General features: G+C 37.7%; 37 protein-coding genes and 2 pseudogenes. 32 read left to right on the forward strand and 7 right to left on the reverse strand.

Annotation, left to right across the window (positions count from 1 at the left end; genetic code table 11):
- The 15 genes from T515_RS12515 to T515_RS12585 form a co-directional block, all read left to right on the forward strand.
- On the forward strand, positions 1-1316 hold a 1316-nt coding region (locus T515_RS12515; protein ID WP_242839377.1), incomplete at its 5' end, for an ArdC-like ssDNA-binding domain-containing protein.
- The gene (locus T515_RS12520) at positions 1316-3472 is read left to right on the forward strand and encodes a DNA topoisomerase 3 (RefSeq protein ID WP_036611732.1); all 2157 of its coding nucleotides are present in this window, start codon (positions 1316-1318) and stop codon (positions 3470-3472) included. The genes T515_RS12515 and T515_RS12520, both read left to right, overlap by 1 nt.
- A 9-nt stretch (positions 3473-3481) precedes the next feature.
- Positions 3482-3832 carry a DUF4316 domain-containing protein gene (locus T515_RS17670; RefSeq protein ID WP_036611737.1) on the forward strand — a complete coding sequence of 117 codons (351 nt, stop codon included), beginning with the start codon at positions 3482-3484 and terminating at the stop codon, positions 3830-3832.
- 2 nt (positions 3833-3834) lie between these two features.
- Complete coding sequence (locus T515_RS12530) at positions 3835-4167, forward strand: plasmid mobilization protein (protein WP_242839378.1); 333 nt, start codon at positions 3835-3837, stop codon at positions 4165-4167.
- Between the two features lie 95 nt (positions 4168-4262).
- Entirely contained in the window at positions 4263-5675 is a 1413-nt protein-coding gene (locus tag T515_RS12535; protein WP_330372672.1) for a relaxase/mobilization nuclease domain-containing protein, read from the forward strand.
- A gap of 416 nt (positions 5676-6091) precedes the next feature.
- Positions 6092-6322 carry a helix-turn-helix domain-containing protein gene (locus T515_RS12540; RefSeq protein WP_036611742.1) on the forward strand — a complete coding sequence of 77 codons (231 nt, stop codon included), beginning with the start codon at positions 6092-6094 and terminating at the stop codon, positions 6320-6322.
- 67 nt (positions 6323-6389) lie between these two features.
- Positions 6390-9485 carry a helicase-related protein gene (locus T515_RS12545; RefSeq protein ID WP_036611745.1) on the forward strand — a complete coding sequence of 1032 codons (3096 nt, stop codon included), beginning with the start codon at positions 6390-6392 and terminating at the stop codon, positions 9483-9485.
- Between the two features lie 13 nt (positions 9486-9498).
- Entirely contained in the window at positions 9499-12777 is a 3279-nt protein-coding gene (locus tag T515_RS12550; protein WP_036611748.1) for a type ISP restriction/modification enzyme, read from the forward strand.
- Between the two features lie 225 nt (positions 12778-13002).
- A complete protein-coding gene (locus T515_RS12555; RefSeq protein WP_036611751.1) occupies positions 13003-13227 on the forward strand; it encodes a YdbC family protein in 225 nt (74 codons plus the stop codon).
- Positions 13224-14831 (forward strand): Swt1 family HEPN domain-containing protein, encoded by a 1608-nt coding sequence (locus T515_RS12560; RefSeq protein ID WP_036611754.1) that lies wholly within the window; start codon positions 13224-13226, stop codon positions 14829-14831. Before T515_RS12555 ends, T515_RS12560 begins: the two co-directional genes overlap by 4 nt.
- An 11-nt stretch (positions 14832-14842) precedes the next feature.
- Entirely contained in the window at positions 14843-16768 is a 1926-nt protein-coding gene (locus T515_RS12565) for a hypothetical protein (RefSeq protein ID WP_036611757.1), read from the forward strand.
- Entirely contained in the window at positions 16758-17627 is an 870-nt protein-coding gene (locus T515_RS12570) for a hypothetical protein (protein ID WP_036611760.1), read from the forward strand. Before T515_RS12565 ends, T515_RS12570 begins: the two co-directional genes overlap by 11 nt.
- 2 nt (positions 17628-17629) lie before the next feature.
- Entirely contained in the window at positions 17630-18820 is a 1191-nt protein-coding gene (locus T515_RS12575; protein WP_036611763.1) for a DUF6339 family protein, read from the forward strand.
- Positions 18821-18996: 176 nt separating this feature from the next.
- Positions 18997-19986 carry a sigma-70 family RNA polymerase sigma factor gene (locus T515_RS12580; protein WP_051671708.1) on the forward strand — a complete coding sequence of 330 codons (990 nt, stop codon included), beginning with the start codon at positions 18997-18999 and terminating at the stop codon, positions 19984-19986.
- Positions 19979-22954: a helicase-related protein gene (locus T515_RS12585; RefSeq protein ID WP_036611766.1), complete on the forward strand. Its 2976-nt coding sequence runs from the start codon at positions 19979-19981 to the stop codon at positions 22952-22954. Before T515_RS12580 ends, T515_RS12585 begins: the two co-directional genes overlap by 8 nt.
- A 34-nt stretch (positions 22955-22988) precedes the next feature.
- Here T515_RS12585 and T515_RS12590 read toward each other — a convergent pair whose 3' ends face one another.
- Together T515_RS12590 and T515_RS12595 are read right to left on the reverse strand one after the other, a co-directional pair.
- Entirely contained in the window at positions 22989-24011 is a 1023-nt protein-coding gene (locus T515_RS12590; protein ID WP_036611769.1) for a WYL domain-containing protein, read from the reverse strand.
- A 6-nt stretch (positions 24012-24017) separates the two neighbouring features.
- The gene (locus tag T515_RS12595) at positions 24018-25388 is read right to left on the reverse strand and encodes a WYL domain-containing protein (RefSeq protein WP_036611772.1); all 1371 of its coding nucleotides are present in this window, start codon (positions 25386-25388) and stop codon (positions 24018-24020) included.
- A 202-nt stretch (positions 25389-25590) separates the two neighbouring features.
- On the opposite strand from T515_RS12595, the gene T515_RS12600 reads away from it, so the two are divergent.
- The 16 genes and pseudogenes from T515_RS12600 (at position 25591) to T515_RS12665 (ending at position 39919) form a co-directional block, all read left to right on the forward strand.
- Positions 25591-26256, forward strand: coding sequence for a 3'-5' exonuclease (locus T515_RS12600; protein ID WP_036611822.1), 666 nt, complete (start codon positions 25591-25593; stop codon positions 26254-26256).
- 130 nt (positions 26257-26386) lie between these two features.
- A complete protein-coding gene (locus T515_RS12605; RefSeq protein ID WP_036611774.1) occupies positions 26387-27589 on the forward strand; it encodes a DUF2130 domain-containing protein in 1203 nt (400 codons plus the stop codon).
- A 57-nt stretch (positions 27590-27646) separates the two neighbouring features.
- Positions 27647-27991 (forward strand): hypothetical protein, encoded by a 345-nt coding sequence (locus T515_RS12610; RefSeq protein WP_036611777.1) that lies wholly within the window; start codon positions 27647-27649, stop codon positions 27989-27991.
- 26 nt (positions 27992-28017) lie between these two features.
- Complete coding sequence (locus tag T515_RS12615; RefSeq protein ID WP_036611780.1) at positions 28018-29274, forward strand: hypothetical protein; 1257 nt, start codon at positions 28018-28020, stop codon at positions 29272-29274.
- A 77-nt stretch (positions 29275-29351) separates the two neighbouring features.
- Positions 29352-29477 carry a hypothetical protein gene (locus T515_RS18220; protein WP_278245419.1) on the forward strand — a complete coding sequence of 42 codons (126 nt, stop codon included), beginning with the start codon at positions 29352-29354 and terminating at the stop codon, positions 29475-29477.
- An 84-nt stretch (positions 29478-29561) separates the two neighbouring features.
- Entirely contained in the window at positions 29562-30056 is a 495-nt protein-coding gene (locus tag T515_RS12620; RefSeq protein ID WP_051671709.1) for a 3'-5' exonuclease, read from the forward strand.
- 29 nt (positions 30057-30085) lie between these two features.
- Positions 30086-30277 carry a hypothetical protein gene (locus tag T515_RS12625; RefSeq protein ID WP_036611783.1) on the forward strand — a complete coding sequence of 64 codons (192 nt, stop codon included), beginning with the start codon at positions 30086-30088 and terminating at the stop codon, positions 30275-30277.
- Between the two features lie 33 nt (positions 30278-30310).
- Positions 30311-31726 (forward strand): NYN domain-containing protein, encoded by a 1416-nt coding sequence (locus tag T515_RS12630; protein WP_051671710.1) that lies wholly within the window; start codon positions 30311-30313, stop codon positions 31724-31726.
- A 265-nt stretch (positions 31727-31991) separates the two neighbouring features.
- The gene (locus T515_RS12635; protein WP_036611786.1) at positions 31992-33521 is read left to right on the forward strand and encodes a hypothetical protein; all 1530 of its coding nucleotides are present in this window, start codon (positions 31992-31994) and stop codon (positions 33519-33521) included.
- A gap of 234 nt (positions 33522-33755) precedes the next feature.
- Complete coding sequence (locus tag T515_RS17425) at positions 33756-33902, forward strand: hypothetical protein (protein ID WP_155988377.1); 147 nt, start codon at positions 33756-33758, stop codon at positions 33900-33902.
- 375 nt (positions 33903-34277) lie between these two features.
- Positions 34278-34592 carry a hypothetical protein gene (locus T515_RS12640; RefSeq protein ID WP_036611788.1) on the forward strand — a complete coding sequence of 105 codons (315 nt, stop codon included), beginning with the start codon at positions 34278-34280 and terminating at the stop codon, positions 34590-34592.
- Between the two features lie 449 nt (positions 34593-35041).
- Positions 35042-35395: a helix-turn-helix domain-containing protein gene (locus T515_RS12645; RefSeq protein ID WP_036611791.1), complete on the forward strand. Its 354-nt coding sequence runs from the start codon at positions 35042-35044 to the stop codon at positions 35393-35395.
- A gap of 149 nt (positions 35396-35544) precedes the next feature.
- A complete protein-coding gene (locus T515_RS12650; protein ID WP_036611793.1) occupies positions 35545-36135 on the forward strand; it encodes a hypothetical protein in 591 nt (196 codons plus the stop codon).
- A gap of 4 nt (positions 36136-36139) precedes the next feature.
- The gene (locus tag T515_RS12655; protein WP_036611796.1) at positions 36140-36322 is read left to right on the forward strand and encodes a DUF6462 family protein; all 183 of its coding nucleotides are present in this window, start codon (positions 36140-36142) and stop codon (positions 36320-36322) included.
- A 144-nt stretch (positions 36323-36466) separates the two neighbouring features.
- Positions 36467-36775 (forward strand): annotated as a pseudogene (locus tag T515_RS12660) (DNA alkylation repair protein); the annotation flags it as partial.
- A gap of 150 nt (positions 36776-36925) precedes the next feature.
- Entirely contained in the window at positions 36926-39919 is a 2994-nt protein-coding gene (locus tag T515_RS12665) for a GGDEF and EAL domain-containing protein (protein WP_036611799.1), read from the forward strand.
- A 56-nt stretch (positions 39920-39975) separates the two neighbouring features.
- Here T515_RS12665 and T515_RS17430 read toward each other — a convergent pair whose 3' ends face one another.
- The 5 genes from T515_RS17430 to T515_RS17160 form a co-directional block, all read right to left on the reverse strand.
- Complete coding sequence (locus T515_RS17430; RefSeq protein WP_197026448.1) at positions 39976-40128, reverse strand: diguanylate cyclase; 153 nt, start codon at positions 40126-40128, stop codon at positions 39976-39978.
- Positions 40129-40462: 334 nt separating this feature from the next.
- Positions 40463-41158 (reverse strand): flavodoxin family protein, encoded by a 696-nt coding sequence (locus T515_RS12670; RefSeq protein WP_022616346.1) that lies wholly within the window; start codon positions 41156-41158, stop codon positions 40463-40465.
- 77 nt (positions 41159-41235) lie between these two features.
- Entirely contained in the window at positions 41236-42147 is a 912-nt protein-coding gene (locus T515_RS12675; RefSeq protein WP_278245422.1) for a helix-turn-helix transcriptional regulator, read from the reverse strand.
- Between the two features lie 24 nt (positions 42148-42171).
- Positions 42172-42327 carry an effector binding domain-containing protein gene (locus T515_RS17155; protein WP_432766904.1) on the reverse strand — a complete coding sequence of 52 codons (156 nt, stop codon included), beginning with the start codon at positions 42325-42327 and terminating at the stop codon, positions 42172-42174.
- Positions 42324-42551: a DUF3781 domain-containing protein gene (locus T515_RS17160; RefSeq protein ID WP_442950151.1), complete on the reverse strand. Its 228-nt coding sequence runs from the start codon at positions 42549-42551 to the stop codon at positions 42324-42326. Before T515_RS17160 ends, T515_RS17155 begins: the two co-directional genes overlap by 4 nt.
- Positions 42552-42962: 411 nt before the next feature.
- Here T515_RS17160 and T515_RS17780 point away from each other — a divergent pair.
- Positions 42963-43165 (forward strand): annotated as a pseudogene (locus tag T515_RS17780) (sugar ABC transporter permease); the annotation flags it as partial.

Raw genomic sequence — 43165 nt, forward strand, 5'->3', positions numbered from 1 at the left:
TGCCAAGCAGAAAAGATGTTGAAGTTACGGAAATGATGATGAGAGCCTGCCAGATTATTGGGATTCCTATCCTAGACCACATCATTGTCGGAACTAATGACCGCTATTTTTCTTTTCATGAAAAAGATGTTTTGAAAGTTCCGGAGATAGAGATAGCACATGACATTGACACATTCAGTTGGGAGGAAAGTGAAGTGGCTGAACATCAAACAAATTTTGATCCAAGGACAGCAGCGGAAGAACGAAAACAGGAAATGAAGGAGATCACAGACCGCCTGGAAAAAGGTGTGTCTGAGATATTTCAGAGTGAGAAGTATCAGAAATTCCTGGATACCATGGCAAAGTTCCCGCATTACAGCATTAACAATAACATCCTTATCATGATGCAGAAACCGGATGCGACACTATGCCAGTCATACACCGGATGGAAACAGATGGGGCGATATGTAAAGAAAGGCGAAAAGGGAATAAGGATACTTGCTCCGGCACCCTATAAGCTGGAGCGGCTCCAGAACAAACTTGATGACAAGGGAAAAGAGATACTCGATAAGGACGGTGAGCCGGTAAGGGAGACTGTTGAGATCAATGTCACAGCATTTAAACCTGTGAGTACCTTTGACCTATCACAAACAGAGGGTGAACCGCTTCCGACTCTGGGAGTTTCGGAACTTGCAGGTAGCGTAGACGGCTATGAAAAGCTCTTTGAAGCTATCAGAGTGGTAAGTCCCGTGCCTATAGCTTTTGAAGATATAGAGGGAGAGACAAAAGGGTATTTCCATACTGCTGAAAAACGTATAGCTATTCAGGAAGGAATGAGTGAGATTCAGAACATAAAAACCGCTATACATGAGATGGCCCACGCCAAGCTCCATAATATGGAAGTACAGAAGAACAGAGAGGATGGCGGGCAAACGAGATCCAGTAAAGAAATTGAAGCGGAATCAGTTGCTTATACCGTTTGTCAGCATTTTGGCATAGACACATCAGATTACAGCTTTGCCTATGTAGCCGGATGGTCCCAGGGTAAAGAGATGCCGGAACTTAAAGAATCCCTGAACACCATCAGGACGGCAGCTTCTGAACTTATATCAGCTATTGAAGAAAAAACAGTGGAACTGATCGAGGAAAAGAAACTGACTTCTGAACTTAAACAGGATGTACAAATAAAAGAAGATCTTGGCCATGAAGAGAATAAAGCAGACAACGAGAAGGACGTTCCTAGTAAAGAATCCATACGTAAAAAACTGAAAGAAAATGAAAAAGCAGTATCAAAGAAAAAATCAAAGGCTAAGAATAACAGGGAGGAATCAAGATAATGAAGCTTGTGGTAACGGAAAAACCATCTGTCGCGGAATCCATATCAAAAGTCATAGGAGCCACAGAAAGAAAAGACGGTTACCTGGAAGGGAACGGATATATCGTCAGCTGGTGCTTCGGGCACCTCATAGAACTTGCACAGCCGCATGATTATGACCAGAAATACGAGAAATGGAGAAAGGAAGACCTTCCTATTTTTCCGGATCCTTTCAGGTATGCTGTAACAGAAAGCACAAAGAAACAGTTCGGTATCCTTAAGGATCTGATGAACCGTAAAAATGTTATAAGTCTTATCGAAGCCACAGATGCCGGACGTGAAGGAGAACTTATCTTCCACCTTGTATATGAACAGGCAAAATGCAGCAAGCCCTTCGAAAGGCTCTGGATATCATCTATGGAAGATTCGGCCATAGAAGAAGGCTTCAGAAATCTGAGACCATCAAGTGAATACGATGCTTTATATGAAGCAGCATTATGCCGGGAGCGTGCCGACTGGATCGTCGGTATCAATGCTACCCGGCTTTTCTCAACCCTGTATGGTCAGACTCTGAACGTAGGACGAGTCATGACACCGACACTCGGCATGATTGTTGGACGAGAAGCCGAGATCAATGCCTTCAGATCAGAGCCTTTCTACAATGCCGAGATAAGTGTGGCAGGCATCCCGCTTGTAAGTGAAAGATTCAAAGACCGGCAGGAGGCAGAAAGGATTCTTTCGGAAACAGTGGAAGATGGAAATGCGATCATAAAGAGCATAAAGACTACAGATAGATCTGAGAGGCCACCGCTTTTATATGATCTGACATCTCTCCAGAGAGATGCGAACAGGTACTATGGCTTCACAGCTCAGGAAACCCTGGACAACGCCCAGAGCCTTTATGAGAAAAAGCTCATAACTTACCCAAGAACAGACAGCCGGTATCTCACAGATGATATGGGCAACAGTACTTTAAAGCTTGCTTCTGAAATGAAAAAGAAATTCGGAATAACCAAAGATGCTCCCTCGCATGAGGACAAGCTTCTTAACAGCAGCAAGGTAAGTGACCACCATGCAATCATCCCTACTGACAATGTCTCCCGGGAAGACTTTGGTGACCTTACTTCAGGAGAACAGAGGATTCTTTCACTTGTTGCTGCAAGGCTTCTTTCATCATTGGGAGATCCGGCTACGGTAACTGAGTATGAACTTACAGTAACCTGCGGAGAACATGAATTTGAAACAAGATCAAAGGTTATGAAAGATCCCGGTTGGAGAGAGACAGAGGAATACATCATTGGAAAGAAAAAACAAAAGGATGAAGAGAGTGAAGCAGAAGATGAAGCGGATGTTGAATATGCAGATGCAAATGCTTCCGACAAAAAAACATTAAAAGATATCCTTTCAGAAGCTCCGGAAATTCTTTCAGAGGGAAGAGCTATCCATATAGATGGTCAGAAAATCAGAGAAGGGATGACAACACCGAAGAAAAGATTCACCGAAAGTGCACTACTTTCAGCAATGGAACGTGCAGGTGCAGATAAGGCACCGGATGAAGCAGAGCGTAAGGGCCTTGGAACACCTGCAACCAGAGCTGGTATCATCGAAAAACTTGTAAGAGTGGGGTTCATCGAAAGAAAGGGAGATAAAAAAACAAAATACCTTGTACCTACCCACAAGGGAATTGCCCTTATCACAGTCATGCCGGAAATGATACAGTCACCGGAAATGACAGCAGAATGGGAACAGAAACTTATGGAAGTGGAGAAACAGAATCTCGATGCAGAGGCATTTATGAAAGGGATAGAGGAGATGATCTCAGGTCTTATCGATACCTATAAGATTGTAGAGGATACCCCAGCCCTCATGAAGCCGGGATATGAAACTATAGGGAAATGCCCATCCTGCGGATCTGATGTGGTAGAGAAGTCCGCTGGATTCTTCTGCAGTAACAGAGATTGCAGATTTGCATTATGGAGAAACAATCGGTTCCTTGAGTCTCTGTCAAAGAAGATGACAAAAGAAATAGCAGTGTCTCTCCTTAAGGATGGAAAATGCAGACTCAGGAAATGCAGATCCATAAAGACCGGAAAGACCTATGATACAACACTTGTCTTAAATACAAAAGATGATGGTCAGGCAGGTTTCATTCTGGATTTTGGTAAGAAGAAAAGATAGGGAGGTAGTATGAACACAGTAGCAGCTAAGAGAACGATACGGCGGTGGGATGAGATAAATGGCGTTTATGTTGAAGAAAGAGTGCCTTGCAGTGGTTTCAGTGACATGACTGATGGTTGTGCGCCTAAGAGCCCTGTGGATGATAACCCATTGAAAAATGCTGAGATGACTCTGGAGGATGATTATGACTCCATCGATGGAATCATTAACAATGGGTCTAAGAAAGATAATGAAGAAAAATTCCAGGAAGAGCAGAAATCAGTTAAAGATAAGATCAGGGAGCATGAGGAAAAGATAAAAGCCCTCAGCAGGGAACCACAGAAGATCCGGAAACCATCATTATGCCGGGACAGGAACTGAAAATGGGAAAAACGAAGCGTCTTGAAGCAAGACTCACAGAGCAGGAACTTGAACTCATCGAAGATAAAATGAAACAATGCGGCATAAAGAACAAAAGCGCTTTTCTCCGTAAGATGGCTATAGATGGGTATCTGATCCAACTGGATCTTTCGGATGTGAAGGAGATGATACGTCTCCTTCGCATCAACTCCAATAATCTGAACCAATATGCCAGGAAAGCCAATGAATGTGGTTCTGTCTATGAGAAGGATATACGGGATCTACAGAATCAGCAGAAGCTTCTCTGGGTGGAAATGAGAAAGATACTTGAGAATCTGAGTAAGCTTCAGGAGTAATGATGGGGCTGACAGAAATAATATTCGCCATATTTTTACTTTGAGCAGTTTTCAGGAGGAGGTGATGATAGATAGCAACTACAAGACTGATCGCGATGCACCAGAACAGGGGAAAGACTGTAGCCCAATGTCTCAAAGCAAGAACTGACTATGCCAAGAATGGTGAAAAGACAGAGAATGAAGAACTGATATCTTCCTATGCCTGTGACAAGGAAACAGTGGATCAGGAATTTCTTCTTGCGAAGCAGGAGTACCTCAGGATAACCGGACGGAAACAGAAGGGAGATATCATCGCCTATCAAATACGACAGTCCTTTAAGCCCGGGGAGATCACACCGGAGGAGGCCAATGCCGTAGGCTATGAAACAGCCATGCGCTTCACCAAAGGAAATCATGCTTTCATAGTAGCCACACATATTGATAAAGCCCATATTCATAATCACATCATATTCAACTCCACAAATCTTAACTGTGACAGGAAATTCAGGGATTCATGGTTCATAGCTCTGGTCCTTCAGAAAGTCAGCGATATAGTGTGTCTTGAGCATGCGCTGTCTGTCATCAAACCGCGAAAACCTTCCGAGAGAGATAATAAAAATCCGTTCCACAGGGTATCTCTGAGAAAAGAACTTAGAGAACATATCGATAAGCTTCTCCGGCAAGATACAAAGGACCTTGATGAGTTTCTGAGACGATTAAAGGAATCCGGATATGAAATAAAATATGGTAAACATATTTCTGTAAAAGGAAACGGTCAGAAAAGATTCATCAGGTTATCTTCTCTTGGAGAAGGTTACACTGAAGATGACATAAGGAAACGTATTTTAAGAGAAGAAGAGCCTGATTCCAAAGATCAGAAACAATCCGGGAAGGAGAGTCAACAGTCATCCCAAAAGAGAAGAGCACCTGCAAGAGGATTTGACCTTCTCATCGATATCAATAAGAAGATGCAGGAAGGAAAAGGTAAGGGATATGAACGCTGGGCAAAGATATATAATGTTAAGCAGATCACCAAGGCACTTCTGTTCCTACAAGAGCATGGCATAAGAGACTATGAGGAACTTTCAAAAAAGGCAGACCAGACTACAGAAAGATTCAATGATGTGTCCAGTCAAATAAAAGAGAAAGAAGAAAAGCTCAATGATATAGCATCTCTCAAAATGCATATCATAAACTTCGCAAAGACAAAGAAGATTTATGATGCTTACCTTGATTCAAGGTACGACAAAGATTTTTTTGAGGCACACAGGGAAGAGATAACACTTCACAGGGCTGCGAAGGAAGCCTTCACCAGATACAGAGGCAAGAAACTCCCGAAGGTCAATGAACTATCTGAACAGTACAGGGAAGTTCTGGCAGAAAAACGAAAGGTGTACAGTGAATATAAGGAGGCAAGGAAGGAAATGATGGATGTGAAGATCGCAAAGCAGGATATCGACAGGTTCCTGAAGATAGACGAGGAACAACACCGGAAAGATAAGAACAAAATACAAGAACAGACCAGATGAATTTACGGGTGGATAGCATTTATAAGATGCTGTTCACCCGTTTTTTTTTATTTCAGAAAAAACCATGAAAGTCACGGATGCAAAATATGCAGTTGGCCTGAACGCCCGGCGTTCAGTTCTGGGGGATTGGGGGCTACCCCTCAACAAGCTAAAGCCCATTTGTACTACATGGGCACTGCTTGCCACGATTATTTGGAATCCTAGAAAACCAAGCGATCCATAATTCGACTAATAGATGAATCAATTATTATATATTAATCTTAATTCCTCTGAATTATTGAATCTCTAATAACATTTTAGAAACTTTTAGTGCATATATACCAAGATATTATTCTTAAGATAATCGTACTATGATATTATTAGGTTATAATATTTTAAGATTCAATAGTGTGAGCGTTAGCAAAGAGGTATCTGATATGAAGGTGAGTTACAACAAGCTATGGAAAATCTTGATTGATAAAAAAATGAGTAAAAGTAAACTTCGTGATGCCGTTAATATGAGTTCCAATACACTTGCTAAGATGGGAAAAGAAGAAACAATATCCATGGAAGTGATTATGAGGATATGCAAAGTATTGCAATGTGATATTGGTGACATAATGGAGATTATCCCAACAGAAGGACATGATTATAATCATGAAGCGTGACAGTATAAAAAATTCTTTTTATCGTTATTTGTGACCGCCAGCCAAAGGTTGTGGAATGGAGATTATTATGGAACATAAGAATTTATATGTAGTTGATAATTCATCAGAGGAGCAAAGTGTAAAACAATATTTGTCTGAATGGTGTTCTGTATCTAAGCAAATGGATATTGCGACAGGCTATTTTGAAATAGGCGGTCTTCTTGTTCTTGATAAAGAATGGCAAAAGCTTGATAAAATCAGAATCATTTTAGGAAATGAGATGACAAAGCGTACCAAGGATGTTATCGATTCTGTTGTGAAAACTCTTTTAAATAGACTAAACAATAGTATAGACCAGGAACAGGAACATAATGAGTTTTTGATAGGTGTTCCTGCTATACTAGATGCAATGAAAAACAAGAAAATCGAGTGCCGTGTATTTGACAAGAATAAGTTTCATGCTAAAGCATATATAACTTATTTTAGAGATGACTATAAAGGACAATTTATATCATCTATGAATCTTCCAGATGGTTATGCCTTGGTAGGATCCAGTAATTTTACTCACGCTGGACTTACAAAAAATATGGAATTAAATGTACAGGTTAATAACAACGTTTCAGAGCTTCAAAACTGGTTTGAGGCGCGATGGAATGAGGCTGAAGATATTACTGAAGCTGTTCTTCAAGTTATAGAAAATCACTGTAAAGAATATAGCCCATATGATGTTTATCTTCGTTCCATGTATGAATATTTTAAAAGTAGAGAAGAAACTATATCAGAGTGGGAGAATCATGAATCTGTAGTATATAGAGGACTTTCTCAATATCAAAAGGACGGATACAACAGTCTTGTAGAAATAGCCAATCACTATTCAGGTGCTTTCCTTTGCGATGGTGTGGGACTCGGCAAGACATTTGTTGGTCTGATGTTAATAGAGAGGTTTGTAAAGAAAGAACGTAAAAATGTTGTCCTGATGGTTCCTGCAGCAGCAAGAATATCTGTATGGGAGACAACAATAAAAAAATATATTCCAGAGATTCTGGAAGGTTTCTTTCCTTTTAAGATAATAAATCACACTGATCTTTTGTTAGAAAAGAACGAGAACCTGATGCAACAGATTGCAGAGCAGGCAGAAATTGTAGTAATTGATGAAGCACATCACTTCCGTAACAGATCATCGAATCGCTATCGCAAACTATTTGATATGATGGCGTCAGGTAGGCAGAAACAAATGTTTATGTTGACCGCGACACCAATCAATAACAGCTTTTTAGATCTCCAGCATCTAATCGAGCTATTTACACATAGGCAGGATGATTATTTTGCACCTGCTCCTCTTGGAATACACAGCCTTCAAGGACATTTCAAGAAAATGGAATCAAAGTTGACTGGTATAACAGGTACAAACGTATCAGATTCTATAGATATATCTGATGATATTTTCCGTGGAGATACGTTGGTAAATGAATTGGTTGTACAGAGAAGCCGTGCTTATGTGAAGAAGAGTCTGGCCAATGAGGAAGGAGCTAAAGTATTATTCTCCATAAGGCAGGCACCAATTGTGGCAAACTATTCATTGAGAAAGTCGTATGGAAATCTGATTGATCATTTTGTTGATTCATTTTACAGAAAAGATAAGAAAACGGGAAAAAACTTACCTATTCTTGCATTAGCAGTTTATTCTCCATATGAAGACACTTACTATATTGGTGATAAGTCTAAGATAGATGAGATGAAATCAGGACGACAGCAACAGGTGGTTAATCTGATTCGCCAGCTTTTGCTGAAGAGATTTGAAAGCTCCGTGGAAGCGTTTGCGGAGACCTGTATCCGCATCTATGCAAGGCTTCGTAAGTTTATCGTAGATTACCAGGAGCAGGGAAATCAGAAACAGTTGGAACGATTCCTGAATAAACAGGAAGCAATCAGCGATTTTGTTGACAGCTTTATTGAAAAAAATATTATGACTACAGTTGAGGATCTTGAGGATGATCTACCGGATTACGTCTGGGAGGTGGAAGAAAATCTTGACGTAAACGATTTTGATATCCGTGCAATGCTGGATGATACAGTGCTGGATATGGAAGTTCTGGCAGAGTTTATTCAGGATATCATGTGCTTTAAGCCGGAAAATGATGACAAGATCCTGGAACTGGAGCGTATTTTGAAGGAAGATCCACATGTAGCAGGTAAGAAAGTCATTATCTTTTCGGAATTTCGTGCAACTGCAAAATATATATACAAGGAGTTACAAAAGAGTGGTTTCAAGGGATTAGCTGAGGTGGATGGACAGAGTAAGGTAAACCGTCATGAGTTGGTTCAGAGATTCGCACCGTATTATAACGACAAGTCATCTGCAGATATTGATGATGAAATCGATATCCTGATTGCAACAGATGTGCTCGCAGAAGGTTTGAATTTACAGGATGCATCCTGCCTGATCAATTATGAACTTCATTGGAATCCTGTAAGGCTGATGCAAAGAATCGGTCGTGTGGATAGAAGACGAAATGCAGAAGTTGAAGAAAGGCTTTTGCATGATCATCCGGAATATGCAGAAGACCGTGAGAAAGCCTTTTACTGGAATTTCTTACCTCCAACTGAATTGGAGCAGCTATTATCATTATATAGGACAGTTTCTCAAAAGACCCTTCGTATATCTAAGACATTTGGAATCGAAGGCAAGAAATTACTTACACCTGAGGACGATTATGAAGCGCTGAAAGAGTTTAACTCACAGTACGAAGGAAAAACATCCAATGATGAAGAAATGGCACTTGCATATCAGGATCTTCTTGCTGCAAATCCAGGATATGAAGAGACAATTCAGACACTTCCAAAGAAGCTTTATAGTGGTAAAGGTATATCTACAAAGTCAGGATACTTCTTCTGCTATGAGCTTCCTACTAAACGAGTAGACGGATCTTGGTCGGATGGAGACGGTCTGTATCGCTGGTATATGGTGGATTCTACAACAGGTGATATTTACACTCAGGTGTATGAAATATGGAAATCTATTCAGTGTGAGCCAGATGAAGTACGCAAGTTTGATACCACAGAGGAAGAATTCACGGATGTTCGTAAAAAGTTAGAGAGCTATATAAAGAAGTCTTACATGAGAGCTGTGCAGGCACCACTAGGAGTGAAACCACGCCTAGTGACATGGATGCAGATTAGATAATAGAGGTCGTAAAATGAACAATGATATTAGAAATATAGGTACGATGAACAGGCTGATCACCTATTTTGTAGAGGTGCTCAATTGGAACATTGACCAGGACGAATTTGAGGATATTGAGGACATTTCTTATGATTTTGAAGCGGAGGATTTAGGACTAAAGGAAGAGGCATTTGCCAAAATTAAATCCCTTCGTCAGCTTCCACCTTTAGTAGAAGGGCAGAAATGGGGTATCTTCTCTGTAGAATTTGATAGCAAGAAGTTTGAGATAACTGCCCTAAGAAAGGTTTTGTCTGGACTGATTCCTAAGAAAAGAAATTCTGCTGATCACGCAGTATGGGATCAAAAAGATTTGTTATTCATCTGCTTCTGGGGAGAAGATAATAATCGTACCATAGGTATTGCACATTTTGAGGATAAGGAAATAGGTCTTCCACAGATTAAGATGATATATTGTGCTCCAGCGATAGAAGATCCAATGCAAATTCAGAAATTTGAACTGAAGCTGAAAAATTTGGAATGGCCTTTGAACGTATATGATACACAAAAATGGCATGATGATTGGGCAAAGACATTTACAACAGGTTACAGACAGACCATTCATGACGCTTCGACTCTTACAATCCAGTTGGCAGTAGAAGCAAGAGGTATACGAGATCGAATACTGAAAACCCTAGAAGTTGAGACGGAAAAAGGATATGTTCATCAGCTGTATCAAAAATTCAAAGAAACGCTGATTCATGATATGACTGAGACTCAATTTGCTGATATGTACGCACAAACAGTTGTATATGGTTTGTTTTCTGCCCGTTGCATGGATAAATCTCAAGATAATTTTAGTGCGGCTGAAGCAGTAGAATGCATTCCTAATACAAATCCTTTCTTGAAAAGGCTCATGAAAGAGTGCTTAGGATCACAGAATAATAATAAGCTGTCTTATGACGAGCTAGAAATCGATAATGTGGTAGATCTACTCCTCCATACAAAAACAGATGCAATTATTCAGGATTTCAATAGGCAGACTGGTGGAGGCCGTGAAGATCCGGTTATACATTTCTATGAGGAATTTCTAACTGCTTATGACAAAGAACAGAAAGTACAAAGGGGGGTTTATTATACTCCACAACCTGTAGTTAATTTTATTGTGCGTGCAGTGGATTCTATCATAAAGACCGAATTTGATCTGAAGGATGGTCTTGCATCGACAGAGATAAAAAAGATTAAATATATGCGTGATAGCAAGAAACGTATAGATGGTTTTTACCGTACGCAGGTTGAAGATACCAAGGAAGTTCCTGCAATACAGATACTTGATCCGGCAACAGGAACAGGGACTTTCCTTCGACAGACTATTATACAGATATATGAGGATTTTAAAGATAATAATAAGGGTCTTAGCGATTCGGAAATGAAAATTGCTTGGAATGAGTATGTTCCGAAACATCTTTTGCCGCGTCTGAATGGTTTTGAGTTGATGATGGCTCCTTATGCAGTTGCTCACATGAAATTGGCCATGGTGTTGAAAGATACAGGTTACGATTTTGATAGTAGAGAACGTTTGAAAGTTTATCTTACAAATACACTTGAAGAACCTGGACATTCTGAATCGCAGATAACCTTGTTTGATGATCCATTAGCTACAGAATCTATTGAAGCAAATGCAATAAAGAAAAATAATGGGATTAATATAATTATTGGAAATCCACCATACAATGTTAGCTCAACAAACAGAAATGAGTGGATTCTAAATCTGATTCAGCCATATAAAGATGGATTAACTGAAAAAAAACTAAATCTCGATGATGATTATATAAAATTCCTTCGTTTTGCTCAAATTACAGCAGATAAAGCAGATGTGGCTGTTATAGGGTTTATAACAAATAATTCATTTATTGATGGAGTGACTCATAGGCAAATTAGAAAAAGTTTGTTAAATACATTCTCTGATATATACATTATTGATTTACATGGAAACGTGATGAAACACGAAAAAACTCCTAATGGGGATAGGGATGAGAATGTTTTTGATATCACACAGGGAGTAGCAATTTGTTTATTTATAAAAAACAAAAAGAAACATGTAACCCAAGTAAAACATTTTGATTTGATGGGAACCAGAGATTATAAATATAGTTTTCTTTCATCATCAAAAATAGATAATATTGAGTGGAATGTATTAAGGCCAGATAAAGATAAGGCACTTTTCGTTCCTTTTAATACAGTTAAGCAGAATCAATATATCAATGGAGTAAGAGTAGATAAGCTATTCAAATTATATAATTCAGGGATACAGACAAAGTGTGATTCTTTATCTGTCGGAATGTCAGTGGATGAAGTTAAAGGTGTGATTGAGAATTTCATCAATAAACCGATAAATGAACTTAGGGAGATCTATCCTGAAAAAAAGGATTCAAGTGGATGGAATTTTAATAAAGCTAAAGAAGAGATAAATACTAAAAAATTCTGTTACACACCATATTATTATCGACCATTTGATGTAAGGTATACAGTTTATACTGGAAAATCAGGAGGCTTCATTGGAAGATCTCGAGAAGTAGTGATGAAGCATGTTGTAGGACATAAAGATAATTTATGTTTATGTATGATGAAACAATTTTTTCAAGATACAGTATACAATCATGCTTTAATATCAAATTTACCTATAGATGAAAGAACTTTGTATAGTAATCGTGGAGGAACATATATATTTCCTCTATATTTATTTGATAATGAAGATAAAAGCTATAATTTTAACAACGATGAAATATCTAGATTTGAAAAATCTTTGGGATTAAAACTAAATGTGAATAAAGATGATGGATTTTCCGGAGAACAATTGATTTCATACGTATATGCGACTCTATACTCTAACAAATTTAGAGAGGAATATAATGATTATTTGAAATATGATTTTCCTATTATTCCATTACCTAAAACTGCAGAGTATTTTTTTGAGATGGTTGAATTAGGTGAAAAATTAATTAATATTCATTTGCCAGATAATTTTTATCATGATAATTCCCATGATGATATCATTATACAAAATCTAAGCACATTTTCATTTGAGAAGAAAGATTATTGTATTGTTTTAAACAAAAACTATACAATACCTGTTAAATGGGATGGAGTATATGAATATGAAATAGGTGGATATAAACCAATTCAAAAGTGGTTAAAGGACAGAAAGAATAAACCTCTAAAATCAAGTGATATTGTGTGTATAAATAAAATAATAAATACTGTTCAAGAAACTGTTAAAATAATGGAAAGAATAGACAGTATAATCGAACTGTAAATTATATGTTACTATTGTAACTGTTTATAAATGTTTACATGCACAATGCTGAGGATGAAAAATCCAGCTATTTCGCTATAGTTTTAATGATTTATAGGCCAATTATATTTAATAATTGGTAATCATAATTAAGATGGCAAATTTTAGCCAATTTGTTGTGCTAAAACCTACACCATACAAGTAAGAATTGTGTGTTTATTAGTTTTTTTTTATAAGGGAGAAGATATGGCGGAAATAAAATTTACAATTGTTGAGGAATTAGGTGTACTTGCAGAGAGTTCTAAAGGATGGACAAAAGAATTAAACAAAGTATCATGGAATGATGGACCTGCAAAGTATGACCTTCGCGATTGGGATCCAACTCATGAAAAGATGGGAAAGGGTATCACTCTAACTGAAGAGGAAGCAAAAGCACTTTACGAGACACTGAAAGGTATTTTTGGGGAATGAGTAGATTTGAGGAATTATATAATTCAGATCCATCAGAGGAAGAGATACGATATTTAAGAGAAGAATTTGAATTTGGCTCTTTTAGTACTTCTTGGGATGATTATTATTGGGGTGTAAAATGTCTTACGGTTTACGATAATGATAATTTTAATCCTGATTTATTAATTGGGATGTTGAATAGTGCTTTTGAATATGGTCTAACTATTGATTCTGATAAGAGTTGTTTTATTGGAGCTCATAAAATTTTAGCAAGCATATATTTAATATTAAAGGATTACGTAAAAACAGTTGATATATTATCTTCAATAATAAATCTGTCTGATGTAGTTCCTGCATGGGTTTATTATGATTATGTTAATGCTCAGAATCATACAGCCGCAATAGAAGAAAATCTGAAAGAACCCCATGTATTTCTTGAAAACTTACATCACACAGATAATACTGTTTCTAACTCTGAAAAGCGAAAAACAAAAATTTTTAAAGATTTTCTTGTACTCGCAGTTGATTATATATCTACTCATAGGGTTTACCAGATAGAATTGGCACCACTGAAAGCAGCAGCTTCAGATTATGGATTATTACAAACAAATGAATGGAGTGATTTTGAAAAAGCTGTTCTTTCTGGAATAGTTCCAAGTTCGAATGAAATCGAGGAAGAATTATCGATTGGCAAAGAGTCGAAATATGATTCTATAAATAGAAGTTATCAAGATTTACTTGATAGATTGAATATGATTCAAGAGGAACTTGATGAAAAAAATGAAGAACTTGAGGATAAGAATAGATCATTAAGTGAAGCTCTTCAACTGAATACTATTCTTGAAGATAGAATAAAAAAATATAGCGTTGATATTTTAGAATATGAGTCTACCTTGAAAGATAAAGATACAGAAATCAATGTATTAGGTGATAAATTAACAAATGCTATAGAAGGTTCAAATGAAAAAAAGAGAATTGAAGAGGAACTCGCTGTTGTTCGGCAACAGCGAGCTATGATGAACGATCAAATTGAAACGATAAAAAATGAATTATCCCTATCAGAAAAAAAGTTAAATGATGTCAATGAAGAATTAACGAGAAAAGCTAATGAAAATAAAAAACTAATAGCTGAATTAAGTAATTATAAAAATAAACAAATCACTTTTTCAAGTAGCGTTTCTGCAGATATTCTTGCAAAATGTAAAGCCTTTGAGTTTATAACTGCTAATAAACTCGCAGATTGGTTGACTAGGAATCTTTCATATTACAATAATTGGTGGCAAAATTTTGTAATAAAAAAGATATCGTATGAACAAGCTGAAAGAGCAATATACTATCAAGATTTACATGATTTTGATTTGGCAGCACTAATTCGTATCACTGTAAATAATTGGGAATTATTACGAAGTGATAATTTCTTGACAAAAACAGATGAAACCATTTCGAGACAAATGTTTAATGTCAGGAACAATCTTTCACATAACAAGGCTAAACCCGTTATTAAAGAATCAATTATCAAAGATTTGCAAACATTAAGTGATTTTCTTGGTATGATAAATGCGAAAGCTGAAAGATATCAGGTTATCCTATATATAAATGAAATAGCTAAAATGCAGATAGCTTAGAGGTAGTAACTATGGTTAAATGGAATTTTCCATCTCGAAATAATAGTGTTGTAGAAGGATATTCAAACCCAGGGCATGCACTATTTAAAAAAGATCCATTGCAGGCACTTGCGAGAGAAATATGTCAAAACTCGTTAGATGCAGTGGATGACGAAACTCTACCTGTAAGAATAGAGTTTAAAAAAGAAACTGTTTTAACTCAAAACTTTCCGGGTGCATCGGATTTGCTAGATATAATATACAGATGTCGAGATTATTGGAAAGATAGTCACAAAGAAGAATTAGATGCTTTTATTGATCATGCTATAAAAATATTAAAGCTAAATTCTTTATCTGTTTTACGTATTAGTGATTTCAATACTATAGGATTGCAAGGTGCTTTTGATGATGCTCCTATTACTCCATGGATAGGATTGGTTAAGAGTATTGGTGTAAACGTAAAAAGTAATGACACTGCTGCTGGAAGTTATGGTATCGGTAAAGCAGCTGCGTTTATTAATTCGTATTTTCAAACAGTGTTTTATAGAACAATGGATTTAGAGGGTCGCTGTGCTGCACAGGGGGTTGCTAATCTTATGGCATTTTCAGATGAAAGCTATGGTGATGATGACCCGGTTCGTAGAGCAACAGGTTTTTTTGGAAATCCTGATAAAAATCAACCTATTGAAAGAATGGAAGAATTAGATAGGATTTATAAAAGAACTGAAACTGGCACAGATATTTTTATTCCTGGTTTTAAATGGATCACAGAGGGCTCTGTAGTTTGGACTGAATTAATGATTGCGGAGATATTAGAAAACTTTCTTATGTCCATTTTTTATGGAAAGCTTTCGGTTCAGATTGAAGATAGAATTATCAATAAAGAAAAACTTAGCGCTATTTTAGAGAGAAATAAACTTAGAGCAAAGAATGCATATTGTTTTTATAAGATTTTGTCAGGAAATGATGAAAATGTCTTAGAAGAAAACCTGAATTTTCATGGATTTGGAAATCTTAAATTACGATTACTATTTGGACCAAATTTGAATAAAAAAATTCTTGTAGTACGTAATTCTGGAATGAAGATTGCAGAAATTAAGTCTCTCCCTAAAGGAATTTCATTTTCAGGAATTCTTGAACTTCAGGGAGATAACCTTAACAAGTTTTTCCGAAAAATGGAAAATCCTGAACATAATAGTTGGGATCCCAAGCGACATGATAATCCCAAATTAGCCAAAGAATATAAAAAGGAACTTGAAACTTGGGTAAGTCAAACTATTTATAAGAAACTCGAAGAGGAATCTGGAGAAGAAACGATTGTTGATATTGGTGATTGTTTTAATTCATCCGTGTCTGGTAATAGAGACAATAGTGATAAAGTACAAAAATTGGTTGATACTACAAAGAATGTAGAGATTTCATTTAAGAATATCAAAAAAAGTTCTTCAAGCCTTAAAACTATTGATAGTGTTAATTCAAATAATAATGTTTCTTCTGAGTTTCATGGAACTGATAAAGAGACTGGGGATAATGCTAATAATGGAAATTCAAATACTTCCCAAAACCATGATAGATCTAGTGGAAGTAGTAGTTCTAATGAAAAAAATGCAACTAGAAAAACTTCATCTCGAGGCACAAGTGGAAAAAAACATGAACAAAGCGGTTCAAGTATAATATCAAATTTTAAGACAAGAATTATCACCCTTGAAAGCGGTAAGAATAGATTATTTCTTACTATCGATAGAGATTTACCTCATGCTGAAATTGAAGTAGTTACAGTTGGAGAAAATGGGCAAACATTGCCTTTACATGTGAAGGGCGTTATGAGTTCAAATGCATCACTAGCTGATGGAAAGATCATTCTTAATAATATAAAGGCAAATCAAAAAACAGTTGTTGATTTTGTAGTAAATGGAAAACAAAATTATGCTATGGGGGTAAATATTAATGGTAATTAAGAATAGGTTATTCCCATATCCTGTTTTATGTGAAGATTCAGATGATTATATTGAAGGAGAGTTTTACGTTAATACTTCTTTAGTTGAGCAAGGTGTTAATGATATCCTCGTTAAATTCGAAATGAATTTGGAGAATCCAGGTTTACAAGAATTGATTAGTAAAGGCATGGCAGAGTATGTTATTCATATAGAGTGTTCTGATACTGCGTTTAGGACAGTAATTCGTACGTCTTCCAATAGCGAGACTTATCGAATTATGAATTCCAGAGTTAATGGTAATATTAATCTTCTTGCCATGATTGTATCTAAAGATACAATCAGTGGGTTTAAAAATGATTATTTGAATGACGACTATGATGGAATTAACATTACTATTCCAAAGGCATCAATTCTGGCTTATGAAAATATGGATCCTATACATATTTCGAAAAATTATGAAGAACTAGCAGAAAAGGATTCAATATTTAGCATCATTAAAAAAATGCGAATAGACCAAAATGAACATAATAAAATACAGTTTAGATTAGATCAGGATAGAATAAAAATAACTGTTGATGATGACATATATAATAATTATATAAAGTATCAGAATAATTCTGCAGTGCAGTCAATAATGCGATCATTATTGATTATACCTGCACTTACATATATGCTCGAAATTCTTCGAACAGAAGATTATGAGCCATATGAAGATGCGTATTGGTTCATAAAGCTTCAGAACTTTTATAAAAATAATGGCCTTAACTTTATAGATGATATTATAAATGGCGAAGATATGATTTCTGATATTGTTCAGGATATGTTAATGCTTCCTATAGGTGACGCAATATTAAGGATTTCAGAAGTATTGGGAGAATAATCATGAAAATCTATTTCATGAAGCAATCCGCTTTGGATTACATAAAAACTAATATAGACAAATTGTATATTTACTATTTTCAAAAGGATGATAATTCGTGGATGGAAGATGAGATTGGGGAAGATCCTTTTGTATTATTTAAGGAAATACCTGGATTAGAACTTGCTTCACTTTCTTCTGGTAGTTCAGCTGGTGAAATTGACCTAGAAAATTGTAAGCGGATATATGATGCTATGAAAGATGTCAGTGAATCTCAAGCTTCTGATGAGCGTTTATGGGCTGGTCTTTGCAATGGCGTTTTTTACAAGTATATGCGAAGAAGATATGGATATACTAATGCTATTCTTAAGGATAAAGAAAAGGATAGCAGTGGTATATTATCTAGATTCTTTTTCTCCGGTGGAAGAAGAGCCGGATTTTATAGAAATGGATTAGCCAAGTGCTGGTGGATTGGCAGAGCAACCTATGACAAATTCAACTCTACTAATCATTTTGAAATGTTGGACATACTTGGACCGTCAGATATCAGTACTAAGATTAGTGATATTTTTTATAGCAACACCTTTGCATCAAATCCAACAATTATAAGGGGCATTTGTAATGCGCTGAAATATTATAATGATAAGAATATTAAATTGTTGGTAAGAGAACATATACGACCAGCGATTCAGTATCTTAATGCTGTAGGAGGAGCAACTGTATTAGATGTTTTATCTTCTGATGAGATTAAGGATATTATTATATTTAAAATTGATGAGTTGTTGAATGGTGTAAATGATGGATTGGAAATAGAACTAAATGATGCAAATCCATTGGAGTCAGAAGACTTTAGTGAATCTCAGATAGATATTTCAGAAGAAATATTACCTGCAAAGGATACAGAAAATGATTCTGCTACGAATGATATACAGAATCGAGAAACTAGTATTGTTAATGATGTATATGTCACTAGAGATGAACAGGTTGAACCTGAAAAGGATTTACCGGAATTTGTTACTACAGGATGTTATTTTAAAGTCAGAAATACAAGAGATGGTGCAGAGAAAGTATATCAGATACCAAATGGTGATTATAATGCGAGATCGCTCGAACTAATCGAAAGAAAAATGCTGAACAAAAAGGTAGGGCATAGAATATATCTTATGGGAGCATGGTATGAACTCATAAATATTTCGTGGTCTAATCAGTTTTGATTGCCCTTAATTACTTTGTAGAGAAGTATAGTTTATCAACTATGTGAAATTAAGTTAGAGAGATGGTGAAAATCCATTTCTCTATTTTTTATAGCATAATTCGGAAAAAGAATGAATATGAAACGGTATTATTATCTCATAAACAAGAGAGACGAACGCGATGATGGGAGGCAGTTATGAATTCAACATTTATTCTATCTTTGATTAAAAATTATGCTAATAAAGAGAAGGAAATAAGTCAGGACGATTTTCTGGAGCTTGTAGATGGTCTTGAAGAAGATGAGATTCAGAGCGTCCTTTCGATTCTGACAGTAAACGGCTATAAGGTCATTGATGAGTCTGTCAATAAAACCTTCTACTATACGGGAGGCAGTCTGAAGGGACTCACAAATGAAGAACTTTGTGTACTTGCTCAGAGGGGAATGAAAGAAGCAAAAGATGCTATCATCCTGAATAATGAAAGACTTGTACATAAGATTGCTACCAGAATTCTTAAGCAGTACAGAGTCACTGCTCTGGATGAGGAAGATTTATTTGTAGAAGGATGCATGGGACTCATGACAGCAGTAGAAAAGTTCGATGTATCCCTGGGCTATAAATTCTCAACCTATGCATGTAACTGGATAAGTCAGGCTATTACCAGGGCTGCGATTAATGAAGGCTATAGCATGAGACTTCCTGTACATGTGTTTGAGCAGGTTATCCGGATCAATAAGTGCAGAAAACTCCATGGAGCTTGTTCTATATCAGATCTTCGGGAGTATGTGAATGAAGACTATGAAACAAACTGCTCCTATGAAGAAATAAAGAATCTTGTTATGTATGCTGACATGTATCTTCATACTTCAAGTCTTAATAAAGTGATCAATGACTCAGATGGCGGAGACACCGAGATAATGGATTTCATTCCCGCCAAGGATAATGTTGAAGATCAGATTGTGAAAAAAATGGTTTCTGAGGAGATAAGCAAATTACTTGATACTCTTTCAGAAAAAGAACACACAGTGATCAGCATGAGATTTGGTCTGGAAGGCTATAACAGGATGACTCTGGAAGAAATAGGGACGATATACAACGTAACACGTGAGAGGATTCGTCAGATTGAATCCAAGGCAATAAAAAAACTAACTTCAAAGAAAAGAAAACTGGAGGGGCTCTATGTGTAACTATATAAATGATATTAAAAAGATAATAGAAGAGAAGAATGCTGCAAACACACTTTTCGTACTGAGAGGTTTCAGTGTGACTGAATTTGGTTTAGCAAGAACTGCTATCTCTGATACGATTTCAGACAATATTTCCAGACTGATGAGCCTTGCGGCTGAACCTGTAAAGATGATAGCTTTTGATGAGTTTGTATGCCTTTACGATTTTGCCCTTCGTCAGTACAAGAATATCGTAATCATCACAAACGGAGCACTTTCTGTTACTTACCCTGTGGATGTTGATATTACTGAAGAAATTGCATCATCTCTCTGCAATCATTTTGATGATGAAAAGGACAAGGATACAGAGCTTGCTGATATTGATGAATATCTCTACATTTACAGTGATTTTCTGAAATCAGGTAATGGTTATGAATGCTCATATAATCTCGAGGACTATGCATTAAAAGATGAAAAGATCGAGCTTATAACGCTTGGAAAGCCTGAAAACATCGAAGAGGAGCATTCATTAGGATGCTATTCCTATGACGAGATCATTTCATATCCGGAAGTTAAGGAACTGATGCAAAAGTACTGGGGATATGATGAATTTCGAAAGTTTAGAAACTATGATCTTCAGGCACTGGAAAGAGGAGAGAAGAAGGTTATCGAGGTATCACAGGAGAAGATAATCGGAGATATGATTTCACAGGTTGAAAATTGTATCAATCATAAAAATGCAAGAGATATATTTGTTACAGCTCCAACCGGAGCCGGAAAATCGCTGATGTTCCAACTTCCGGCCATGTATCTTGCGGAAAAATATGGTCTTGTAACTATAGTCATTACGCCTCTTATCGGTCTCATGAACGATCAGGTTCAGACACTAAATGAAAAGGGTTATATGGGTGCAAGAACCATCAATTCCGATATTTCACCGATCATCAAAGAGGAAATACTGGAGGAAGTTAAGAGAGGGGATGTAAGTATCCTGTACCTGTCTCCAGAATCACTGCTTGGCAGAAGCGGTATCGAAACACTCATCGGGTCAAGGAAGATCGGAATGATAATTGTCGATGAGGCTCATATTGTAACCACCTGGGGTAAACAGTTCAGACCGGATTACTGGTATCTCGGAGATCATGTAAATAAGCTTCGTACTACACAGGGAAAAGCTGAAGAGGATCCTATGTCTTTTGTGATAGCGACATTTACGGCCACAGCTATCTATGGCGGTCATGAGGATATGTATAAGGAAACATTGAACAGCATGCATATGGTTGACCCAATCACGTATCTTGGATACCTGAAGAGGGACAATATTTCCATAGAGATAAATGAGATCGAAGCCAATCACAATCGTACAGAGTATGAACTTGATAAGTTTGATGCCATGGTGAAGCTTATAAGAAACAGCCTGATGCGTGGTCGAAAGACACTCATATATTTCCCTACAGTTGCTCTTATAGAAAGATTCAGCACTTATTGCTATAAGGAAAATCTTTCAGAATTCGTCGCAAAGTATCATGGACAAATGCTGCCGGATGACAAGGATGCAAATTTCAAGGCATTCTTAAGCGGAGAAAAGCTTATAATGCTTGCCACCAAAGCCTTTGGAATGGGCATAGATATTCCGGATATTGCAGTTGTGTCTCATTATGCTCCAACAGGAAATGTTTGTGACTATATGCAGGAAATCGGACGTGCGGCCCGCGACAAAAATATAGATGGTCATGCAATTTATGAGCATATGAGCAATGACTTCCAACACATCAACAGACTTCATGGCCTTTCAAGACTCTATAAGAATCAGCTTGTGGAAGTGATGAAGAAGATTCTTGAGCTGTACGAGGATCACAGATATTCTGACCGGAAGAATTCTCATACGAAAAAGAGAAATGAGATGCTCATTGATACTGAGAGCTTTGCCTATATTTTTGAAAGTCCTTTCGGAAGTGATGAAGATATAGTAAACAAGGTCAAGACAGCCATGCTGCTTATTCAGAAAGACTATGAGAACAGAGGCATGACTCCTTTCAGGATGCGTCCGGTCCCTGTCTTTGCGTACGGATATCTTGCAATGGAACCTGCTGTAAGAGAAAGACTTAACAGCCGTTATCCCGGATGTGCTCAGCTTAAGAATGCAGGACTTAATGTCTGTGAAGTGAATCTGAAGAAGATATGGCAGACTTCATATGAAGATAAGATGTCATATCCAAAGTTCAAGTACCTTCTTTATACAGGAAGTGATGACCTGAGATTCAACCATGAATATACATTTTCAACAGCAATGTCTGTAGATGTAAGTCTGGAAGACAAGCATGATCAGATTTTTAGCAACGTTTTTGAGGCAGTGAAAGGAGCAGTAAATTATTCCGTCAGAAACAATAAGTATGTATCCGGAGAGGATCTCGTTAAACTGGTAGCAGAGTATGGAAAGATTAATACATACAAAGCTGAAAATGTAGTAAGTGTTGTCCTTGCATCCATAACGAACTTTGCAAAGTCATATTCCCGTGGAATGAACAGCAGGTTATTTGACACAAGAACTCTTAAAAATGACAAACTGATCTACAGATTCAATCCTGCTTCAAGAGATTATTTTGGCTGGATTGAAAAGGGCTTCCGTTCAATAAAGGAAGAAACAGAAAACGGATGTATGTATGTCAGCAATGTTAATAACAGTAACAGGACAAAGGAAATCATGACAGTGCTTGGTATCCTGGAGGCGTTCGGGGTACTCAGATTTAAGTCCCTCGGAGGAACTAACAGCCAGATATATATCTATGTTAACGAAACCAAGAATATGAGAATCGTTCGTGATAAGCCTCAGATTTACAGAAACAGACTTCTTGAGGCAATAGGCGAGAGACACAAGATATCTGTGGCCATGCTCTCATACTTGTTCCAAAACAGATTCACAAGTGATGAAATCTGGGAGCATCTTGAGAATTATTTCCTGGGCATCCTGCCGGAGGCACTTAAATAACACCTCCGGCAAAATGCTAAGGTATGTTCCGGTATCAGAGATCCTTCCAGGAATCGGACATCGCATAGTAAAGAAGAGCTTTATTTGCTGACGCAATTATCTCTTCCCGTACATATGCAGGTTCAATCACCTGAATGGAGGATCCATACCCCCGGAGCCATCTTCTGAATTCTGTCATACCGATAATATCATCTTCGTAATAATAGAAATCGCCTTCCTGATAGAATTTGCAAAGTCCCTCGCGATGCCGAATATCGTTCCTGATTTTCTGGATGAGATTTGGATTGATATCGGTCACTACGATTTTTACATGTTCTGGTTCAATTCTGGCATCATAATAGGACCCCCACATATACTTCTTCTTGGGATCATCTGTGATTACCGGGAATGGCCCATAATCTTTTATTTCTTTAACTGCTGATGTTATTCTGTCTAACCGGTAGGTATAATCATTTGCCAGTTCAAAATAAACCCAGTTATCCGATACATTGGTGAATATATTTATCGGGAAACCCTGATGGGATTCAAGATTCCCTTCAACGTCTCTGTATAAAAAAGAGATTGCATGCTTGCCGGAAATGGCATTTTGTATAATTTCTTGATTTTTCCTTGCCGATTTTGAAATCTTCGTTATATTGTCTTTCTGTTCAAATACAGAGCTGTGCTTTAACGGGAGCTCTGTCCCGGAAAGATTTTGCAGAGCACCATATTCAAGAGCGCTTAGACCAAGCATCTGATCATCATCATGATTCAGTATTCTGAGATCCAGGCGCCATATGACATCGTCGTATTTTCCGGCCAGCAGTTCTGCTGAAAACTGTTCTTTTTCATCTGAAAACAGTTCCATAACAGAGTTTTCCTGGTCCGGATTATCCGGATCTGTACCATCAAGGCAGGAAGATAAAATGGTGTTGTTCATCATCTGAAGGATGAATTTTCTGGTAAAACCAAGAGGAATCTCGCAGGAAGACGAGAGTGCCGTAATATTTGACTCAAAATCTTCTGATTTTATCAGGGAAAGCAGGCTGCTGATTATATCGAAAGTATGTGTGTTCATAGCTCTTTACCGGTCTTTCTCATTTATGATTATAAGACTTTCTAACTTATCGTATTTTTCAAGGGTTCTGTGATAGCTTTTCAACATCTTTTCCTTCAGTTCTGGCGGTTCCAGTGCAAGCACAGAATAGCCGAAGCTCCTCAGGTATCTGGCGAAATCTTCAAGGCCTCTGACATTATCCTCATATATATAACTGTATATACAGCCTTCAGGCGGGTTTTCTATGGGCCTGAAAGATGCTTCATTACGTAATCCGCAGAGGTTCCTGAATCTGGGGATGATATTATTTCCAAAGTCCTGAACAAGAACTTTCACATAGTGTACCTCACTGTCATAACCTGCGCCAAACATCTCCTCATATACCTTGAAGCAGCTCTCGTTATGGAAGACTGTATTTTTCTCTTCTGTAACTGTAATGCCGTCAATGTAATCAAGCCGGACAGATTCCATACTATTCTTTGTATGGTTTTCACATAAAGCATAAAAGAATCCTGTCTCAACACTATAGAAGAGCAGACATACTGAAATAAGGTCATGTCGCTTTTTATCTCTGTAAGCAGAATTAATGAAAAGACGGTTTGTTTTATAAGGGTGAGCTATAAATCTGTTAAATGTGTCGATCTGTTTCTGACTTATCTGGTTTGTTTTTCCGAATACTCTCTGAGTATAATCTGACCCCTCCAGATTCATGATCATCTTTGCTTTCTGATAAACATTTCTGACCGGGAGAAGTTCTGTTGTTGTAGACATATGTTCTTCATAATGCAGGCAGAAACTGTAAAGGCTGTCATCCGAGAGGGTGACTATATAAGGAGCTTTTCCTGTAAGCTCATATCGTACATTAGTATCATGCTTAATAGTCACAATCCCCATATCTCTCAGGGCGGTAAGATCTTTGCGAAGCGTGGTTACAGACAGATGTTCTGATGCGACATCTATCGAATCCGGATCAGTCATTTCTGAGGAATTCTCTGATCTTATTGATTTGATAAGGTGATTATCATCATAGGCTTTCCTGCCGGATATTTTCAGAGAGTATTCCATATCGTAGTCTTTGATGCTGAGAATCTTTAAAACCATGTCTCTGAAAGAAAGTGAGCCATATCTCGATAAGATAAATATGATGAGCCACATGCGAAGATCGCTGTCTTTTATGGCAGGAATGATATTCTGATCGTTGCCCTGCAAGAGCTTTAGCATGCCGCTTCTGGGAGGAGAGTCGATAATATAGCCATCCTCTCTGATGGAATTAAGTATTTCGCTCAGCCTTGATTTGGATATCCCTGTTTCAGAAATCAGGATATCTCTCTGAATGTATTCGTTAGCACGCTGGACAAGGTAGTCCAGGACTTTCTGTTTGTAATTGATTTTTGCCATAGTTCACCTGTTTCAGGGTTGTTGTATGCAGCATCATGAACACTGTTATTATCGGGCAAGTTTCCCTTTACCTTCCTTATAAATCCATTGTAACTGTATCTGTAGAAATGGCAATACATAATTCGGATTATTAATGAACCTGAAGGCTTATGATGTGTATATAAAGAACAGGGAAACAAAGATAATAAACCGGAGGTACAGAATGAAGCATATAGTCGTAGATTTGGAAATGAACACAATTCGCAGAAAGTCAGAAGCCAGAAAAATCTGGAACATGGAAACTATAGAGATAGGAGCAGTCATGCTTGATGATAATCTTGAGGAAATAGCTTCTTTCCGTACATATGTTAAGCCGGAGTTCAATGACTGCATCGAGAGAAAGATAACGAGACTGACAGGCATTACAGACGATATGGTGAAGAATGCTCCATCATTCAGTGAGGCTCTGAGAATGTTCACAAACTGGTGCCTCGGGACCAATGATGATGTGACTATATATGCCTGGAGTGAATCAGATTATATGCAGATTTCAAATGAAATGTTTCTCAAGAATTACCATGTTTCTGACAGAGAAAAGGATCTTCTGCTTAATGAATGGTCTGATTTCCAGCATGAGTTTGATTCACATCTTGGGTTTCAGAAGCAGGTTTCGCTTAGGATGGCGCTGGATATGGCAGGTGTCGATTTTGCCGGCAGGGAACATGATGCACTTGATGATGCCAGAAATACGGCAGAACTTCTTCATATCTTCAGAGACAGAAACCTGTTTGATCTGACTCTCAGGAAGATAAAGGAATATATGGAACCGTCAAGTGTTGCAAGTTCTATGGGTGAATTGTTCGATTTCTCTATGTTTGCATGTGCATGATTATATAAATGTTAATTATACATTGTACTTCATTTAGGAATAACAGGCAAGCGAAAGTCAGGGAATCAGGATAAAGGTATAGTTACGGATGTAAAAAAGATTTGTTTTTTAAATTTGGAGGTTTGAAAAGATGAACGAATTAAAATGTCCACATTGCGGAAAAGTATTTACAGTTGATGAGAGTGATTATGCTGCAATTTTACAGCAGGTACACTCAAAAGAATTTGAGCGTGAAGTTGAGAAACGCATTGAAGAGAGACTTGGCCAGGTAAGGGCTGAAGAGGAGCTTAAGGTGGCTCAGGCTATCGCTAATGAGCGTAAGAAGTTGGAGAAAGATATTGATAAGGTGAAGGATCAGCTCCTTAAGGCCAGGGAGGAACGCCAGAAATTAGTAGGACAGCTTGAGATGGCTGAGACCCAGAAGAAGCTGGAGATTACAGAAGCCACATCTAAGCTGGAAATCGCTAATCAAAAGCAGAAAAATGATTATGAGTCGAAGCTTCAGCTTCAGAAATCACAGTATGAAGGAGAACTCCAGCAGGCTCAGACACAGATTGATTTCTATAAGGATCTGAAGGCAAGGATGAGCACAAAGATGATAGGAGAATCACTTGAAGTTCATTGCCAGACTCAGTTTGATCAGATTCGTTCTACTGCATTTAGAAATGCATATTTTGAAAAGGACAATGATTCTCGTACTGGCAGCAAAGGGGACTTTATCTTCCGCGATTATTCTGATGATGGAGTTGAGTATCTTTCTATCATGTTCGAAATGAAGAATGAGATGGAAACCACAGCTACTAAGCATAAGAATGAGGATTTCTTTAAGGAACTTGATAAGGACCGTAAAGAGAAAGGCTGCGAATATGCAGTACTTGTATCTATGCTGGAATCAGACAATGAACTGTATAACCAGGGAATTGTAGATGTATCTCATAAATATGAGAAGATGTACGTTATCAGACCGCAGTTCTTCATCCCGCTTATTTCACTGCTGAAGAATGCTTCCCTTAATGCACTTCAATATAAGCAGGAATTATTAGCTGTCAGGGAACAGAATCTTGATATTACTCATTTTGAGGAAGATCTTGCAACATTTAAGACCGGATTTGCAAGAAACTATGAGCTGGCAAGCCGTAAGTTTAAGGATGCAATTGATGAGATTGATAAATCTATTCAGCATCTGCAGAAGATCAAGGATGCCTTGACATCTTCTGAGAACAATCTGCGACTCGCAAATAATAAGGCGGATGATCTGACAATAAAGAAGTTGACTAAGAATAATCCGACTATGCGAGCAAGATTTGAGGAAGCAGGTGCTAAGTTCAGTTGAAATAAAACCATATAAATGAACGATTACGATTTTAGATTAACATACGGAGAAAGAATAATGAGCAGGACTATAACTGAATTAACAAATTTATCTGGAGCTGTATATGTTTACGTTCCTAAGAGAGACATCGAAAAGAAGTTTCTTGAGGATGCGGAAAGAGAAGGCTTTTCTTTTGGCAACGGGTTCAAGCCTACAAGAAGCCCTGGAAATGATCTTTACAGGATCATGGAGGATATGACCATGTGTCATGTCAATTTCTTCGGACATGCGGCACACGACAATAAAAATATCGGATCTATGGAAGAGCGTCACTATATAGACTATGCCAGGTATGTAGCTGGTGAAGATGATTATGATGACTTCAGAAAAGCTGATATGAATGCAAAAACGGTGATGTACTAAAAGTACTTTTGTAGGAGGGAAATGTAGTGCTAGTTAAGACAGGGATTGCGGAAGACCATATTTTATTTGTAGTAGATGTTTTTAAAGGTGACGTAGATAATATTGTTTCAAGAACAACTTTTGAAACCTTTGGGGAATTCTATAGCTATATAACAGAAGAAAAATTTGAAGATACAGAGGAGATGAACTGCTGTCTGACTATATTATATGGCGATGGTGTAAGTATGAATGCTGCATTTGAAAACTCATACCCTTTTAAAGATGGAAAGATCGATCTTGGTAATCTTTTTATAACTTTAAATAGCTTTGCAGAAGTTATAGAGGAGTGCGGCGGTGTAGACATTGGCCTGATAAATGTAAAATCTGAAAGAGTTATTTCCCAGGGACTGTTCGATTTAAAAAACACTGAAGATTATAGGAAACTTCAGAAGATCAGATTGGATTTAAATGAAAGAAAAAGAGTGTGTCGCGGATGTTTTGAGTCACTTGAAAAGTGCACATGTAAAGAGCCGGATCTCGGGGTAACGATTATAGATAATGATTTTCAGCCTTTTTTAAAAACTCTTGGGAATACATGTTATGATGACGAAGAAACAGAGTTTCTTCAGCAGTGGAGATTTGAGTATACAGATGCCACAGCGGTGTGGGATGGAAAAAAAGCCAGAGGCGATTATACAATTAGTTTCAGATGCCAGACATATCCTGAGCTTCCAGGGTTTGAAACCTTTCCGGTTAGTGAGTCTATAGAAAATGATGAAGACGGTCTTTTCAAGATACACTGTGAAGGAAATACAGTAGCGGAATACGAAAAGGATAAGGCTGAAAAATTCAAGCTGTTCAACGAATGGGCTAAAGAGTTTAAAGAAAAAAGAGTGGTTGATCCGTATTCTTTGGAAGAGAATAAAGACAAGAAGAAAATCTACGACTTAGACAAATATGTGTACGTATGCCCTCATTGTTTTGCAGAAAGAAGACAATGCGTTTGCGATGATAATAAGAGCTGTGTAGAGATAGATCGCAACATCTATCCGGTTATAAGAAATTTAAACAGGGCAGGTTATCGTACTTCTTTCTGCTGTGAAGGACATAGTAAGGATCATCCATACGGTAATATCAGGTTTGCGCATTTCTATCATTTTGACAGTATTCCTGATTTTTGTACTTACACCAATAATTGTTTCCTGAATTTCTATTATGAAGGAACTACTGATGAAGAGTTCGAAGCTGATAAAAGAAAGAAGATCCAGGAACTGATTGCCTGGTCAGAATCATTTCTAAAATAGTGACAGAAAGTTTTGTCTGTATAATTAATGTTGCAAGGCAGTAGATATCACTGAGAAAATCTAATTTAGAGGGTAATATGGACGATAACGATGATTTATTTGATCTATGGATGCTGGGAAAGCTGATTCCTTCTGGCGGATGCCTCATGTGTCTCATGGCTATGATTGGCATTCCGGTTATGGCGATCACTTTGATTTTATAAAATCGTGAGATATAAACGTATAAAACAAATCGGAGGCTACTATGATGTAAGAAAAGACTGAATGGATACGTTCCGGACTATGTATTGTTTGATCTTGAAACTACCGGGATTTCATGTGAGAAAGACAGAATAGTTGAAATTTCAGCGGTGAAAGTTGAAAACGGAAAGGTGATTGAGGAGTTTTCAGAACTGATCAACCCAGAGTGTAAGATTCCTTACTATGCAAGTCGAGTAAACGAAATCACAGATGAAATGGTTAAGGATGTCAGGACATTTGATGAGGTACTGCCGGATTTTCTGGGATTTATAGGAGACAGCATACTTGTGGGACACAATATTCAGTCCTTTGATATGAAGTTCCTGTATAGGGAGTGTCGGGAACTGTACGGAGAAACATTGGCAAATGACTATGTAGATACGTTGTACTACTCAAGAAGGATGCTCCCCAAGCTTAGCCACCACAGGTTAACTGACATGGCGGAGTACTTTGACATTTCTACAGCAGGGGCACATAGAGCTATGAACGATTGCCGCATGAATCATGAAGTGTTTGAAAGACTTCACATAATCGGGAAATAGAGCGATATAAAGCGAAAGGAACAGTATATATGAATGAAGAGGACCTAAGAAGAGAAATATTAGAGGCAGGAGGATTATCTGCCTGGGAAGGAAAATCCGATCCTGTAGAAATGGGTATAAAGATGGCAAGCCTTGTTCAGTTCCTGAAAGATAAATCTGACTTTGAACAGAAAGCTTATATTGATCAGATAAGATTTAAGGGATTGGATGGAATACTATAAGCCCTGATACATTTTATAGAATAAAGGAATAACATGGATATACAGAATAATAGATTCACCTACAATCTGGCAGACTTAATTCCTGCTGATATAAATCTGTCCGGCGAAAGTTATGGACAGCAATACGACATCATCTCTAAAGTAGCTTACCTCATCGGAGTTCCTAAAAAAATCTTCGAAAATGAAAATGAGCCTCCAAAAGTAGATATCTACAACAGGCTGGAGCTTGAGAAGAAGGCTCGTATCATTCGGAATCTTTGTAGTCTAAGGACTCAGCTTGAGAGGGGCTTTCTAAAGATATGCCAGGGCATACAGCGTGAAGGCAGAAGCATTATCGGAATGCCTGAGTATATTTCTTCAAATACTCTACAGCAGCTTTCAGAAGATGGTATAGATATATACAAGAACCTGAAGGAACCGACCCAGTTTCTGATAAACATTAATCAGAACATAAAGAATCGTATAAATAACTGTAGGGATCTGTTCCCAGACTGGCTTGAATGGAAATATCTCTCGGATATTTTTATCATGCCGGATGGACTCAGTGAGACCGGAACAAAGAAGGCGGCTGAGTTCTACTATACGAACTTTATGCATTATCCTTATCAGCAGTATATAAACTGGCCGGCGGAGGATGAAGGAAATATCCTTTACTGTGACGGTAAATTTGTACCACTACTGTATTCCTGGAACAATGATGAATTTGTGGATATGAGCCTGGTGTCGGATGTCAGTGACAGGACAAAGGGAAATATATATAAGTTCATCGAGGACAGCAGTAAGTGTATTTTCATCGTAGATTGTGAGAATTCAGATCCATACAGGCTTTGCGCAGCGGTAAAGAATCTTGATGCCGAGAGACTGTCAAAGATTGAGAAGATCATTCTTTTCGATGATGTTCATGCGGCATCAGCATGGGAAATGCTGAGTTCTCATGTGAAGATTCCGGTGGAGTATATTCTGATTGAAAGGCTTAAGGACAACAAATCTCTTGCCGATGTTAAGGTTGCTGCCAGAACAGCGAAGGAGTTTTATTCCAATGATGTTGATTCCTTTGTCCTGGTATCAAGTGACTCGGATTACTGGGGACTGATAGAGGAGCTTCCGAATGCGAATTTTCTTATTATGGTAGAGCATGAGAAGTGCAGTTATGCTCTGAAAGAAGCATTGATACAGCATGGAATTTTCTATTGTTATATCGATGATTTCTATTCTGGGGATGGTGAGGGAATCAAGATGGAGGCATTACAACGGGAGTTGTCCAGAGCTGTTAAAGCATCACTTGACCTGAACTTATATCACCTGATGGATGAGGTGCTTGAACGAACGAGGATAAGGATGACTAGGTCGGATATAGAGAGCTTCATCAACCGGAAGATAAAGAATAATCTAAAGCTGGAGATTTCCGATGATGGAAATATTGAGATAGAGTATAGGGTGAAGAAATAAATAAACAACTAAACAATTGGAAACTAAGTTGAACAAAATATTTTTAAAGCTGCCATATTATAAACACCAATGACAAATGAAGGAAACATCAAAACGGATAAGGAATAATGCTTGTTTTGATTCATATATAATCGATCTATCGAATAGGTATGATAGTCTAACACCGAAAGAATCCTAATCGAAATTACTAACGTATATGCTTCATAAAACTCTTCCACTAAAACCTCAAATAACTAACTATATGTTTTAGAAATGGAGAATAGAAATGGAACCACAAGGGATAATTGATTTAGCAGATAAAATAATATATGAAAAATGTACTGATTGGATTTGTTTCAATTCATACTTTTCTAAACTACTAGTATCGGATGATTATGATACATTCATTTTCATGTTTGTAATTTGGACAAATAAATTCATTGAAAATGAATTAAATATAGTATGTAAGAAAAAAAAATATTTGGAATTACCGGAAAAATTAGACCTATCAATAATGGCTGAAAAGATGCCGGAAATAAAGAGATGGCAAAAAAAAATCAAAGAAAAAGTGCAGAATAAAACAAATTGGTTTATTAATATCACAGAAAAGACTCTGGAAGATAATCGCCAAAAAAAAGTACTTGGGATGATTGAATGCATACAAATCATAGGAAGAAATCTAACTCATGCTGCGACACTGTACAATGAGAAATTTGAAAGGGATTGGGATGTGTTTAGCACAATGATGTGCCTGCAGTATCCAGATTATGCTAAAGCTCATATTAACAAGAAGTTCCAAGATGAGTATCTGGCGGCAAATGCTTTTATAACTAAATACAACGTATTTATTCCCAGATATTATGTTTTGTGTATGGATATTTATAAAACAGCCGATGGTAGAAGACATAATCAAGATGAAAATAGGCATAATTACGCTCGTATAGCAGAAATACTAGCTGAAATTCCGAAAATATATAGATTAATCCTTTTAGGAAATAGTCTAGAGCCAACCAAGAAGCGACTTGATAAGCAAGGTTGTATATCATTCATACTTAATGTACCATTTGATAAATTTATCCCCACTTTTGTAAAAGTAAAAAAAAGCTATGGGTACTATGATAACTATATATTGAACGATGGAGAACAAACTCTAGTCTGTCACCCGATGCATGAGGTTATGGTTCCATGTACAAAGCTCTATGCAAGAACTGATATTGATTTGTATGTAGAAAGTGCATATATAAAGACAGAGTTTGAACAGATAAAACAGCAATTGGGTGTGTATGAAGACGGCATAGCAAGTACTGATGCAAAAAAATATGCATATGAAAATATAATAAAAGAAATAAATATACCAGATAGAGAAACACTTCTTGAAAAATTAGGAAATCCATCAAGTAAACTGATAGAGTTACTGAATACTATATTTAAAGATAGAGGGGATAAGGCAAAGAAAGAAACTCGAAGAAAGCTGGTACAAAATGGTTTTTCGAGAAAAACATTTTATGATCTATACAATTTTTATAAGAGTGAACATAACAAAATAAGACCTGAAAAAGATACCATTATTGCCTTTGCATTTTGTATGGAGTTGAGATTAGACGATGTGATTAATCTTCTTATAAGTGCAGGATATGTTTTATCACCAGCCATGGAACGAGATATTATTATAAAACATTTTTTGATGAATGAATGCTATAGCTTGGAGGATTTAAACATTTTATTGGAGAGAGTTGGGTTAACAGCTATAAAAGGCAAAAGCAAAGGTAAAGGCAAAGAATGTAACTTATCAAGTGACAAAAGTGCGTTTTCATGACGCACTTTTTTTGTTACTATTCATATGCTTCGAAGCACGTGCATGGAAAACAACAGTTTTCTTCCTAGAATATTTGAAAAAGGAGATTAAACAAAATGGTTAAGGATAGTAAGAGAATAGATTTATATTGCAGGCATTGCAGAAAGTCACTGCATATAGACTATAAGTTAACAGGTTTTCCGGATTCTACGGTATTACCAAACACTAATAGAACCAAAAAGGAGGAACCGAATTATGTCACTAATTGATGAAGACGAGCTCTCTTGTAAAAATTGCGGTCATGTTGGTATGTGGCTAAATGGAGACTGGGATGTATTATGCCCAGTCTGCGGAGCAGAATATTCTCTGAACGATGACGAAACTGACATGAAAGATGAGTGAGTATGACTTATCACCATAGGAATACTCATCCGAAAACGTAAAAAAATACATGTATATTCTTATGAGTAATAGGAGCATCCTATTTCTCATGAGAATGAGTTAGGGATATCGTAGATTGAAAGCAGCGGACGAAAGACCTGCTCATAAATTTGAGCAGATCCAGTATTATGTTTTTGTTCCGCCGAAAAGGAATATTGGTTCTGTTATGATTTATTCAGGAATTGGAAGTAATTATATTACTTTAGAAAGCTTAACAGGAATGCTTCCACTGTATGTAGTCAGTGGCTTCGCTAGATGGTATAACAGCTGCCGATAATTATTTCCATTTACCGATAAGAGATTATAAAACTGAGAGCTTTTTAGGAGGCATAGAGAATGAATAGGAAGTTAATCCGAAGAGAGAGTTTGGTTGTGTGTTGTACTTATTGTGGGACATTTATTCAAAAAATACAGGGAGAGTCTAAATGTAATATGGTATGTTACGGATGTGGGCGGAACATTGCTATTGTTGTCAAAAAGGGAAAGGTCACAATCTTTGAAGAAAAACATGATGATAGCAAACCTGAACATAAAGACAGAATCCACCTTTTAGGTTATACGAACGGAATTAATATGCCGGAACATGAACATAGGAAGATAGTTGCGAAACCTGAAGCTTATTATATTTCAAGCGCATCCGATACGATTTGATACGGATTTCAATGAAAAACTAAATATAGTGAGATCCCTGCGGAAAGACTGCTATACCGGTCGCCAGGGCTCTGTCATGAGAAAGCCTTAGCCCGAGGGGGGCGTGGTGCAGAGCCTGAGGTGTTAAAAGAGATACGGATAAGCAACACGCGGATGGTCAAGAGTTTGCCGAGAGCTGAACTATACGATATAGATGCGATAAGCATCCAAGCATTAGGATTATTCCCAATGTTGTAACTATAAAAAAATGTAAAGAGGAGCCTGCAAAACGGAAGCTGGTCAACAGAACTGCTGTGTGAGAACACGGATATGTTTTGTATATGACTTAGTATATGTTTTGCAGGCTTCTTTTCTTTTGGTTATCTTTTCGGATTCCATCTACAGCACTCAGGATATAAGGCTTTATCGGATCGGTTTCCTTTTTGGAAGGCACCAGAAAGGTGCGAAAGATGAAGAAGAACGTTGAAATCGACACAACAACTGTAGGAGGAAGAATTAAGTATCTAAGAATAAAAGCCGAGTTATCACAGTCAGAACTGGCAGAGAAGATGCACATTCAGGATCGTTCCAATATTTCTTCGTATGAAACTAACAGAAGATCCGTCTCATGGTCTTTGGCTGTAGAGCTTGCTGGAGTCTTGAACAGTACTCCTAACTTTATACTTGATGGAATTGTATCGGAAGACCCGACAATAGCAGAGATAGAACATTTACTCAAGTCTGTCAGAACGGAGGCTGTAAAGAAAATGATACTTCAACAAGTTAAAGCTGCCGTAGAATTTGAAAGAGCAAATATGTATTAAAACTACTGAATGTGACAATACGACTCAATATATCTAATTAACGAGTCAATCGTGTTACATACTTAATAACTTTGCTAATTTAAAATATATTTGTCAGACAAAAAGAGTAACGCGCTACTTTGGTAATCAATCAACTGAGGAGAATTTTGATGGAAGTGGAAGCAAAGTATTCATATGTGAAGAAATTACATCATTATTCAAGATCTGATCCTGAATGCAAAGCTAAGTTCATTCTAAAAAACTATGAGCGATTTCCTAAGATAATAGCGGGATATGAATCTAACTGGGCGATTATCGTCAAGGCCGAGAAGCGATACAACGAAAAAGCAGCTTCTGGAGAGCTTGGGGTAAGAATTCAAAAGAGTGGAACCAGTAATCCAACAATGAATGAGGCAATTGCAAATTTAGAGCTAAGCACAGCCAGATCTGAGAGCGATCTGAGACATGTCCTAAAGGGAACTGATAATCCTGACCAGCATGTGAAAGATAAACTCATCATCCAGGATATGCAGGATGACTACACCATCTTGTGTAATGCCATACATGCACTAGGAACCAAAGATGAAGAGATGTTCGTTAGATACTTAACAAGAGAAAATGAAGCTCTTCAAGATCTTGCAGATGAATATAAGATGGAACTAGCAAATTTCAAGAAACAGATTTATAGCATAAAAAAGGCTGTGATCCTTTCTACTGTTGAATGTATTGATCTCAAGTACGGAATAATAGAACGGAGGTGACATAATGAAGAATAACGACAGGAGAATGGTTAGATACAGTGAGGGTGCATTACTCTATAGTATGGGGCTTACTATGTTTCAGCGTATTGCTAAAGAAGCTAATGCTGTATACATTATCGAAGGTATGCCGCCTCTCGTAAAGTGCGATGTCTTTGAAACATACATTGAGAAGTATCGTGCTAAATGATAAACAAAATTTGAAAGAAAGCTAGAGATCCAGGGCTTTATAAGACCTTGGGTCTCTTTTTTACTATTCATAATTAAATAGATTTTTGAAATGAAATTCACTTTGTGGGCTTTATTTATGTATTGGGAACAATTAAAATAATAAAACAAAACGTATGTTGTAAGATTCGGTGTTGGGATGCTGATGGCGCATTTTCTGGATGATGACTATGATTCCGCATATCCGGAGATGGTAGCCGGACTCAGATCCGAAGAGTATTACGTCAATATGATGATCGCATGGTATTTTGCTACAGCTCTCGCCAAACAGTATGAAAGTGTACTTCCATACATAGAAGGGAAGAGGCTTGATGACTGGACACATAACAAGGCAATTCAGAAAAGCGTAGAGAGCTATCGGATTACAGATGGGCAAAAGAAGTATTTGAAATCTCTTAAGATAGCCCGTAGATAATAAAGTATCCGCACAGTGGAGCAGGGGGTATTTCCCCTGCTCTATTAGCATCCCTTACTTCTTATGTTGGTTCAAATAGATGCCGATAAAAGATAAAGATAGTCTTTCTGATTTGAGCCGTCACCAGCATGGCGGTATGGGGTGAAATATATGGAACAGTTCCATTTCAGCGATAAAGAACAAAAAAGGATTGAACAGATGCCGGTACCCCTGGCTGTTTATCAGTTTGTGAACGAAAAAGTTCGTATCCTGTTACTTTCGGAGGGTTATTGCAAACTTTTTAACTTCCCGGATCATAGTACAGCTTACCGGTATACAGAGGAAGATGCCTTCTGTAATACTCATCCGGATGATACTGCCAGAGTAAAGGACGCTGCCTACCGTTTCGCCAAAGAGGGGGGGCGATATGAGGTGATTTTTCGCCGCATGAAATACGATGGCGGTGATTATCACATTATTCATGGAATTGGAGAACATATCTATACAGAAGAAGGTATTCGTCTGGCTTATGTGTGGTATACAGACGAAGGAGCGTATGTTGCTGAAAGCGAAGGCTCCCAGACAACGGCTGTGAACCGTGCCTTCAATACGGCTCTTCAAGAGGAAAGCATGCTTAGAGCAAGCTATTACAGCTTTCTTACAGGACTTCCCAGTATGAGCTATTTCTTTGAGCTGGCTTCGGTCAGAAAGGATACCATCACCGAAGAGGGTGGCAGACCGACGCTTTTGTACGTGGATCTGTGCGGTATGAAGCGTTTCAATATAAAGTATGGTTTTGCAGAAGGGGACGTGCTATTGAAGGAATTCGCTCGGTGCCTGCAGAGTGTTTTTTCGGAAGATATCTGCAGTCATTTTGGAGCGGATCATTTTGCTGTGATAACAAGTGAACAGGGAGTGGAAGAAAAACTGGAGGCCCTGTTTAAAAAATGCCGTGAATTGAACGGAAGAAAAAACCTGCCTGTGCATGTAGGGATATATCAGTGGCAAAGCGAAACGGTATCTATAACATTGGCATGTGACCGTGCAAAAACAGCCAGCGACTACTTGAAAAACACCTATTCCTCAGGTTATTCGTTTTATGACCAAAGGATTCAGGAAAACGAGGAGAACCTGCAGTACATTATCGAAAATCTTGACAGGGCAATAGAAGAGAAGTGGATTAAAGTGTATTTTCAGCCGATTATTCGAGCGGTAAACGGGAAGGTTTGCGATACGGAAGTACTGGCCCGGTGGATAGACCCCGAAAAAGGAATGCTGTCCCCTGCCGCATTTATTCCGCCCCTGGAAGACGCAGGGCTGATCCATAAGCTGGATCTGTATATGGTCGACCGGGTTTTGGAATCTATCAAAGTGCAAATGTCTGACGGGTTCACTGTTATACCTCATTCCATCAACCTCTCTCGTTCCGACTTTGACGCCTGTGACGTAGTTGAAGAGATCAGGAAAAGGGTGGATGCGGCAGGCATCAGCAGAGACAGGATTACGATAGAAATTACGGAAAGCGTCATCGGCAGTGACTTTGATTTTATGAAGGAACAGGTCGAGCGTTTCCGGAGCCTCGGTTTCCCTGTGTGGATGGACGACTTCGGAAGCAGATATTCGTCTTTGGAAGTGCTGCAAAGCATCTCTTTCGATCTGATCAAGTTTGACATGAGCCTGACTCGCAGGCTCGATGAGGGCGAAGCCGGAAAAATCATCCTGACAGAGCTTATGAGAATGGTTGCTTCTCTGGGCATGGATGCCGTTTGCGAAGGTGTTGAGACAGAGGGGCAGGTTCGATTTCTTCAGGAAATTGGTTGTTCAAAGCTCCAGGGATACTATTTCGGCAAGCCGGTCTCTTTTGAAAAGATACGGGAATTGTTCAAAGGAAATGCTCTTATCGATAACGAAAACCCTGAGGAATCCGAATACTACGAGAGCATCGGCCGGGTTAACCTGTTCGACCTCGGTGTCATCTCCGGTGGTGGAGAGAACGCATTCCATAATGTTTTTGAATCGCTTCCGGCAGCAATCATTGAGGTCAAGGATGGGCAGGCCAGATATGTGAGAAGTAATCGCTCCTACCAGGATTTTGTGAAGCGGTTCTTCAACGTTGACATATATTTAGATCGAAGGGACAACTATACAAGTTCTGTCATCAAGTATGGGTATAATTTTGAAAATGTGGTCAAACAATGCTGTACTGTTGTAAATAGTGCGTTTTTTGATGAAGCGATGCCGGATGGTTCGATGGTTCATGCTTTTGCACATCGAATCAATACTAATCCGGTTACAGGCAGTGTGGCGGTATCCCTCGCCGTACTTTCCATCTCTGATCCGGATGAAAGCACGACCTATGCCGATATCGCGCAGGCCCTTGCTGCGGACTATTACAATATCTTCTTGATCGACCTGGATACAAACGGCTACACTGAATACTCATCCAAGGTTGGAGGAGAAGAATTGTCTGTGGTCCGGCATGGCGAGGATTTCTTTGAGTCGGCAAGACGCGATGCAATGATCCGCATTTACAGGGAGGACAGAGAAACGTTCCTGGCCTTGTTCACGAAGGAAAGAGTTCTCCGGGATATTGAAAAACAGGGCGTATTTACGATAACGTACCGCCTTATCGATATGGGAACACCTATGTATGTCAATATGAAAATCAACAGGCTGCATGGCGGTAACCGGATCATTCTGGGTGTAAGTATCATTGACGCACAAATGAAGCAGTTGGAGGAAGAGAATAAGCTGCGGCAGGAAAAAATATCTTTGGGCAGAATAGCAGCGTTATCTCCGGAGTATATTGTTCTATATACAATTGATCCTGAAACGAACAATTATACGCAGTACAACCCTTCGAAAGAATTTGCTGACTTTGGTCTTGCCAAGACGGGGGAGGACTTCTTTGCAGATGTGATCCTTGATGCTCCAAAGGCGATCGCTCCGGAGGATATGGAGAGGCATCTCAGGGTACTCACGAAGGAAAATATGCTCTCTGAAATTCAGAAAAACGGTTATTTTTCTCATTATTACAGGCTGATCATAAACGGAAAGTATGTCCCGGTGAGCTTGAAGGCCACGGTGGTCGAAGAAGATGTAAAAAAGATCATTCTTGGTGTTACCGAAGATAAGCATGAGGAGATAAGGCAGTACATGAAATAGCCTTTAACGCGTAAAAAAGACCACGTTGTGCCCGGCGCAACGTGGTCATATTTTTTTCAGAACCACTTAAGTTCCTGCTTTCTTTGATACATGAGCTTATCGGCACGGCGGAAAACATCATCATATCCTCTGTCTACCTTTGGCTGATATGAGGCGCAGCCTACAGACAGTTCCGGTTTTCCTTCAAGCTTACTGTAATTGAATGACACTATAAAAATAATTCAAATCTAACAGACTATTAACAAAAGATCTCTTATTGTGTCATTAGCGGATTGAACATTAATTGTGATATATGATTTCTAAATAACTTTTATAGCTTTTTTTGATTATTCGCATAAACACTATACTTTCAAGCACTTTGAAGTATAGGAAAACACTCATTTTACCACGAATTTACCACGATTGAATGAGCCTTGATATGACACTGAAATCAACATGGGAGATAGCACAAAAATCTGTGTATCTCCCGTGTTTTTTTATTTTACTTGTTAGGGCAGATGGTTTTGTATCTATCATTTTGCTCTTATCAACAGTATCGTAAATTTAGTTCTTTTCTTTCATTGCAGAGAAGGTAGCATTTACATTTGCAATATACATATCTGTTGGTATCATTGGAACATCTAATATCATCTGTGTATCTTTAGAAATCAGACCTGTTGCTTTATATTCTGTTCCTGCCTTTTTTGCAGCTTCAAGGTAAGGTAGTGTCAAGGGTTCTGTTTCAGGTGATAAAAACAATCCTGCTTCTGCACATAAGATTGTAGCGGTATTTTCGCCAAACATACGCTTTAGTTGAAAGACCAGTCCATCAAAGTTTCCTTTTACATCGGGCAAACCACCAGAGGAAATCAACACTGTTTTTTTAGAACCATCTTCATATCCATAGTGGTGTGTACATTCATCATCCCCCAAATACATTTCTGCTGAGTTAAAGCAAACGGTTCTGTCCATGAGGGCTTTACAGTGCGAGGGAGCAGAGTAGCAATATAATGGAATTGACCATATTACTAAATCAGCTTCACGGATTTTATTAAGGACAGCGATTGCCTCATCATTTTGTACACATTTGCCATTTGTTTTCACCCAGCAGGCATAACAGGCACGACACGGATTTATGTCCAAATCAATCGTATGTACAATCTCCGCAGTCTCGTTCAGCCCCTCCATAAAAGCTCTTGTTATTTTTAATGTGGTGCTGTTCTCCTTGTATGGTGAACCATTAATAATCAATATCTTCATAAGTATTTCCTTTCTCGTCTATTTATTTTCTTTTATTTATGAAATATACTATATCGTATAAATACTGACACCTTATGTCATGCTTTATTCATTTCATAAATTTCTTTTGCTTTTTCCGCTAACTGTGTTTTCAAATACACAGGCTCTATCACCTCAACCTGAGTACCAAATGAAAGCAATCCACCGATAAGCCACGGTTCTCTTGTCATTTCAGCCGTGACAAGCAAATATCCATCATCTTGCCTAATCACTTGGCTGCTACTAAATTCGTCATAAACACGAAAGGCTACTTCTTTGGAAAAGCGAAGAACAGCTTTCCCATAAGTCTGTGACGGCATTTTCTGAACTTCCGGGAATGATGTGGGGATAAAATCCTCGTTCAAAAGTTTAATACTTAAAATCCGATTTAGCTTAAACATACGAAAGTCATGTCTTTCGGTGCAAAATGCTTTTAAATACCATGCATTTGTTTTGTAGTACAATTTTAGCGGTTGTACTTTTCTTTTGCTGTACTGACCATCGCCACTTGCATAGGAAATTTCCGCAGATTTATGATGGATGACCGCCGTTTTTAGCGTTTCAAATTTTTCATTATCTTCTGTTTTGGTTTCCCACCTTGAAAAATCTACCTCAAACCATGTTTCAGAACGAGTATTAAAAAGTGCAGACAACTTTACAAGCGTAGCATCCTCATAGACATTTCCTATTACGGACAAACTTTGTAACGCTGCTAATATCTCTTGCTTTTCTTTTTCGGACAAAACTGCTTTGTCTAAAACAAAATCATTCATTAAACAAATGCCACCTTTACACCCTGTTTCCGCATAGATTGGAATACCTGCTTCGCTAAGGGCATCAATATCTCTAAAAATTGTTCTAACCGAAACCTCAAACTTTTCTGCCAACTCTGGAGCTGTGGCTTTCCCTTTATCAAGCAAATAATATACAATTTTAAATAATCGACTTTCCTGCATAAGTGACATCTCCATTTCTTCTTTCCATAAAAGCATATTTTACCTAATTTCTCGATTGTGAAAGATACGATTTTTGTTAAACTTTCTCCAAAACTGTGTACTAATCTGAATATTCTTTTTTTGATAATTAGTAAGTTCTATTTCCTGCCCGATAACCGAAAATGTGTTTAATTCCTTTATAGAAAAAATTATCATTTTATTTTATGAGCAGTGATAACGGTATAACTGTACTTATTTACCGTAATAATACAATTATCAATCGTTATATACCAGTTTTTTCCTTTTCTTGTGATTTCCGCATAAGAAAGGCTAATTTTTTCTTTGCACCATTCAATCACATTTTCTACATTCAGAGATAAGTTCTTTTTAATTCTAATAAGGCTTTGCGGACATTTAAGAAGATATAAAAAGATAGTCAAAAAGACATATATGATTTGTATTCATTTTTACCAAGTTCTTCTGCTATCGTCGTTTTACCAACTCGACGTGCGCCTTTTATGAACAAAGCATATTCAGAGGCATATTCTTTTTTCCATTTTTGTAATTCTGTATAAAATAACAATTAAAAAAGTTACTGGAGTCAATAGGGCGGATCAAAATGTCAAAAATTGCAAAGAAAATGATTGACAAGTTTTTCATTATGCATATAATGTTCATAATTCACAATACGGTACTAAAAATGAACAAGAAAAGTAAATGTGAACATGATGAACAAAACTATTCCTATCAAAATATCATTGTATATCCTTCCTGCATGTATACCGATGTTACTGTTTTGGTTTATACCCATCTTTGTAACCTTTGGAATCAGCTTTACCAACTGGGATTATATGACAGAATTAAGCAGGATCAGGTTTCTGGGAGTTAAAAACTATATCTCAATATTCAAAGATATCAGGTTTTATCAATGTCTCTTAAATACATTGGCATTCACAATAGGCACGGTCCTGCCTATGATGCTCATCGGATTTACATTAGCACAGCTTATTTATTCACACAAAAAAGAGCATCCTATATTCAGGATACTTCTGTT

The sequence above is a fragment of the Oribacterium sp. P6A1 genome, assembly GCF_000702885.1.
Taxonomy (GTDB): Bacteria; Bacillota; Clostridia; order Lachnospirales; family Lachnospiraceae; genus Oribacterium.

Coding starts and splice junctions, on each gene's coding strand:
- T515_RS12520 (WP_036611732.1), top strand. CDS start 1,316: ATGAAGCTTGTGGTAACGGAAAAACCATCTGTCGCGGAATCCATATCA.
- T515_RS17670 (WP_036611737.1), top strand. CDS start 3,482: ATGAACACAGTAGCAGCTAAGAGAACGATACGGCGGTGGGATGAGATA.
- T515_RS12530 (WP_242839378.1), top strand. CDS start 3,835: ATGGGAAAAACGAAGCGTCTTGAAGCAAGACTCACAGAGCAGGAACTT.
- T515_RS12535 (WP_330372672.1), top strand. CDS start 4,263: ATGCACCAGAACAGGGGAAAGACTGTAGCCCAATGTCTCAAAGCAAGA.
- T515_RS12540 (WP_036611742.1), top strand. CDS start 6,092: ATGAAGGTGAGTTACAACAAGCTATGGAAAATCTTGATTGATAAAAAA.
- T515_RS12545 (WP_036611745.1), top strand. CDS start 6,390: ATGGAACATAAGAATTTATATGTAGTTGATAATTCATCAGAGGAGCAA.
- T515_RS12550 (WP_036611748.1), top strand. CDS start 9,499: ATGAACAATGATATTAGAAATATAGGTACGATGAACAGGCTGATCACC.
- T515_RS12555 (WP_036611751.1), top strand. CDS start 13,003: ATGGCGGAAATAAAATTTACAATTGTTGAGGAATTAGGTGTACTTGCA.
- T515_RS12560 (WP_036611754.1), top strand. CDS start 13,224: ATGAGTAGATTTGAGGAATTATATAATTCAGATCCATCAGAGGAAGAG.
- T515_RS12565 (WP_036611757.1), top strand. CDS start 14,843: ATGGTTAAATGGAATTTTCCATCTCGAAATAATAGTGTTGTAGAAGGA.
- T515_RS12570 (WP_036611760.1), top strand. CDS start 16,758: ATGGTAATTAAGAATAGGTTATTCCCATATCCTGTTTTATGTGAAGAT.
- T515_RS12575 (WP_036611763.1), top strand. CDS start 17,630: ATGAAAATCTATTTCATGAAGCAATCCGCTTTGGATTACATAAAAACT.
- T515_RS12580 (WP_051671708.1), top strand. CDS start 18,997: ATGAATTCAACATTTATTCTATCTTTGATTAAAAATTATGCTAATAAA.
- T515_RS12585 (WP_036611766.1), top strand. CDS start 19,979: ATGTGTAACTATATAAATGATATTAAAAAGATAATAGAAGAGAAGAAT.
- T515_RS12590 (WP_036611769.1), bottom strand. CDS start 24,011: ATGAACACACATACTTTCGATATAATCAGCAGCCTGCTTTCCCTGATA.
- T515_RS12595 (WP_036611772.1), bottom strand. CDS start 25,388: ATGGCAAAAATCAATTACAAACAGAAAGTCCTGGACTACCTTGTCCAG.
- T515_RS12600 (WP_036611822.1), top strand. CDS start 25,591: ATGAAGCATATAGTCGTAGATTTGGAAATGAACACAATTCGCAGAAAG.
- T515_RS12605 (WP_036611774.1), top strand. CDS start 26,387: ATGAACGAATTAAAATGTCCACATTGCGGAAAAGTATTTACAGTTGAT.
- T515_RS12610 (WP_036611777.1), top strand. CDS start 27,647: ATGAGCAGGACTATAACTGAATTAACAAATTTATCTGGAGCTGTATAT.
- T515_RS18220 (WP_278245419.1), top strand. CDS start 29,352: ATGGACGATAACGATGATTTATTTGATCTATGGATGCTGGGAAAGCTG.
- T515_RS12625 (WP_036611783.1), top strand. CDS start 30,086: ATGAATGAAGAGGACCTAAGAAGAGAAATATTAGAGGCAGGAGGATTA.
- T515_RS12630 (WP_051671710.1), top strand. CDS start 30,311: ATGGATATACAGAATAATAGATTCACCTACAATCTGGCAGACTTAATT.
- T515_RS12635 (WP_036611786.1), top strand. CDS start 31,992: ATGGAACCACAAGGGATAATTGATTTAGCAGATAAAATAATATATGAA.
- T515_RS17425 (WP_155988377.1), top strand. CDS start 33,756: ATGTCACTAATTGATGAAGACGAGCTCTCTTGTAAAAATTGCGGTCAT.
- T515_RS12640 (WP_036611788.1), top strand. CDS start 34,278: ATGAATAGGAAGTTAATCCGAAGAGAGAGTTTGGTTGTGTGTTGTACT.
- T515_RS12645 (WP_036611791.1), top strand. CDS start 35,042: ATGAAGAAGAACGTTGAAATCGACACAACAACTGTAGGAGGAAGAATT.
- T515_RS12650 (WP_036611793.1), top strand. CDS start 35,545: ATGGAAGTGGAAGCAAAGTATTCATATGTGAAGAAATTACATCATTAT.
- T515_RS12655 (WP_036611796.1), top strand. CDS start 36,140: ATGAAGAATAACGACAGGAGAATGGTTAGATACAGTGAGGGTGCATTA.
- T515_RS12665 (WP_036611799.1), top strand. CDS start 36,926: ATGGAACAGTTCCATTTCAGCGATAAAGAACAAAAAAGGATTGAACAG.
- T515_RS12670 (WP_022616346.1), bottom strand. CDS start 41,158: ATGAAGATATTGATTATTAATGGTTCACCATACAAGGAGAACAGCACC.
- T515_RS12675 (WP_278245422.1), bottom strand. CDS start 42,147: ATGGAGATGTCACTTATGCAGGAAAGTCGATTATTTAAAATTGTATAT.
- T515_RS17155 (WP_432766904.1), bottom strand. CDS start 42,327: ATGATAATTTTTTCTATAAAGGAATTAAACACATTTTCGGTTATCGGG.